The 57,240-nt window shown below is 71.7% G+C and carries 51 protein-coding genes (1 of these 51 only partly in view); 22 read left to right on the forward strand and 29 right to left on the reverse strand.

What is annotated here, in order from left to right:
- On the forward strand, positions 1–2,342 hold a 2,342-nt coding region (locus IQ210_RS12395), incomplete at its 5' end, for a glycosyl hydrolase family 95 catalytic domain-containing protein (protein WP_194078993.1).
- Positions 2,339–3,529, forward strand: coding sequence for an SGNH/GDSL hydrolase family protein (locus IQ210_RS12400; RefSeq protein ID WP_407699695.1), 1,191 nt, complete (start codon positions 2,339–2,341; stop codon positions 3,527–3,529). The genes IQ210_RS12395 and IQ210_RS12400, both read left to right, overlap by 4 nt.
- Before the next feature lie 7 nt (positions 3,530–3,536).
- On the opposite strand, the gene IQ210_RS12405 is transcribed toward IQ210_RS12400, so the two are convergent.
- From IQ210_RS12405 to IQ210_RS12425, 5 genes are all read right to left on the reverse strand, one after another.
- Positions 3,537–6,467, reverse strand: a complete 2,931-nt coding sequence (locus IQ210_RS12405) for a helix-turn-helix transcriptional regulator (RefSeq protein ID WP_194078995.1) — start codon at positions 6,465–6,467, stop codon at positions 3,537–3,539.
- Between the two features lie 40 nt (positions 6,468–6,507).
- The gene (locus IQ210_RS12410; protein WP_194078996.1) at positions 6,508–6,861 is read right to left on the reverse strand and encodes a UBP-type zinc finger domain-containing protein; all 354 of its coding nucleotides are present in this window, start codon (positions 6,859–6,861) and stop codon (positions 6,508–6,510) included.
- Positions 6,858–8,315, reverse strand: a complete 1,458-nt coding sequence (locus IQ210_RS12415; protein WP_194078997.1) for an ATP-binding protein — start codon at positions 8,313–8,315, stop codon at positions 6,858–6,860. Before IQ210_RS12415 ends, IQ210_RS12410 begins: the two co-directional genes overlap by 4 nt.
- The gene (locus IQ210_RS12420) at positions 8,312–9,988 is read right to left on the reverse strand and encodes an FAD-dependent oxidoreductase (RefSeq protein ID WP_194078998.1); all 1,677 of its coding nucleotides are present in this window, start codon (positions 9,986–9,988) and stop codon (positions 8,312–8,314) included. Before IQ210_RS12420 ends, IQ210_RS12415 begins: the two co-directional genes overlap by 4 nt.
- Positions 9,989–10,054: 66 nt before the next feature.
- Positions 10,055–10,414 (reverse strand): VOC family protein, encoded by a 360-nt coding sequence (locus IQ210_RS12425; protein WP_194078999.1) that lies wholly within the window; start codon positions 10,412–10,414, stop codon positions 10,055–10,057.
- Positions 10,415–10,477: 63 nt separating this feature from the next.
- Between IQ210_RS12425 and IQ210_RS12430 the strand changes: the two genes are divergently transcribed.
- Complete coding sequence (locus IQ210_RS12430; RefSeq protein WP_194079000.1) at positions 10,478–11,356, forward strand: universal stress protein; 879 nt, start codon at positions 10,478–10,480, stop codon at positions 11,354–11,356.
- A gap of 1 nt (position 11,357) precedes the next feature.
- On the opposite strand, the gene IQ210_RS12435 is transcribed toward IQ210_RS12430, so the two are convergent.
- The 3 genes from IQ210_RS12435 to IQ210_RS12445 form a co-directional block, all read right to left on the reverse strand.
- A complete protein-coding gene (locus IQ210_RS12435) occupies positions 11,358–12,599 on the reverse strand; it encodes a DUF4032 domain-containing protein (protein WP_194079001.1) in 1,242 nt (413 codons plus the stop codon).
- 40 nt (positions 12,600–12,639) lie between these two features.
- On the reverse strand, positions 12,640–13,386 hold the full coding sequence (locus tag IQ210_RS12440) for an MBL fold metallo-hydrolase (RefSeq protein WP_194079002.1): 747 nt from the start codon (positions 13,384–13,386) through the stop codon (positions 12,640–12,642).
- A gap of 161 nt (positions 13,387–13,547) precedes the next feature.
- The gene (locus IQ210_RS12445) at positions 13,548–14,177 is read right to left on the reverse strand and encodes an alpha-ketoglutarate-dependent dioxygenase AlkB (RefSeq protein ID WP_194079003.1); all 630 of its coding nucleotides are present in this window, start codon (positions 14,175–14,177) and stop codon (positions 13,548–13,550) included.
- 137 nt (positions 14,178–14,314) lie between these two features.
- Between IQ210_RS12445 and IQ210_RS12450 the strand changes: the two genes are divergently transcribed.
- Positions 14,315–14,938 (forward strand): TetR/AcrR family transcriptional regulator, encoded by a 624-nt coding sequence (locus IQ210_RS12450; RefSeq protein ID WP_194079004.1) that lies wholly within the window; start codon positions 14,315–14,317, stop codon positions 14,936–14,938.
- 16 nt (positions 14,939–14,954) lie between these two features.
- Positions 14,955–16,628 (forward strand): FAD-binding dehydrogenase, encoded by a 1,674-nt coding sequence (locus IQ210_RS12455; protein ID WP_194079005.1) that lies wholly within the window; start codon positions 14,955–14,957, stop codon positions 16,626–16,628.
- A gap of 11 nt (positions 16,629–16,639) precedes the next feature.
- Here the strand turns inward: IQ210_RS12455 and IQ210_RS12460 are convergent, their stop codons facing one another.
- Positions 16,640–16,987 (reverse strand): DUF488 domain-containing protein, encoded by a 348-nt coding sequence (locus IQ210_RS12460; protein ID WP_194079006.1) that lies wholly within the window; start codon positions 16,985–16,987, stop codon positions 16,640–16,642.
- A gap of 138 nt (positions 16,988–17,125) precedes the next feature.
- Here IQ210_RS12460 and IQ210_RS12465 point away from each other — a divergent pair, with 138 nt between their 5' ends.
- From IQ210_RS12465 to IQ210_RS12480, 4 genes are all read left to right on the forward strand, one after another.
- Complete coding sequence (locus IQ210_RS12465; RefSeq protein WP_194079007.1) at positions 17,126–18,511, forward strand: M1 family metallopeptidase; 1,386 nt, start codon at positions 17,126–17,128, stop codon at positions 18,509–18,511.
- A gap of 66 nt (positions 18,512–18,577) precedes the next feature.
- Entirely contained in the window at positions 18,578–19,309 is a 732-nt protein-coding gene (locus IQ210_RS12470) for a L,D-transpeptidase family protein (RefSeq protein WP_194079008.1), read from the forward strand.
- A 19-nt stretch (positions 19,310–19,328) separates the two neighbouring features.
- Positions 19,329–20,009 carry a response regulator transcription factor gene (locus IQ210_RS12475; RefSeq protein ID WP_194079009.1) on the forward strand — a complete coding sequence of 227 codons (681 nt, stop codon included), beginning with the start codon at positions 19,329–19,331 and terminating at the stop codon, positions 20,007–20,009.
- Positions 20,006–21,838 (forward strand): sensor histidine kinase, encoded by a 1,833-nt coding sequence (locus IQ210_RS12480; protein WP_194079010.1) that lies wholly within the window; start codon positions 20,006–20,008, stop codon positions 21,836–21,838. The genes IQ210_RS12475 and IQ210_RS12480 overlap by 4 nt, the downstream gene beginning before the upstream one ends.
- On the opposite strand, the gene IQ210_RS12485 is transcribed toward IQ210_RS12480, so the two are convergent.
- Positions 21,794–22,048 carry a WhiB family transcriptional regulator gene (locus tag IQ210_RS12485; RefSeq protein ID WP_109493739.1) on the reverse strand — a complete coding sequence of 85 codons (255 nt, stop codon included), beginning with the start codon at positions 22,046–22,048 and terminating at the stop codon, positions 21,794–21,796. The two genes, IQ210_RS12480 and IQ210_RS12485, sit on opposite strands and share 45 nt — an antisense overlap.
- 108 nt (positions 22,049–22,156) lie before the next feature.
- Positions 22,157–23,365, reverse strand: a complete 1,209-nt coding sequence (locus tag IQ210_RS12490) for a saccharopine dehydrogenase family protein (RefSeq protein ID WP_194079011.1) — start codon at positions 23,363–23,365, stop codon at positions 22,157–22,159.
- A 112-nt stretch (positions 23,366–23,477) separates the two neighbouring features.
- Between IQ210_RS12490 and IQ210_RS12495 the strand changes: the two genes are divergently transcribed.
- Positions 23,478–24,203, forward strand: coding sequence for a TetR/AcrR family transcriptional regulator (locus IQ210_RS12495; RefSeq protein ID WP_194079012.1), 726 nt, complete (start codon positions 23,478–23,480; stop codon positions 24,201–24,203).
- 17 nt (positions 24,204–24,220) lie between these two features.
- Here the strand turns inward: IQ210_RS12495 and IQ210_RS12500 are convergent, their stop codons facing one another.
- Complete coding sequence (locus IQ210_RS12500) at positions 24,221–25,117, reverse strand: LysR family transcriptional regulator ArgP (RefSeq protein ID WP_194079013.1); 897 nt, start codon at positions 25,115–25,117, stop codon at positions 24,221–24,223.
- A 69-nt stretch (positions 25,118–25,186) separates the two neighbouring features.
- Here IQ210_RS12500 and IQ210_RS12505 point away from each other — a divergent pair, with 69 nt between their 5' ends.
- Both IQ210_RS12505 and IQ210_RS12510 read left to right on the forward strand, forming a co-directional pair.
- The gene (locus tag IQ210_RS12505) at positions 25,187–25,804 is read left to right on the forward strand and encodes a LysE/ArgO family amino acid transporter (protein WP_194079014.1); all 618 of its coding nucleotides are present in this window, start codon (positions 25,187–25,189) and stop codon (positions 25,802–25,804) included.
- 112 nt (positions 25,805–25,916) lie between these two features.
- On the forward strand, positions 25,917–27,215 hold the full coding sequence (locus IQ210_RS12510) for an MFS transporter (RefSeq protein WP_194079015.1): 1,299 nt from the start codon (positions 25,917–25,919) through the stop codon (positions 27,213–27,215).
- Between the two features lie 15 nt (positions 27,216–27,230).
- On the opposite strand, the gene IQ210_RS12515 is transcribed toward IQ210_RS12510, so the two are convergent.
- The 3 genes from IQ210_RS12515 to IQ210_RS12525 all read right to left on the reverse strand — a co-directional run bounded on the left by IQ210_RS12515 (position 27,231) and on the right by IQ210_RS12525 (position 29,704).
- Positions 27,231–27,683 carry a cyclic nucleotide-binding domain-containing protein gene (locus IQ210_RS12515; protein WP_194079016.1) on the reverse strand — a complete coding sequence of 151 codons (453 nt, stop codon included), beginning with the start codon at positions 27,681–27,683 and terminating at the stop codon, positions 27,231–27,233.
- A gap of 275 nt (positions 27,684–27,958) precedes the next feature.
- Complete coding sequence (locus tag IQ210_RS12520; RefSeq protein ID WP_194079017.1) at positions 27,959–29,437, reverse strand: aminotransferase class I/II-fold pyridoxal phosphate-dependent enzyme; 1,479 nt, start codon at positions 29,435–29,437, stop codon at positions 27,959–27,961.
- A gap of 48 nt (positions 29,438–29,485) precedes the next feature.
- Entirely contained in the window at positions 29,486–29,704 is a 219-nt protein-coding gene (locus tag IQ210_RS12525; RefSeq protein WP_194079018.1) for a hypothetical protein, read from the reverse strand.
- A 228-nt stretch (positions 29,705–29,932) separates the two neighbouring features.
- On the opposite strand from IQ210_RS12525, the gene IQ210_RS12530 reads away from it, so the two are divergent.
- From IQ210_RS12530 to IQ210_RS12540, 3 genes are all read left to right on the forward strand, one after another.
- Positions 29,933–30,439, forward strand: a complete 507-nt coding sequence (locus tag IQ210_RS12530) for an ATP-binding protein (protein WP_194079019.1) — start codon at positions 29,933–29,935, stop codon at positions 30,437–30,439.
- Between the two features lie 186 nt (positions 30,440–30,625).
- Positions 30,626–31,459, forward strand: coding sequence for a SigB/SigF/SigG family RNA polymerase sigma factor (locus IQ210_RS12535; RefSeq protein ID WP_194079020.1), 834 nt, complete (start codon positions 30,626–30,628; stop codon positions 31,457–31,459).
- Positions 31,460–31,520: 61 nt separating this feature from the next.
- A complete protein-coding gene (locus IQ210_RS12540) occupies positions 31,521–32,360 on the forward strand; it encodes a DUF1206 domain-containing protein (protein WP_194079021.1) in 840 nt (279 codons plus the stop codon).
- Positions 32,361–32,690: 330 nt separating this feature from the next.
- Here the strand turns inward: IQ210_RS12540 and IQ210_RS12545 are convergent, their stop codons facing one another.
- The 10 genes from IQ210_RS12545 to IQ210_RS12590 form a co-directional block, all read right to left on the reverse strand.
- A complete protein-coding gene (locus tag IQ210_RS12545; RefSeq protein ID WP_194079022.1) occupies positions 32,691–34,901 on the reverse strand; it encodes an FUSC family protein in 2,211 nt (736 codons plus the stop codon).
- Between the two features lie 73 nt (positions 34,902–34,974).
- Positions 34,975–36,318, reverse strand: a complete 1,344-nt coding sequence (locus IQ210_RS12550; protein ID WP_194079529.1) for an NAD(P)/FAD-dependent oxidoreductase — start codon at positions 36,316–36,318, stop codon at positions 34,975–34,977.
- 222 nt (positions 36,319–36,540) lie between these two features.
- On the reverse strand, positions 36,541–36,945 hold the full coding sequence (locus IQ210_RS12555; RefSeq protein WP_194079023.1) for an ATP-binding protein: 405 nt from the start codon (positions 36,943–36,945) through the stop codon (positions 36,541–36,543).
- Positions 36,946–37,058: 113 nt separating this feature from the next.
- Positions 37,059–38,960: an AMP-dependent synthetase/ligase gene (locus IQ210_RS12560; protein WP_194079024.1), complete on the reverse strand. Its 1,902-nt coding sequence runs from the start codon at positions 38,958–38,960 to the stop codon at positions 37,059–37,061.
- 157 nt (positions 38,961–39,117) lie between these two features.
- A complete protein-coding gene (locus tag IQ210_RS12565) occupies positions 39,118–40,203 on the reverse strand; it encodes a glutamate--cysteine ligase 2 (protein WP_194079025.1) in 1,086 nt (361 codons plus the stop codon).
- Between the two features lie 64 nt (positions 40,204–40,267).
- Positions 40,268–42,469: a 1,4-alpha-glucan branching enzyme gene (gene glgB, locus IQ210_RS12570; protein ID WP_194079026.1), complete on the reverse strand. Its 2,202-nt coding sequence runs from the start codon at positions 42,467–42,469 to the stop codon at positions 40,268–40,270.
- Between the two features lie 4 nt (positions 42,470–42,473).
- On the reverse strand, positions 42,474–43,859 hold the full coding sequence (locus tag IQ210_RS12575) for a maltokinase N-terminal cap-like domain-containing protein (protein WP_194079027.1): 1,386 nt from the start codon (positions 43,857–43,859) through the stop codon (positions 42,474–42,476).
- A gap of 26 nt (positions 43,860–43,885) precedes the next feature.
- Positions 43,886–45,604 carry a maltose alpha-D-glucosyltransferase gene (treS, locus tag IQ210_RS12580; RefSeq protein WP_194079028.1) on the reverse strand — a complete coding sequence of 573 codons (1,719 nt, stop codon included), beginning with the start codon at positions 45,602–45,604 and terminating at the stop codon, positions 43,886–43,888.
- Entirely contained in the window at positions 45,601–47,580 is a 1,980-nt protein-coding gene (locus tag IQ210_RS12585; RefSeq protein WP_194079029.1) for an alpha-1,4-glucan--maltose-1-phosphate maltosyltransferase, read from the reverse strand. The genes treS and IQ210_RS12585 overlap by 4 nt, the downstream gene beginning before the upstream one ends.
- Positions 47,581–47,653: 73 nt before the next feature.
- A complete protein-coding gene (locus IQ210_RS12590) occupies positions 47,654–47,953 on the reverse strand; it encodes a DUF5133 domain-containing protein (RefSeq protein WP_194079030.1) in 300 nt (99 codons plus the stop codon).
- A gap of 248 nt (positions 47,954–48,201) precedes the next feature.
- On the opposite strand from IQ210_RS12590, the gene IQ210_RS12595 reads away from it, so the two are divergent.
- Both IQ210_RS12595 and glgX read left to right on the forward strand, forming a co-directional pair.
- Positions 48,202–48,687 (forward strand): pep a2, encoded by a 486-nt coding sequence (locus IQ210_RS12595; protein WP_194079031.1) that lies wholly within the window; start codon positions 48,202–48,204, stop codon positions 48,685–48,687.
- A complete protein-coding gene (glgX, locus tag IQ210_RS12600; RefSeq protein ID WP_194079032.1) occupies positions 48,684–50,837 on the forward strand; it encodes a glycogen debranching protein GlgX in 2,154 nt (717 codons plus the stop codon). Before IQ210_RS12595 ends, glgX begins: the two co-directional genes overlap by 4 nt.
- Here the strand turns inward: glgX and IQ210_RS12605 are convergent.
- Complete coding sequence (locus tag IQ210_RS12605) at positions 50,809–51,612, reverse strand: VOC family protein (protein WP_194079033.1); 804 nt, start codon at positions 51,610–51,612, stop codon at positions 50,809–50,811. The genes glgX and IQ210_RS12605 overlap by 29 nt on opposite strands.
- A 160-nt stretch (positions 51,613–51,772) precedes the next feature.
- Between IQ210_RS12605 and IQ210_RS12610 the strand changes: the two genes are divergently transcribed.
- Complete coding sequence (locus IQ210_RS12610) at positions 51,773–52,105, forward strand: ANTAR domain-containing protein (protein WP_194079034.1); 333 nt, start codon at positions 51,773–51,775, stop codon at positions 52,103–52,105.
- A gap of 4 nt (positions 52,106–52,109) precedes the next feature.
- Here the strand turns inward: IQ210_RS12610 and IQ210_RS12615 are convergent, their stop codons facing one another.
- On the reverse strand, positions 52,110–52,901 hold the full coding sequence (locus tag IQ210_RS12615; protein ID WP_194079035.1) for an RNA polymerase sigma factor SigF: 792 nt from the start codon (positions 52,899–52,901) through the stop codon (positions 52,110–52,112).
- A gap of 242 nt (positions 52,902–53,143) precedes the next feature.
- On the opposite strand from IQ210_RS12615, the gene IQ210_RS12620 reads away from it, so the two are divergent.
- From IQ210_RS12620 to IQ210_RS12635, 4 genes are all read left to right on the forward strand, one after another.
- The gene (locus IQ210_RS12620) at positions 53,144–53,599 is read left to right on the forward strand and encodes a MarR family winged helix-turn-helix transcriptional regulator (RefSeq protein WP_194079036.1); all 456 of its coding nucleotides are present in this window, start codon (positions 53,144–53,146) and stop codon (positions 53,597–53,599) included.
- Positions 53,596–54,417, forward strand: a complete 822-nt coding sequence (locus IQ210_RS12625) for an ABC transporter ATP-binding protein (protein WP_194079037.1) — start codon at positions 53,596–53,598, stop codon at positions 54,415–54,417. Before IQ210_RS12620 ends, IQ210_RS12625 begins: the two co-directional genes overlap by 4 nt.
- The gene (locus tag IQ210_RS12630) at positions 54,377–55,222 is read left to right on the forward strand and encodes an ABC transporter permease (RefSeq protein WP_194079038.1); all 846 of its coding nucleotides are present in this window, start codon (positions 54,377–54,379) and stop codon (positions 55,220–55,222) included. Before IQ210_RS12625 ends, IQ210_RS12630 begins: the two co-directional genes overlap by 41 nt.
- Before the next feature lie 191 nt (positions 55,223–55,413).
- The gene (locus IQ210_RS12635; protein ID WP_194079039.1) at positions 55,414–55,929 is read left to right on the forward strand and encodes a hypothetical protein; all 516 of its coding nucleotides are present in this window, start codon (positions 55,414–55,416) and stop codon (positions 55,927–55,929) included.
- 12 nt (positions 55,930–55,941) lie between these two features.
- Here the strand turns inward: IQ210_RS12635 and hemC are convergent, their stop codons facing one another.
- Together hemC and IQ210_RS12645 are read right to left on the reverse strand one after the other, a co-directional pair.
- Positions 55,942–56,877 (reverse strand): hydroxymethylbilane synthase, encoded by a 936-nt coding sequence (gene hemC, locus IQ210_RS12640; protein WP_132803954.1) that lies wholly within the window; start codon positions 56,875–56,877, stop codon positions 55,942–55,944.
- A 51-nt stretch (positions 56,878–56,928) separates the two neighbouring features.
- Positions 56,929–57,240: the final stretch of a questin oxidase family protein gene (locus IQ210_RS12645; protein ID WP_194079040.1), read on the reverse strand. Its footprint extends 696 nt past the window's final position; the window shows 312 of its 1,008 coding nt (coding positions 697–1,008); its start codon lies beyond the right edge, outside the window; the stop codon is at positions 56,929–56,931.

The following is a 57,240-nucleotide window of genomic DNA, read 5'->3' on the forward strand; positions in this document are numbered from 1 at the left end:
CCCCCGAACCGTCCAGACGCAACCTGCTGGCCCTCGCCGCGACGACCGGCGCCCTCGTCGGCCTGCCGACGTACACCGCCACGGCGGCCCCAGAGCGGCCCGACTCCCTTCCGTATGAGGGCAGTTCAGACACCACACTCTGGTGGCAGGCCCCCGCCGACGAGCACTCGATGATCGAACAGGGCCTGCCCGTCGGCAACGGCCGCCTCGGCGCCCTCGCGAGCAACGACCCCGGGCGGGAACTCCTCCTCGTCACCGACGCGACGATGTGGACCGGCGGCCTCAACGACACCCTCGACGCCGACGGCCAGTTCCCCTACGGGCGGGCGGACTTCGGCTCCTTCACGCTGCTCGCCCGGCTCACCGTGGACCTCCCCGACCACGACCTGTCCGCCGTCAACGGCTACCGCCGCACCCTCGACCTCGCCCGGGGCGTGGTCACCACGTCGTACGTCCGCTCCGGCGTCACCTACCGCCGGGAGATCTTCGCCAGCCACCCCGACGACGTCATCGTCCTGCACTTCACCCAGAGCGGCGGCGGCCGGTACACCGGCTCCGTGACCCTGGAGGGCACCCACGGGGAAGGGAAGACGGCCGTCTCCTTCGGGGCCGCCTTCCCCAACGGGCTCCGCTACGGCGCGGCGGTCAAGGCGTACGGCAGCGGCGGCCGGGTCGCCGTGAACGGCACCCGCATCGACTTCTCCGGCTGCCGCGACCTGACCGTGCTGGTCAGCGGCGGCACGAACTACGCGCCCGACGCGCATGCCGGCTACCGCGATCCCGCCCTCGACCCCGAGAAGCTGGCCCGTGCCAAGGTCCGCGACGCCGCCGCGCTCTCGGCCGGCGTCCTGCTGCGCACCCATGTCGCCGACCACCGCGCACTGTTCGGTCAACTCGATCTGTCCCTCGGCACGTCGACGGCCGAGCAGCGTTCGCTGGACACCTGGGAGCGGCTCAAGGCCCGCGCCCGCGACGGTGTCCCCGATCCCGAACTGGAGGCGCAGTACCTCCAGTTCGGCCGCTATCTGATGATCGCCGGGTCGCGGGACAGCCTGCCGCTCAACCTCCAGGGCCTGTGGCTGGACGGCAACGACCCGGACTGGATGGGCGACTACCACACCGACATCAACCTCCAGATGAACTACTGGATGGCCGACCGGGCAGGCCTCGCCCAGTCCTTCGACGCCCTCACCGACTACTGTCTCGCCCAGCTCCCGTCCTGGACCGACCTGACCCGCCGTCTCTTCAACGACCCGCGCAACCGCTACCGCAACTCCACCGGCAGGAACGCCGGATGGACCGTCGCCATCTCCACCAACCCCTACGGCGGGGGCGGCTGGTGGTGGCACCCGGCGGGCAACGCCTGGCTGTGCAGCTCCCTGTGGGAGCACTACGAGTTCACCGGCTCCCGCACCCATCTGGAGAAGATCTACCCCCTCCTGAAAGGCGCCTGCGAGTTCTGGGAGGCCCGGCTGCTCACCACCACCCTGCCGGGCACCACGCGGGAAGTGCTCATCGCCGACAGCGACTGGTCGCCCGAACACGGCCCGCTCGACGCCAAGGGCATCACCTACGCCCAAGAGCTCGTGTGGGCCCTCTTCGGCAACTACTGCGTCGCGGCCGCCGAGTTGAAGCGGGACAGCGGCTTCGCCGACACGGTCGCCGGGCTCCGCAAGCGGCTCTATCTGCCGCAGGTCAGTCCGAAGACGGGGTGGCTGGAGGAGTGGATGTCTCCGGACAACCTGGGGGAGACGACTCACCGCCACCTGTCCCCGCTCGTCGGCCTCTTCCCCGGCGACCGCATCCGTCCCGACTCCCCGTCGGACCTGGTGGCGGGCGCCACCGCCCTGCTCACCGCCCGCGGCATGGAGAGCTTCGGCTGGGCGAACGCCTGGCGCTCGCTGTGCTGGGCCCGCCTCAAGAACGCGGAGAACGCCTACCAGTTGGTGGTCAACAACCTCCGCCCGTCCAGCGACGGAAGCAACGGCACCGCGTTCAACCTCTTCGACATCTACGAGGTGGAGAAGGGCCGCGGCATCTTCCAGATCGACGCCAACTTCGGCACCCCCGCCGCGATGATCGAGATGCTGCTCTACTCCCGCCCCGGCCACATCGAACTCCTGCCGGCGCTTCCCGACGCCTGGGCCGCCTCCGGATCCGTCACCGGGGTGGGGGCGCGGGGCGGTTTCGTCGTCGATCTACGGTGGAGGGATGGCAAACCGATCGAGGCATGCATACACAGCGTCGGCGGCCGCACCACGACCGTGGAGTACGGGGGAACGAGCCGCACGGTGACGCTCCGACCGGGCGCCTCCGTCACATTGAAGGACTTCGCCCGGTGACCCGGCCGCGCCGCCTGCTGGCCGCCGCCCTGGCGGCCGTGGCCCTTCAGATCCCTCCGGCCTCGGCGGCGGAGAACCCGCCCGACGGCGTCGTCACCTGGGGCGCGAGCGCCGACCGCATGGGCGAGGCCGTCGCTGACCGCGGGTACCGCATGGTCGTGCACACCAGCGTTGCGGGGCGGGACCTGCGCATCCGGCTCTCCAACGCCTTCGGCGACCGGCCGGTGACCTTCGACAGCGTCTACGCCGGGCTGCGGAAGGAGGGCGCCGAGCTGGTCCGCGGCAGCAACCGGCGGCTCACCTTCGCCGGTGCGGACTCCGTCACCGTCCCGGCCGGCGCCACCGTCCACAGCGATCCACTACCGGGGAAGTTGCCCGCCGGGACGGACCTGGTGGTCAGCATTCACAGCCCGGACGCGGCAGGCCCGGTCACCGGCCACTGGATGGCCATGCAGACCTCCTACCTCACCGAGGGCGACCACACCGCCGAGGAGAGCGGCGACCGGTGGGGCGCGTCGATCGGCTCCTGGTTCTACCTCGACGCGGTCTCCGTGCGGGCGGCCCCCGGCATCGGTGCGGTCGTCGCGCTCGGGGACTCCATCACGGACGGCTGGCAGTCCACGACCGACCTGAACCGCCGCTGGCCCGACTACCTCGCCCGGCGCCTCCAGAAGGCGCCGAACACGGTCAAGGGCGTGGCCGACGAGGGCATCTCGGGGAACAGGGTGCTGACGGACGGCCCCGGGCAGAGCGCCCTGAACCGGCTGGACCGGGACGTGCTCTCCCTGCCGGGGGTGCGCACCGTCTTCCTCTTCGAGGGCGTCAACGACATCAAGTCCCACACCGGTGTCACCGCCCAGGACCTGATCGACGGATACCGGCAGATCGCCGACCGGGTGCACGCGGCCGGCAAGTGCCTCGTCGTCTCCACCGTCGGCCCCTTCAAGGGCTGGTCGGAATGGGACCCCGCCGCCGAGGCCGTACGGCAGGAGGTGAACCGGTTCATCAGGGTCAGCGGGGAGTTCGACGCCGTCACCGACTTCGACCGCGTCCTGCGCAGCCCCTACGACCACGAGCGGATGCTGCCCTTCTTCGACGGCGGCGACCACATCCACCCCAACGACAAGGGCATGCAGGCCACGGCGGACGCCGTCGACCTCGACAGCCTGGACTGCACCGGGAACTGACGAGCCGTCACTCCGGGGCGATGAGGCCTTCGCGGTAGGCGACGGCCACCGCCTCGGTACGGCTCGCGGCGCCCAGCTTGGCCAGGATGTTGGAGACATGGACGCTGGCCGTCTTGCCGCTGATGAACAGCTCCTCGCCGATCTGCCGGTTGCTGCGGCCGAGGGCGAGGAGCCGCAGCACGTCCTGCTCGCGGGCGGTGAGCGGCGAGGCGCTGTGCTCTGCGGGGGCGGTCGACAGCCTGCCCCGGCGGATCAGCGTGTCCGTCTGTTCCAGCAGGAGCGTCGCCCCCAGACGCAGGGCCGCCTCGCGCGCCGCACCGGCCTGAACGGCCGCCTCCTCGCGCCGGTCGGCCGCCAGCAGAGCCTCGGCGTACCGCAGTTGGCAGCGCGCGTGCTCATAGGTGTCGCCGAAGTCGAACGCGGCCACCGCCTTCTTCCAGGCCGCCACGTCCGGACCGGACACCGCCCGTGCCCACTCCGCCTCGGCGCGGGCCAGCCACGCCTGCCCTTCCGGGCCCTGCGGATTCCCGTCGTCGCCGCGCGCGGCCGTGTGCCGGGCCAGCTCCACCAGCTCGTCCGCCGGGGCCGCCCACCGTTTCGCACCGGCCTCGTCGCCGGTCAGCCGCAGCCCCGCGGTGGTGTCGGCGACCGCGGACAGGGCGAGGGCGGCCAGCCGGACGGCGACGTCGGGTCGGGCGCCCGCGTCGTCGGTGAGGGCCTTGACCGACGAGCGCACCTGCTCCACCGCGGCCTCGGCGTCCCCGCGCAGCGACGCCGCCTCGGTCAGCGCGATGGCCGCGACGAGGGTGGCCATCCAGTCGAAGGGGCCCCGGAGCAGGGCCCGGGCCCGGTCGACGGCCGTGAAGTCGCCGCGCGCGAGGGCGACATAGAGCGCGGGCCCGGCCGCGTACCCGTCGATCGCGGGCAGCATCCCGGCCCCGTTCGCCGCCCGCAACGCCTCGTCCCAGCGGCCCAGCGTGTAGAGCACCAGCAGCTGGAGATGGCGCATCGCCTGCGGATACAGCGAGGACAGCAGCCCGGCGCGGCGGGCCCGGTCGATGCCCTCGGACAGATAGGGGAGCGCCTCCTCGAGGTCCCCGGACTCGTAGCTGCCGATGGCGAGGTTGAACAGGGCGCGCAGCTCCACGGACGCGTTGCCCGATTCGTGCGCCAACTCCCGGGCCCGGCCGAGGCGTTCACGCCCCTCGGGGGTGCGCCGGCCGGCGCCCTCCAGGCCGGCGAGGGAGATGAGCAGGTCGGCCCGGGCGTCCGCGGCCCCCAGCTGCTCGGCGACCCGCAGGGCCTCGCGGGCGACCCGCAACGCGGTCTCGTTCTCCCCGACATGACGCGCCGCCATGACATGGGTGGCCGCCGCCCACACCCAGGTCCGTGACGGCGGCTCGGCCGGGATGAGAGCGAGCGCCTCACTGCTGTAGGCGAAGGCCGCGGTGAGGCTGTCGACGCTGATCAGGTTCCCGGCGAGGGTGTAGCGGACCCGGGCGGCCAGCTCCGAGTCGGCGTCCTGGTCGATGCCCGCGAGCGCGGCCCGGGTCAGGGAGACCGCGCGATGCGACTCGCCGGCGTGCGCGGCCGCGGCGGAGGCACGCAGGGTGAGCGTGACCCGGTCCTCGGAGGGACGGGCCGACGCCTCCACCGCCGACCACAGGTCGAGGGCCGTCTCCAGATGCCGTAGCTCCTCGGCGGGCGCCCCGACCCGCTGGGCGTGATCGGCCGCCTCCAGCGAGGCGGCCAGGGCCTCGGCGAGGTCATGGCTCTCGCGGTAGTGGTGGGCCCGCTCGGCCGCCGTCTCGGCGCGATGGCCGCGCCCGGTCAGCAGCCGGGCGAACGCGCCGTGCAGCCGGGCCCGTTCACCGGGCAGCAGATCGGCGTAGACGGCCTCCCGGGCGAGGGCGTGCCGGAAGGAGTACGTGTCCCCCTCGCCCGGCACGAGCAGTTGCCGCCCTATCGCCTCGCGCAGCGCCGACTCCAGCTCGTCCTCGGGCAGTCCGACGGCCTCGCTCAGCAGGTCGTGCTCGACCCGCCGCCCTGCGACGGCAGCCGTACGCAGCACGAGTTGGGCGGTGTCCGACAGCTGCTCGAAGCGGATCAGCAGGACGTCGGCCAGCCCGCTCGGCACCCCGCCCGCCTCGGTGTCGGTCGCCGCGACCAACTCCTCGGCGTAGAAGGCGTTGCCCTCGGCCCGCTCCACGATCCGCCGGACCGTGGCGTCCGGCAGCGGCCGGTCCCACAGTGCCTGCACGAGCTGCGCCACCTCGATGTCGGCCAGCGGCCGTAGCTCCAGCCGCTCCACGGCGGGCAGCCGCACCAGCTCGGCCAGCAACGGCCGCAGGGGGTGACGCCGGTGCAGGTCGTCGGCGCGGTACGACGCGAACACCGCCAGCCGGTGCGTGGGCGCCCCTCCGGCGGGGCGTTGCAGAATGCCCCGGCTGAGCAGGAACCGCAGCAGGTCCCGCGAGGACTGGTCGGCCCAGTGCAGGTCCTCCAGGACGAGCAACACGGGTGCCACGTCCGCGAGATCGGCCAGCAGCCCCGCGATCCCCTCGAAGAGGCGCAGCCGTCCGCCCATGTCCCGCACGTCGTCGGTGCCGCCGCCCAGCAGCCGGTCGACCACCGGATGCCCGGCGAGCACGCCCGCGAACCGCTCGTCGGCGGCCAGCACTCCGAGGATCTCGGTGAACGGCAGATAGGGCAGACCGACGTCCCCGAGATCCACACAGTGCCCGGTGAGCACGGTCATCCCGTCCCGGGCGGCACCTTGGGTGACCTCGTCCAGCAACCGGGTCTTGCCGACCCCGGCGTCCCCACCGATGAGAACACCGCGAGCGGCCCCGCCGCGGGCCCGCTCAAGGACCGCGGCGAGGCGGGCGAGTTCGTCGTCACGCCCGACGAGGGGAGAGGAGAAGGAGGTCAGAGGCACGAACACATCCTGTCACTGTGCCGGCCGTCTTGGGGCGCCCCTACGACCGCAAGATCCTCGCCCAGTCCGCCGGAACCCGTCCCGCCGGCCCCGGCGCGGGCTGGTCCGCGGGATGGCTGTCGGGCGGGGTCAGCGCAGGGCCGGACTCGAACATTTCCTTGGTGCGGAAGTTCCAGTACCACTCCTCGCCGGGCTCGTAGCTCTGCACCAACGGGTGCCCGGTCTCCTCGAAGTGGGCCGTCGCGTGCTTGGCGGGGGAGGAGTCGCAACACCCCACGTGCCCGCACTGGGCACAGCGCCGCAGATGGAACCACCACCCGCCCGCGGCGTCGCACTCCGCACAGCCGCTCCCGCTCGGCGGCACGCTGGGGTCCAGTCCCTGGATGTCGGTCACGCCAACTCCTCGATGGTGTCGTTCTCCTCGGCGGTGAGCGGCAGCAGCACCTGGAAGCGGGTGTCGCCCGGCTCCGACTCGACCTGCAACGTGCCGTGGTGCTTGTTCACGACGATCCGCCACGAGATGTCGAGGCCGAGCCCGGTGCCCTCGCCGACCGGCTTGGTGGTGAAGAACGGGTCGAAGATCCGGCCGCGGATCTCCTTCGGCACGCCGGGCCCGGTGTCACGGAACTCCACCAGCAGCCGCTCGTGGTCGAGAGCGGTCCGTACGGTCAACGTCCCTTCGCCGCCCGCGCCGTTGATCGCGGAGACCGCGTTGTCGATGAGGTTCGTCCACACCTGGTTGAGCTCCGCCGGGTAGGCGGGGATCTTCGGGAGCGTACGGTCGTAGTCCTTGACGACCTTGATCTGCTGTCCGATCTTGCCGGAGAGCATCAGCAGGGTGCTGTCGAGGAGTTCGTGGACGTCGGCGTTCTGGAAGGGCGCCCGGTCGAGCTGTGAGTACTGCTTGGCGGCGTCGACGAGATGCGAGATGCGGTTGGTGGAGTCGTTGATCTCGTCCATCAACAGCTCGGTCTCGACGGTGTAGTTGAGCCAGCCGATCGCGTTCGGCAGCAGCTCCTCGTCCACGGCCGCCGCGACCTGGTCCAGCCAGTCCACGTCGAGGCCGGCCTGCACGAAGGTGGGGGCGAGCCGCCAGCCGTTCTGGATGTCGTGGTCGTCCAGCCAGTCGGAGACCGCGTCCTCCCGGTCGGAGGCCTCCAGCGGGCTCAACGTCGGTGCCTTGGCGACGCGTTCGGCGGTGCGGTCCTGGATGTCGATGAGCTTGGCCATGACCTCGGGGGCGTAGTTCCCCTGGGCGATGATGGCGAGCTTGTGCCGCATCTTGCCGACCCGCTCGCGCAGGGTCGCCGTCGCGCGCACGGCCGCCGCGGCCGGGTTGTTGAGCTCGTGCGTGAGTCCGGCCGACAACGAGCCGAGGGCCAGCAGCCGTTCGCGCTGGCCGATGGCCCGCTGGGTGCTCTTCGAACCGAAGAACAGTCCCTCCAGCAGATGGACCGCCATCGGGAACCACTCCTGCATGAAGTCCGAGAACTTCTCGCCCGGCAGCACGAAGAACCGGGTGGGCTCGGTGACCCGCATGGAGTTGTTGTAGACCTGCGGCACCCGGTCGCCCAGATATGCCTGCATCGAGCCCGCGTAGACGCCGCGTTGGGAGGTGCGGGTGACCTCGACGTCGTCGCCGGCGACCCGCCGCGAGAGCACCACCGTGCCCTCGATCATGACGTAGAAGCAGGTGGCCGGCTCACCCTCGGCGTAGACCGGGCCAGGTTCGAACTTCTCCACCCGCCCCGCGCTGCACAACTGCCCCAACTGCTCGGGGGACAGCTTCTCGAACAGGAACAGCGACCCGATCTCCGCGGGGCTGCACGGCATCAACTGCCCGCTCATGACTGCTCCAGATACCGGTGAACGAGCATCACGGCCATGGCTCCCTCTCCGACGGCGGACGCGACCCGCTTGGCGGACTCCGCGCGCGCGTCGCCCGCCACGAACACCCCGGGGATGTTGGTCTCCAGGTGGTACGGCGGCCGGTCCAGCTCCCAGCCCGCGGGCGGCCGCCCGTCGGCGGTCAGGTCGGGCCCCGCCAGGATGAACCCGTGGTCGTCCCGCAGCACCGTGCCGTCCAACCAGTCGGTGAGCGGGGCCGCGCCGATGAACACGAACATCCACTGCGCGTCGACGAGTTCGGTCTGCCCGGTGTCGACGTCGCGCAGTGTGAGCTGCTCCAGGTGGTCGGAGCCGTGGGCGGCCTCGACGACCGTCCGCGCGCGCACCGAGATGTTGGGCGCCTCGTTGATCTGCTGGATCAGGTAGTGCGACATGGACGCGGCCAGGTCGGGGCCGCGCACCAGCAGCGTCACCGACTTGGCGCCCTTGGACAGGTACATCGCCGCCTGCCCCGCCGAGTTGGCGCCGCCGACGATGTAGATGTCCTGCCCCTGGCAGGAGGCCGCCTCGGTCAGCGCCGAGCCGTAGTACACCCCGCACCCGGTCAGATCGGTGCAGCCCGGCGCCTGAAGCTGCCGGTACGACACACCGGTCGCCAGGATCACGCTGTGCGCGGCGATCGCCGAGCCGTCGGAGAACCGTACGACCCTTGCGGCCCCGTTGATCTCCAGCGCCGTCACATCGCGTGCGGTGAGGATCTCGGCGCCGAACTTCGCGGCCTGCCGGCGGGCCCGGTCGGTGAGCTGGGCGCCGGAAACGCCGTCCGGGAAGCCGAGGTAGTTCTCGATCCGGGAGCTCTGCCCGGCCTGCCCGCCGGTCGCCGACCGCTCCACGAGCACGGTCCGCAGCCCTTCCGACGCTCCGTACACGGCCGAGCCGAGCCCGGCCGGACCGCCGCCGATGACGACCAGGTCGTAGAACTCGGCCGTGGGCGTGGTCGCCAGCCCCACCTGCGCGGCCAGCTCCGGCGCCTCGGGCGCGACCAGCGGTGTGCCGTCCGGCGTGATCACCAGCGGCAGTTGCTGCCCGTCCTGCCCGGCCGCCGCCAGCAGCCGCTGCCCCTCGGGCTCGTCGGCGGAGTACCAGCGGTACGGCACCTGGTTGCGGGCCAGGAACTCGCGGACGTCGGACGAGCGCGCCGACCAGCGGTGCCCGACCACCTTGGTGGCGGGCACGGGCCGGTAGTCACTGCACTTCCACGCCTCAAGCAGGTCGTCGAGAACCGGGTAGAGCTTCTCCTCCGGCGGGTCCCACGGCTTGAGTAGGTAGTGGTCGAGATCGACGACGTTGATCGCGTCGATCGCCGCGCTCGTGTCCGCGTACGCCGTCAGCAGCACCCGGCGCGCGCCCGGGTACACGTCGAGGGCCTGCTCCAGGAACTCGATGCCGTTCATCTGCGGCATCCGGTAGTCGGCGAGGATCACCGCGACCAGGTCACCGCGCAGCTTCAGCTCGCGCAGCGCCTCCAGCGCGGACTCGCCGGACTCGGCGCGCACGATGCGGTACGACTCGCCGTAGCGCCGCCGCAGGTCACGGGCGACGGCACGGGAGACTCCCGGGTCGTCGTCCACGGTCAGGATGACGGTCCGCGCTGCTTCGGCGGCCTGTGCCATGCGTCTCCCACCCCGGGTCGTCGGCTGTGGCTGTCGCCCATCGTATGTTCGAACGTCCTGCTTCGCTCAGGTATGCGGTGTCCCGCCGCTCAGCACACAGAACTCGTTGCCCTCGGGATCGAGGAGCGTCACCCACGAGAACCCGCCGTACACGGGATCGGCGTGCCGGGCGCCGAGGGCGAGGAGGCGGGCCACCTCGGCCGCCTGGTCGTCGGGGCGGAGGTCGAGATGGAGCCGGTTCTTGATCGTCTTGCCCTCGGGGACGGGGGAGAAGAGCAGCCCCGGCAGCCGGTCCTTCTCGGGGCGGATCTCGTACTCGTGCGGGTCGTCGTTGACGACGACCCAGCCCAGCGCCTCGGTCCACCAGCGGCCCAGGGCCACGGGATCGGCAGCGTCCACGTTGACTTGTTCCCACACCAGGCTCATGGCGGCAGCGTAGTGAAGACTGGGGGAAGGTGCCTGATCATTCACGCCGAGGGAGACAGCCGTATGACGCGCCCGATCACCGTGGGTTTCGACGGGACCGAGGAGAGCCTCGCCGCACTGGACTGGGCGGCGCGGGAGGCGGTCCGCCGGGGGCTGGAGCTGCGGGTGGTGCAGGCCTGGCGGTTCCAGGCGGACGTGGCGCTCGACGTGCTGTCCGACCCGGAGACGCAGGCCGGCTGGGTGCGTGACGCGGTGGCCGAGGCCGCCGAGGCGGTCGCCGTGCGCCACCACGGGCTCGTCGTGACCACCGACGTCCTGGAGGGTGGCACCGTCGAGGCACTGGTGGAGGCCGCGGCGGGCGCGGAGCTGCTGGTGCTGGGCTCGCGCGGGCACGGGCCGGTCGTCGGGTTCCTGCTCGGCTCGGTCGGCCAGCAGGTGATCGCGGAGGCGGTACGGCCCGTCGTGCTGGTCCGTGCCGGGGACGAGCCGACCGCCGAGGCCGCCGGCCGGGAGATCGTCGTCGGCCAGCAGGGCGAGGACCCCGAGGACAGCGCCGCCGCCCTCGGGTTCGCCTTCGAGACGGCCGCCGCGCGCGGGGCGACGGTACGGGCCGTACGGGCCTGGACGCTGCCCCCGGTGTTCGCCTACAGCCCGGGCTCGCTCAAGCTCCTCGACGAGACGGGCGGTCTGGAGCCGCGCGAGAAGCAGGCGCTTCAGACGGCCCTGGAACCCTGGCGGGAGCGCTTCCCGGACGTCCCCGTCGTCGAGCACATCGAGATGGGCAGCGCCGGCCAGGTGCTGCTGTCGGTGGCGGCGCGGGCCCAGTTGATGGTCGTCGGCCGCCGGGCCCGTCGTACCGCCGTAGGAGCTCGCATCGGATCGGTCGCGCACGGCGTCCTGCACCACGCGGGCTGCCCGGTGGCCGTGGTCCCGCCCGCCTGAGTCACTCGGGGACGGGCTCGGTCGGCAGGAGGGTCTCGCGGGCCTTGGGGAGGATGTTCTCGATGTAGTCCGCGACCACGGTGTCCAGACCGATGTCGTGCTGCGCCCGCTCCGACAGGTACCAACGGTGTTCCAGCAGCTCGTGGTAGATCTCGGCCGGGTCCATCGAACCGCGCAGCTCCAGCGGCACGGCGCGCACGGTCGGACGGAACACGTCCCGCACCCAGCGGTGCGCGAGGACCTCGGGGCGGGCGCCGAGCGGGTCGCCCGGGGCGTAGTCGTCCTGGGTGGCCATCCAGCTCTCCAGGTCGTTCAGCAGCCGCCGGGCCTGGTTCTCCTCGGTGTCCAGGCCCGTCAGCCGCAGCAACTGGCGCTGGTGGTGGCCGGCGTCGACGACCTTGGGCACGAAGGTGACCGTGTCGCCGTTGTTCGCGTGCTCGATCTGCATCTCGGCCACGTCGAAACCGAGGTCGTTGAGGCGGCGGATACGGCGCTCGATGTAGTGGTACTTGCCCGCCGGGTACACCGAGGTACGGGTCAGCTCCTCCCACAGGCTGCGGTAGCGGTCGCAGATCTCCATGCCGAACTCGATCGCGTCGACGGAGGGGTGCAGCGCCCCGGACGCCTCCAGGTCGAGGAGCTCGCCGCTGATGTTCACGCGGGCCAGGTCGAGGTCGTACTCGCGCTGGCCGTTGCTGAGTTGGGGGTGCAGTTCGCCGGTCTCGGCGTCGACGAGATAGGCGGCGTAGGCGCCCGCGTCCCGGCGGAAGAGGGTGTTGGAGAGGGAGCAGTCGCCCCAGGCGAACCCGGCCAGATGGAGTCGTACGAGGAGGACGGCCAGGGCGTCCATGAGGCGGTGCATGGTCGCGGGCCGCATCGTCGTCTCGAACATCGACCGGTACGGCATCGAGCCGCCGAGATGCCGGGTGACCAGGACGGACTCCAGCGGGTTGCCGTCGGTGTCGGTGCGGCCCGTGACCACGGCGAGCGGGTCCACCGACGGGATGGCGAGCCGGTCGAGGTCGCGGAGCATGTCGTACTCGTTGAGGGCGGGCCGCTCGGCGAGTTCCTTGACGGCGATGACCTCGTCGCCGGCGCGGGCGTAGCGCACCACGTGCCGGGATATGCCGCGCGGGAGCGGGACGAGGACCTCTTCCGGCCACTCCTCCAGGGGCACGTCCCACGGCAGCTCCAGCAGGAGCGCGGGGTGCTCCGGGTTCGTCGCGCTGATCTGCAGTGCCATCGGCCGTTCGTCCTCGTCTCGCGGTGATCGTCACCTCACCTTAGAGGGCGCGGTCCTTGGCCTGAAGTGCCGCTTCACGGAGTGGACCGCGGTGCGCCGGACCGTGCCCCGGCAGCATGAGTTCGCCGTCCAGCTCGGCGAGGACGTCCAGCGAGGCCACGGCACGGGCGCGCTCGTGGTGGAACATGTCCGGCAGCAGCTGCGGGCCCGCGATCCGCGAGGTGGGGTGGCCACTCACCAGGGCGTCCCCGGAGATCAGCACCCCGGCCTCCGGGAGGTGGAAGGCGACGTGGCCGTCGGTGTGGCCCGGCGTGTGCACCGGGACCGGGCGGCCGGGCACGTCCAGCGGACCGGGCTTGGGGAACGCCTCCGGCGCGGTCACCGGGACGTGCGCCTTGCCGCCGGAGCGGATCGCGTGCAGCGCCCACGGCACGACACCCGGCCGCCAGCCGTTCCGCACGACGTCCCCGACGGTGACCTGGTGCAGGAACTCCCGCCGGGCGTGCGGCACTTCGGCCTCGTGCAGCAGGACCGGCGTGCCGTAGGTGGCGCGCAGATGCTCGGCGGACCCGAGGTGGTCGTTGTGGGCGTGCGTGATCAGCACCGCCGTGACGGCTTCCGGTGAACCGGCCACCTGGGTGAGGGAGTCGAGGACCAGCTCTCGGTCCCCCGGATAGCCGGTGTCGACGAGGGTGACCGCGTCGCCCTCCGTCAGGATCACCCAGTTGGTGTTGGAGCCGTGCACCAGGTAGGTGCCGTCGGCGACTTGCTGCACTTCAGCCCGCATGATCGTCCCGCTCGATGAGGAGGTTCCCTGCCCGACGGGGGCATCACATCAGATGCGTCGGCTGAGGGCCGCGCCGGGGTGCTGGGCGGGGAAGGGCCGCCTCCGGCACCGTCCGCCGGAGGCAGCCCCCTGCGTGCGCCCGAAGCGGCCGCCTCTCCGCCTCAGTGCACGCCGTGCGGGCGGAACTGGACGCTGATGCGCGGTCCCGCGGCTCGCGTGGTCTTCGGTACGCAGTGCTCCCACGTTCGTTGGCAGGTGCCGCCCATCACGATCAGGTCGCCGTGGCCCAGCGGGCGCCGGACCGTGCCCGCGCCGCCGCGCATCGGGCGCAGCAGCAGGTCGCGGGGTGCGCCGACGGACAGGATGGCGACCATCGTGTTCTCGCGGGCGCCCCGGCCGATCCGGTCGCCGTGCCAGGCGACGCTGTCCCGGCCGTCGCGGTAGTAGCAGAGCCCGGCCGTGGTGAACGGCTCGCCCAACTCGTCGGCGTAGTGCGCGCTGAGCGACTCGCGCGCCTCGGTCAGCACCGGGTGGGGGAGGACGTCGTCGCGCCCGTAGTACGCGAGCAGTCGGGGGACGTCCACGACGTTGTCGTACATCTTCCGGCGCTCGGCGCGCCACGGGACCTCGGCGGCGAGCTGTTCGAACAGGGTGTCGGAGCCCGCCAGCCAACTGGGCAGCACGTCGATCCAGGCGCCGGAACCGAGCTCGGTGCGGGTGACTCCGTCGAGGGGGCCGAGGCTCAGGCGGTCGGTCTGGTCGAAGAGGGAGGCCTGGAGGTGCGTGGACATGGAACCAGCGTACGCCTGATTCGAAAATCTGTTCCCATAGGGGTGCGCTGGATTCCCGGCGGAGATGTGCTGGCTTCCCGGCCCTTTCGATACACCGGTGTATCCGATACATTCGCGTATCGAACAGGAGGGCGACCATGGAGACAGCGCGGCGCGTGACGAAGCGGCGGGTGCGCACCCGCGCCAATCTGCTCGACGCCGCCTTCGCGGTCTTCGCGGCCAAAGGCTTCGGGCGCGTCTCCATCGAGGAGGTCTGCGAGGCCGCCGGATACAGCCGGGGCGCCTTCTACTCCAACTTCGACAGCCTCGACGAGCTGTTCTTCGCGCTCTACCAGCAGCGTGCCGACCTGATCGCCGACCAGGTGTCCGGGGCGCTCGCCCTGGACGGTCCCGACCTCGACGTGCCCGCCGCCGTGGACCGCGTCACCGAGGTGCTGCTCCTCGACCGGGACTGGCTGCTGGTGAAGACGGACTTCCTGGTGCACGCCGCCCGGGCGCCCGCCGTCGCCGAGACCCTCCTCGACCACCGGGCGCGGCTGCGCGAGGCGATCCGGGAACGGCTCGCCCGCGCGCGGGGCCACACCGAACTGCCCGCCGTGCTCGCCGACCTCGACGGCGCCGCCCACGCCGTCGTCGCCGCGTACGACGGCGTCACCACCCAACTGCTGCTCGACCGGGACGTCGTACACGCCCGCGTCTGGCTCAAGCAACTGCTCACCGCGCTGCTGACCGACGGCAGTACCACTGACACCACCGCATGAGGAAGGGACGGTCGCCATGGATGCCGACGTCATCGTCGTCGGAGCCGGTCTCGCCGGTCTGGTCGCCGCGCACGAACTGACCAGCCGGGGCCGCCGGGTCGCCCTGGTCGACCAGGAGAACGCCGCCAACCTCGGCGGGCAGGCCTTCTGGTCCTTCGGCGGGCTCTTCATCGTCGACTCCCCGGAGCAGCGGCGGCTCGGCATCAAGGACTCCTTCGACCTGGCCTGGAGCGACTGGCAGGGCAGCGCCGGCTTCGACCGCGTCGACGACGAGGACTCCTGGGCGGTGCGCTGGGCGCGCGCCTACGTCGAGTTCGCGGCCGGCGAGAAGCGATCCTGGCTGGAGGGGCACGGCATCAAGTTCCTGCCCACGGTCGGCTGGGCCGAGCGCGGTGACCTGCGCGCCCACGGACACGGCAACTCCGTGCCCCGCTTCCACATCGCCTGGGGCACCGGCACCGGCGTCGTCGAACCCTTCGTGAACCATGCCAAGCAGGCCGCCCGAGACGGACTCCTGACCTTCTACCACCGCCACCAGGTCGACGCGCTCGTCATCGAGGACGGCCAGGCCCGCGGCGTACGCGGCACCGTCCTCGCCGAGGACAACTCCGCCCGCGGCGTGAAGTCCAACCGCGACCGCGTCGGCGACTTCGAACTCACCGCCCAGGCCGTCGTCGTCACCACCGGCGGCATCGGCGCCAACCACGACATCGTGCGCCGCTACTGGCCCGAACGCCTCGGCACCCCGCCCACCGAGATGGTCACCGGCGTCCCCGCCTACGTCGACGGCCGCATGCTCGACATCAGCGCCGAGGCGGGCGTACGCCTGGTCAACCGCGACCGCATGTGGCACTACACCGAGGGCCTGCAGAACTGGGACCCGATCTGGCCCGGCCACGGCATCCGCATCCTGCCCGGCCCGTCCTCCCTCTGGTTCGACGCCCTCGGCCGCCGCCTGCCCGACCCTTGCCTGCCCGGCTACGACACCCTCGGCACCCTCAAGCACCTGCGCACCACCGAGGACATCGCCGGGTACGACCACTCCTGGTTCATCCTCACCCAGAAGATCATCGAGAAGGAGTTCGCGCTGTCGGGCTCCGAGCAGAACCCCGACATCACCGCCAAGGACCGCGTCGGCTTCCTCAAGACGCGGGTGCTGGGCAAGGGGGCGCCCGGTCCGGTCGACGCGTTCCTGCGCAAGGGCGCCGACTTCGTGACCGCGCCGGGTCTGGAGGAACTGGTCGAGAAGATGAACGCGCTGACCGACAAGCCCCTCCTGGACGCGAGCGAGATCCGCCGCCAGATCGAGGCCCGCGACCTCCAGATCGCCAACCCGTACAGCAAGGACGCCCAGATCCAGGGCATCCGCAACGCCCGCCGCTACATCGGCGACAAGCTCGGCCGCGTCGCCACCCCGCACCGCATCCTCGACCCCGAGGCCGGCCCGCTCATCGGCGTCAAGCTGCACGTCCTGACCCGCAAGACCCTCGGCGGCATCCAGACCGACCTGGACTCACGGGCGTTGGGCGCCGACGGCAACCCGATCGAGGGCCTGTACGCGGCCGGCGAGGTGGCCGGCTTCGGCGGCGGCGGCGTCCACGGCTACAACGCGCTGGAGGGCACGTTCCTCGGCGGCTGCCTGTTCTCGGGCCGGGCGGCGGGCCGGGCGGCGGCGAAGCAGACGGGCTGACCCGCGAGGGCTCACCCCAACAGCTGTACCAGTACGGCCGCGTGGCTCTCCTCGGGAGACTTCGCGGCCGTCAACAGCGTCACCGTCCCCTTGCTCGCCAACTCCCGGACGTGGTCCAGCAGTTCGGCGGCCTCGGGCGCGTCGAGCTCCGCCTCGTAGCGGCGGGCGAACTCCTCGTACGAGCCCTCGCCCGCGTGGTACCAGCGGCGCAGCTCCGTCGACGGGGTCATGGCCTTGGGCCACTCGTCCACCTTGGCCGCGTCCTTCGACAGGCCGCGCGGCCACAGCCGGTCGACCAGGACACGGACGCCGTCCTCGGGTTCGGGCGATTCATAGACGCGGCGGACGCGAACGCTCACGGCGGGGCCTTTCTCCGGGTTCGGTGGTGCCCGGAGAGTAACTCCGGCCGGGTGACGACTTGACCTGATGCAGGGCGAGTTCCCCGGAGATCACCTTTAGTGTGAAGCCGTCTCCGCCCCTCGACCGTAGGAGCGCATGTGCCCAGAGCCGTCAGACGTACCTTCGTGCTCGGAACCGTCCCTGTCGCCCTCGCCGCACTGCTCGGCGCCGCGGCACCCCCGTCGGCGGGCACGGCCGGGGTCGGCGACCCGTACTTCCCGCTGGCCGGCAACGGCGGATACCACGTCCACCACTACGACCTGACCCTCCGTTACGACCCGTCGAGCGGCCGGCTCGCCGGCAAGGCCGTCCTCACCGCCCGCGCCACCCAGAGCCTGAGCCGCTTCAACCTCGACCTGAACGGCCTGAAGATCACCGGCCTCACGGTCGGCCGCGACAAGGCGGACTTCAGCCGCGACGGACAGGAACTCACCGTCACCCCGCGCAGGGCCCTGCACCGCGGCCAGTGGTTCCGCGTCACCGTCAGCTACCAGGGCACCCCGGCCCCCGTCACCGACCCGGACGGCTCCCTCGACGGCTGGATCCCCACCGACGACGGCGCCTTCGTCGCGGGCGAGCCGCAGGGCGCGATGACCTGGTTCCCGGCGAACAACCACCCCAAGGACAAGGCGTCGTACGACTTCACGATCACCGTCCCCGACGGCCGCACCGCCGTCGCCAACGGCGTGCTGCTCGGCAAGCGGAGCGAGCACGGGCACACCACGTTCCGCTGGCGCCAGAGCGAGCCCATGGCCGCCTATCTGGTCACGGCGACGATCGGGAAGTTCAAGGTCACGCAGTCCACCACCCGCGACGGCATCCGGATCTACAACGCCGTCGACCCGCGCGAGGCGGCCGCGGCGGACCCCGTCCTCAAGAAGCTGCCGTCCGTCCTCGCATGGGAGAGCAAGCTCTTCGGGCCGTACCCCTTCAAGGCGGCCGGCTCGATCGTCGACCGGGCCCCGAACGTCGGCTACGCGCTGGAGACGCAGACCCGGCCCGTGTACGACCAGGCGCCCGACCTGAGCACCCTCGTCCACGAGAGCGCCCACCAGTGGTTCGGTGACTCCGTCACCCTCACCTCCTGGAAGGACATCTGGCTCAACGAGGGCTTCGCGACCTACGCCGAGTGGCTCTACGACGAACAGCACGGCGGCGACAGCGCGCAGAAGACGTTCGACGCGCTGTACGCACGTCCCGCGAGCGACGGCCTGTGGGAGTTCCCGCCGGGTGACCCGGGCAGCGGCGCGAACATCTTCGGCACACCCGTGTACGCGCGCGGCGCCATGGCCCTGCACAAGCTCCGCACGGCCGTCGGGGACCGTACGTTCTTCCGGATTCTGCGGGCCTGGGCCGCCGAGCACCGGGACGGGCACGGGACGACCGCGCAGTTCGTGGCGCTCTCGGAGCGCGAGTCGGGCAAGGACCTGGACGGTCTGTTCCGGACCTGGGTGTACGGACAGGGCAAACCGAGCGCACCCTAGAGAGGGGGAGCCGACCCGGACCCCCGACCTGACGAGTTCCAAACAAGTGTCGGCGAAGGTCGACCCATGATCACTCGCAGACCCCACGTCGTCCTGCTGACCGCCTCCCTCGTGCTCACGGGGTGCGGGGGAGGGGCCGCGGCGACCCCCGAGCGGCCGCCGGTCACCACGACGGTCCGGCCCGCGCCGCCGATCTCCCTGGACGTGGCCCCGCAGCAACTGCCCGGCCTGGGGCCGAAGACGTGGGCGAAGGTGCCGGACGACGCCCGGCAGGCCGTCGTCGTCACCGGACGCGGCAAGAGCTCCCCGCGGTCCACCGTCGTCCTGTACGAGCGCACCGACGCGGGCTGGGAGGCGGGGGAGTCCTGGCCCGCGCACAACGCGCTGCGCGGCTGGAGCGACGACCACCGCGCAGGTGACCTGCGCTCGCCCATCGGCGTCTTCGGCCTCACCGACGCCGGCGGACTGCTCCGCGACCCCGGCACCCGGCTGCCGTACGACCAGGGCGGCGGCTTCACCGCGACCGGCACCGGTTTCGAAGGCGAATCCCTGGCGGGCTCCTTCGACTACGTCGTCGCGATCAACTACAACCGGAAGCCCGGCACCTCGCCGCTCGACTGGACCCGCCCGCTCGGCGCGGGTCGCGGCGGCGGCATATGGCTGCACGTCGACCACGGCGGCCCCACCCACGGCTGCGTCAGCATCACCGAGAAGCACATGAAGCAGCTCCTCCGGGCCCTGGACCCGGCCCGGCACCCGGTCGTCGTCATGGGCGACGCCGACTCGCTGGCCCGCTGAGCGGCTTAGGCTTCGCCGAATGTGCGCACATGTGCTGGTCGCCGAGGACGACGAGATGCAGGCCGAACTCATACGCCGCTCCCTGCTGGCCGAGGGCCACACCGCCACCGTCGTCCACGACGGCGGGGCCGCCCTCGACGCGGTGCGGCGGCTGCGGCCCGACCTGGTCGTGCTCGATCTGATGCTGCCGGTGTTCGACGGGCTCGGCGTGTGCCGTGCGCTGCGGCGGGAGGGCGATGTCCCGGTGCTGATGCTCACCGCCCGGGCCGGCGAGGACGACGTGCTGCTGGGCCTGGACGTCGGCGCCGACGACTACATGACCAAGCCCTACAGCCCGCGCGAGCTGATGGCACGCATCCGGACGGTGCTGCGGCGCAGCGGACGCGGCGCGGGGCCCGTACGGGCCGCCGGGGTGGAGGTCGACCCCGTACGGCACGAAGTGCGGTGCGACGGTGAGCCGGTGGAGTGCACACCCGCCGAGTTCGCCATCCTGCTCGCCATGACCGCCGAACCCGAACGGGTCTTCTCCCGGCGGCAGTTGCTGGAGTGCACCCGCGGCATCGACCGGGCGTCCACCGAGCGGGCCGTCGACGTCCACATCATGAACCTGCGCCGGAAGATCGAGGCCGATCCCCGCAGGCCGGTGCGGCTGCTGACCGTGTTCGGCGTCGGCTACAAGCTCAGCGGCGGCCGTGCATGAGCCGCCGCATCCCCCTGCGCAAACGCCTCTCGGTCCGGCTGCTCGTCGCCTCGGTGCTGATCGCCGTGTGCTCGGTCGCGGCGACCGCATGGCTGGCGGTGGAGACGACGACCCGCGCGCTGCGGGAGGAGCAGGGGCAGGTGCTCGCCGAGGACATGGACGTCCTCGCCCGGTTGAGCGGGTACGCGGCAACCCACCCGACGTGGAAGGGAGTCGACGTCGTCGTCCGGTCCCTGTCCGAGCGGACCGGCCGCCGGATCGCCCTGACCACCACCGACCGCACCCCCATCGCCGACTCCGCGCCGGCCGGCACCTCCCTGCCGCCCCGTGCCGCCGCCACCGTCGACCCCCTGCGCACCGACACCTACACCGAGCGCGGCGCGCAGCGCAGCGGCGTCGATCCCCGGGTCGTGGGGCCGTACCGGCTGACGGCCCAGGAGCGCGCCAAGCTGGAGAAACTGGCGCTGGTGCGGCAGAAGTGCTTCGCCCGGTTCGGCATCGAGACCAGCATCACCGGGACACCCAGCGGACGTCCGGTCCTCAGCAACGACGACGACGTGCCCGACGACTGCGCCGACGGACTCCTCAACACCCCGACCCCCACCGAGGAGAAGGCCCTCGCGGACCTGACGCGACGAGCCCGCGGCTGCCTGGGCCGACAGGACGTGAAGCTGGCCGACGCGCTGTTCGTCGGCTTCGATTTCACCGACCGGACCCTGGGCGGGCGTTACCAGCTGGGCAAGATCGACGTACCGCCCGGCTCGGCGACCGGCCGCACGCTCCAGGGCTGCGTCGACAGCGCGCGCCGCGCCCAGCTCGACCCCTACGTCGCCCCGACCGCCGAGCTGTTTCTGGGCGGCGGCGACCGCACCGCCGTGCGGTTCGACATGTCACCGGCCAACAAGGCCAAGGTCGTCGGCGCCGCCGGGCTGGTGCTCGCCGTCACCGTCGCCGTGACCGCCGTCGTCGCCACGCGGCTCGTCCGGCCGCTCCGCGCACTGACCGCCGCCGCCCAGCAACCGCCCGAACTGCATGTGCGGGTGCCCGTGACCACGCGGGACGAGACCGGCATCCTCGCCGCGGCCTTCAACGACCTCACCGAACGCCGGGAACGCCTCGAGGCCCAACGCAAGGCGATGGTCAGCGACATCGCCCACGAACTGCGCAGCCCCCTCACCAACATCCGCGGCTGGCTGGAGGTGACCAGGGACGGCGTCGTCGCCCCCGCCCCCGAACTGCTGGCCTCCCTGCACGAGGAGGCGCTCGTCCTCCAGCGGGTCATCGACGACCTCCAGGACCTCGCCGCCGCCGACGCCGGCACGCTGCGGCTGCACCGCGAGCCCGTCGCCGCCGGTGAGCTGCTCGGTCAGGTCGCCGCCGCCCACCGCGTCGCGGCCGACACCGCGGGCGTCACCCTGCGCACCGCGACGGACGGCGAGCCGTGGCTGGACGCCGACCCGGTGCGGATGCGGCAGGCGCTCGGCAACCTCGTCTCCAACGCGCTGCGCCACACGCCTGCCGACGGCACGGTCACGCTGTCCGCGCGCGCCGACGGAGACGACGTGGTCCTCGAAGTCACCGACACCGGCAGCGGCATCGCGCCCGAGGACCTGCCGCACGTCTTCGACCGCTTCTGGCGCGCCGAGAAGTCCCGCAGCCGCCGCACCGGAGGCAGCGGCCTGGGCCTGCCGATCGTCCGCCACCTGATGGCCGCGCACGGCGGCACGGCGGAGGCGACGAGCGAGCCCGGCACCGGAAGCGTCTTCACCCTGCGCGTCCCACGGCTAGCCGGAGGAGCGTCCGGCCCTGGCCCGGCGGCGTTGCAGTGACCGTCGTTCGGCCTCGCTCGTACCGCCCCAGACGCCGATGGCCTGCCCGGTCTCCATGGCCCATTCCAGGCACCGCTCGCGCACCGGGCAACGGCGGCAGACCGCCTTCGCCTGTTCCGTCTGCACCAGTGCCGGGCCGGTGTTGCCGATCGGGAAGAAGAGGTCGGGGTCCTCGTGGCGGCACGCGGCATGGTCTCGCCAGTCGTCCATCGATGTCACCTGCGCTCGAAGTCGTCCGTGCCCTCGCGGATGGCTTACTCGCTTTCGGGTCACCTGTCGATGCGTATGTGAAACAACGGACTTCCGGTGGACCCGGCTTCACTGTTCGCGCAGACCCCACGGCGAGCCGTACGCGGTGAGCAGGTCCAGGAAGGGGCCGGCGGGGAAGGCCTCCGGGCCGAGGACGCCCGCGCCCTTCCAGGCGCCGCCGGCGAGGAGTTCGAGGGCGACGACCGGGTTGACCGCCGTCTGCCACACCACCGCCTGGCTGCCGTACTCCGCCATGGACCACTGGTTGTCGACCACGTGGTACAGGTACACCTCGCGCGGCGCCCCGTCCTTGACGCCCTTCACCCAGGTGCCCGCGCAGGTCTTGCCGTGCATCCGCTCGCCCAGCGTCGCCGGGTCGGGCAGACAGGCGGCCACGACGTCCCGGGGCGAGACCCGCGCGTCGCGGACGGCAACCGGTTCGGTGCGGTCCAGGCCCAGCTTGTGCAGGGTCTTGAGGACCTCGATGAACTCGTCGCCCAGGCCGTACTTGAAGGTGACCCGCCGCGCGCCGACCCACCGCGGGATCAGCAGCACCTCCTCGTGCTCGACGTTCACGCACTCCACCGGGCCGATGCCCTCGGGGAAGTCGAACACCTCCGGCTCGCTGAACGGCGCGGTGGTGAACCAGCCGCGGTCGGCCTCGTAGACGACCGGCGGGTTGAGGCACTCCTCGATCGTCGTCCAGATGCTGAAGGACGGGGCGAAGTCGTAGCCGTCGACGGTGAGGTTCGCGCCGTCGCGGACGCCGATCTCCTCGATCTCGTCGAAGAGTTCGTCCGCCGCGTACCGCGCGAAGACATCCGACAGACCCGGCTCGACCCCCATGCCGACGAGGGCCAGCAGCCCCGCCTTCTCCCACTCCACGGCGTCCTCGAACTGCGCGTCGCCCAGCTTGACCCCGCACTCCTCGTAGGGACGCTCGGGGTGCGGACGCGACAGGGACATCGCCATGTCGACATACGTGGCGGATGCGGTACGGGCCGCGCGGAACAGCGGCATCACGAAGCGGGGGTCGGTGGCGTTGAGGAGGACGTCGCAGGAGTGCCGCTCCAGCAGCGCCGCCACGGCCGTCTCGTCACTCGCGTCGACGCGCTCGGCCCGGAAGCGGCCCCCGTCCGCACCGAGCGCCGCCACGGCCGCCTCGGCCCGCGCCAGGTCGTAGTCGGCCACGACCATCGCCTCGAAGAACGACCTGCGGGCGGCGATCCGGGTGACGGCGGTGCCCACCCCTCCGGCACCCACGAGCAGTACACGCATGACAACACTCCTCCGGCTGAAGGTCTACGACGTGAGGGGCCCCGCCGTCGATACAACGCCGCCGCTTCCCTTAAGGTCAATGGCGTTGGCATAAGCGAGGGAGGTCGTGATCGTGCCGAAGCCCGTGGTGCCCGAGGAGAAGCGGCGCCGGCGCCGCCCCACCAAGAGCGGAACCGTCCTGACGGAGGAGCTGATCGTCGAGACCGCGCTGCGCATGCTGCGCGAACACGGCAGCACGGGCCTGACCGCCCGCCGCCTCGGCCTCGCCCTGGACGCCGACCCGAGCACCCTGTACCGCTACTTCCGCGGCATGGACGACCTGACCCTCGCCATCGGCGACGCGCTCATCGGACAGGCCCTGCGCGGCTGGGAGCCCACGGGGGAGTGGCGGGCCGACCTGCGAGCCGTCGGCCTGCGCCTGCACGCCGCGTACCTCGCCCATCCGCAGGCCGCCCTGCTGACCACGAACCGGGTCACCGGCCGCCCCCATGAACTGGCGGCCGACGAGGCGGTCCTCGACGTGCTGCGCAAGGCCGGGTTCCCGCTGCCCGACACCGTGCGCATCTACCACGCCTTCATCGACCAGACCCTCGCCTTCGCCGCCCTCGACGCCGCCTCCCTCGCCCTGCCGAGCGCCGCCCTCCACGCCGACGAGGACATGTGGAGCTCGACGTACGCCCACCTGCCCCGCACCACCCACCCGCGCATCGCCGAGGCCGCGCCCCTGCTGGCCGAACGCATGGTCGAAAGCGCCTATCCGACCGCGCTGGAGATGCTGCTGGACAGCGCGGAGGCCCAGCTGACGGCGCTGGCCGGCGGCCCTGACTCAGCTGGGTAGCGCCGCTCGGGCACCACTCAGCTCCGCAGCGCCTCCGCCCCCGCGGCCGTCACCGCCTCGGCGACCGCGGCCAGCGCCGGGGAGTCCAGCTTCCACTGCTGCCAGTACAGGGGGATGTCGACCGGTCGCTCCGGCGCGAGCTGAACCAGGCGCCCGGCGCGCAGGAGGGCGCCCGCCTGCACCTCCGGGACCATGCCCCAGCCGAGGCCCAGCGTCACCGCCTCCACGAACCCCTCTGAGGTGGGGATCGCGTGCCGGGCCGGGCTCGCTCCGCCGCCGCCGTGCCGCAACTCCCGTACGAAACGGTCCTGATAGGTGTCCCGCCGGTCGAAGGTCACCACGGGCGCCTTCGCCAGCGCGTCGCCCAGGGGCCCGTCGAGATGCCGGTCCACGAAGTCGGGGCTCGCCGCGGCGACGTACCGCATCCGGCCCAGCGAGCGCACCGAGCAGCCCGCCACGGCGTCGGGCGACGACGTCACCGCCGCCATCACCAGGCCCTCCCGCAGCAGGGTCGCCGTGTGCTCCTCGTCCTCGCGGTGCAGCTCGAAGCGGAGCGGCGGCTCGTCCGGCACCCGGGTCAGCGCGGGCAGGAACCACGTCGCCAGCGAGTCGGCGTTGACCGCGATCGACACCCGCGTCGGCTCGCCGTCAGCACGCGCGCCGAGCTCGGACCACGCGTCCCGCTCGATCCGCGCCAGCTGCCGCGCGAACCGCACGATCACCTCGCCCGACTCGGTGGGCCGCACCGGCTTGGACCGCACCAGCAGCACTCGGCCCGTGCGCTGCTCCAGCGCCTTGACCCGCTGACTGACCGCCGACGGCGTCAGATGCAGCACCGCGGCGGCCGCGTCGAAGGTGCCCTCGTCGACCACCGCGAGCAGGGTCCGCACCTGGTCGAGAGGAAACTCTGGCATCACAATTGCTAATGATACGTAAGAATCTTTAGCTGTACTCCATTCGCGCTCCTGACTAGCGTCGATGCCGTGACCGCCTCCCTCTCCGCCGCAGCCGCCGGCTTTGGCACCGGACTCTCGCTCATCGTCGCCATCGGCGCCCAGAACGCCTTCGTCCTGCGCCAGGGCATCCGCCGTGACGCGGTCCTCGCCGTCGTCGGCATCTGCGCCCTGTCCGACGCGGCCCTGATCGCCCTCGGCGTCGGCGGGGTCGGCGCGGTGGTGGTGGCGTGGCCCGGCGTCCTGACTGCGGTCGGCTGGATCGGCGGCGCGTTCCTGCTCGGCTACGGCGCCCTCGCCGCCCGGCGCGTGGTCCGTCCCGCCGGGGGCGCGCTGCGCACGGAGGGCGACGCGGCCGGCTCCCGCAGGCGGGCGGTGCTCACCTGTCTCGCGCTGACCTGGCTCAACCCGCACGTCTACCTCGACACCGTGTTCCTGCTGGGCTCAGTCGCCGCCGACCGGGGCGACCTGCGCTGGACCTTCGGACTCGGGGCGGCGCTGGCGAGCCTGGTCTGGTTCGCGGCGCTCGGCTTCGGCGGACGCCTGCTCGGCCGTTTCCTGGCCCGCCCGTCCGCCTGGCGTGTCCTGGACGGCCTGGTCGCCACGACGATGATCGCCCTCGGCGTCATGCTGATCACCGGGGCCTAGCGGCCCGGCCAACGGCCGTTCCACAAGCTGAGATTGCGCGTCCCGCATGCTCGGACGGAAGTGCCATAGTGAACCCTGGTTCCGAAAGATGTAACGAGCAACCAGGAAGTCCGTGGACACGAGCGAGAGCAGCACCGAACCGCAGACACAGGCGCCGGCCGAGGACCCGCCGGCCCGGCGCGGCTGGCGCCGGTGGGCGATGGACACCCGTCCGCTGCGTCGCCCGGCCTACCGCCGGCTGTGGAGCTCGACCGTCGTCACGGCCGTGGGCAGCCAGCTCACCGCGGTCGCCGTGCCCAAGCAGGTCTACGACATCACCGGCTCCTCGGCCTGGGTCGGCTACGCGAGCCTCGCCGGACTGCTGCCGCTGATGGTGTTCGCGCTGTGGGGCGGCGCCGTGGCCGACAGCGTGGACCGCCGCAAGCTGCTCCTGGTCACCAACAGCGGCATCGCACTCACCTCGCTGCTGTTCTGGGTCCAGGCCGCCGCCGGACTGGAGTCCGTGGCCGCGCTGATGGTGCTGCTCGCCCTGCAACAGGCGTTCTGGGGCCTGAACGCGCCCGCCCGCAACGCCTCCATCGCCCGCCTGGTCCCCGCCGAGGAGCTGACCGCGGCCAACGCCCTCGGCTCGACCGTCGCCCAGACCGGCCAGGTCGTCGGCCCGCTGCTGGCGGGCGCCCTGATCCCGGTGATCGGGCTGCCCGAGCTGTATCTGATCGACGCCCTGGCGCTGTGCGTGACGGTGTGGGCGGTCTACAAGCTGCCCTCCCTGCCACCCCTCGCCGGGCAGGCCAAGCGCCGGGCGGGCCTGCGCGAGATCGCGGAGGGGTTCCGCTACATCGCGCTGCACAAGGTGCTGCTGCTGTCGTTCCTCGCCGACTTCGTCGCCATGGTCCTCGGCATGCCCCGTGCCCTGTTCCCGCAACTCGCCGCCGAGACCTACGCGCCGTACGGCGAAGGGCTGGCCCTCGGCCTGCTGTTCGCGGCGATCCCCATCGGGGCGGTGCTCGGCGGCCTGTTCTCCGGCACCTTCTCGCGGGCCCGCCGGCACGGCTGGATGGTCATCGGCGCGGTCGTGGCCTGGGGTGTGGCGATCACCGGGTTCGGACTGTGCGGCAGCCTGTGGCTCGCGGTCGCCTTCCTCGCCCTGGCCGGCGTCGCGGACATGGTCTCCATGGTGTTCCGCGGCGCGATCCTGCTGTCCGCGGCGACCGACGAGATGCGCGGCCGGATGCAGGGTGTCTTCACGGTCGTCGTCGCGGGCGGTCCGCGCCTCGCCGACGTCCTGCACGGCACCGCGGGCTCGGCCTTCGGCCCGCGCGCGGCCGTGGCGGGCGGCGGGCTGCTCGTCGTCGCCGTGATGCTGGGGCTGGCCGCCACGGTCCCGGCGCTGCGCCGCTACCGCGTCTGACCCGCCGCCCGGCCCCTACAGGGCCCGGCGCCGCATCGAGTACTGCTCCATGAGCTTGCCCCGGGTCATCTCCAGCCGGTACGCGAGGATCTCGGCGACGCTGCGCACCAGGACCATCCCGAGCGCCGGGTCCTCCTCGCACAGACCGAGCACGGCCGCCGCGTCGAACTCGTAGGCCCGCACGGGACTGAACGCCACCGCGCCGAAGTCCCACTGGTGCGGCGGGAACAGCCACGACCAGCCGAGCAGATCCCCCGAACCGAGACTCGCCACGGTCACCCGCTGCAAGGACGTCACCTGCTGGTCCAGGGAGACCGCGCCCGAGCGGATGACCCAGAACCGGTCGGCCGTGCCGCCCGCCTCGAAGATACGGGCGTCCTCCGGGAAGGAGACCTCCCGGGCGAGGGTCATCAGACGCTGCCGTTGCGGCGGGGGCAGGGCGGTCAGCAGTTTCGTCGCTTTGGTCATGACGCGGGGCTCCTCGCCGGCGAATCGGTTCCGGGGCTTTCCCTACGCCCATTTCAGCCGCTGCCGCCGTCTCGGGCACCTCGGCGGACGGCACTACTTCCCGCGCCGGAGCGATCTGGGCAAAGAAAAGCCCTGGCTGGACGGGGGAGGCCAGCCAGGGCAGTTCGGAGGTGGTGAGCGGAGGACCTTCGGGTCAACTCCACGACCACGTATGGATGAACCGTAAACCATCCTGGGGGCTGGTGCGAAACCAAAAGCCGGGCACGTGACCCGTTTCACTCCTCCTCGGTCTCCAGCACCCTGATCGTCTCCAGTTCCGGGTCGCTCGGGTCGGGCAGGTTCATCCCCGCCGCCTTGCCCGTCCGCAGATAGCGCAGCACCGGCTCGGTCAGCCGCTCGCCCGGCAGGACGGCCGGAATCCCGGGCGGATACGGCGTGATCATCTCGGCGGCGATCCGGCCGGCCGCCTTCTTGACCGGCACGTTCTCGGCAGGGCCGAAGAACGCGTCGCGGGGCGACCTGGCCTGCGCCAGCCGCAGTTCGGACGGCGCCGGCACCTCCACCCGCGGGGCCGGACGCAGCTCCGGCGCGGCGCGCGTGAGATCCCGCAGCGCGGACAGCAGCTCGCCGGTGGTCTCCTGGTCGTCGCCATGGGTGACCTGCGCGCCGAGCCGGCGGTGGTCGGCCAGATGCGCCTCGATGTTCCGCTCGGCCCGCAGCCAGTCGGCGGCCTGGAACCCGGTGATGCCGAGCCCGCCCAGATCCATGATCACCTGCAACGGATCGAAGTCGTCGGCCAGTCCGGGACCGCAGAAGTCGTCCCGGCCCTCCACGTGCAGCCCGTCGATCTGCCCGATGGCCGACCGGAGTTCGGCCACCAGCTCCAGCGCCGCGCCCATGAGCTCCTTGCCGTGCAGGGCCATCTGCCGCCGCCAGCCGTCGAGCCCGGCGTACAGCAGCACCGACGGACTGGTGGTGCCCAGCAGGTCCGCGCGCAGCTTCAGCACCTCGGGCGGCACGAGATCGCCCTGGAGATGGAAGACCGACCCCTGCTCCAGGCCGCTGCCCATCTTGTGGATGCTCGTCACACAGATGTCGGCGCCCGCGTCCATCGCCCAGGACGGCAGATCCGGATGGAACGGCAGATGCGCGCCCCAGGCCTCGTCCACGATCAGCGGCCGCCCGCGCCGGTGACACACCTCGGCGACGGCCCGCAGATCCGCGCTCGTCCCGTACGGCGTCGGACTGGTGACCAGCGCGCCCTTGGCGTCGGGATGGTTGGCGTACGCCTTCTCGAAGGCCTCCGCGGACGGCGGGTGCGCCAGATGCCGCTCGGGGTCCCAGCGCGGCTCGATCCAGACGGGTTCGATGCCCGAGAGGATGAGCCCCGACACGACCGACTTGTGGGCGTCCCGCCCGATCAGCAGCTGCTCGTGCGGGCCCGCCACGGACAGCATCGCCGCCTTCACCGACAACGAACTGCCGCACGTGGTGAAGAACGTGTGCTCGGCGTGCACGGCGTCCGCCATCAGCTCCTCGGCACGCTCCAGCACCCGGCCCCGGGTGAGCCGGTCGTCGAGCCCGCCCGACGCCAGGACGTCGCCGAGGAACACCGCGTCGCCCAGCACCTCCCGCACCGCCGGGTCGGCGCCCCGCGCCTGTTTGTGCCCCGGCGGCGTGAAGGCCAGCAGGCCCTCCCGCCGATAGGTCTCGAGCGCTTCCAGTACCGGTGCCCGGGTGTGATCGACTGCCATGCGGTCCCGGGTTCCCGTGAGCCCGACGGCCAATCGCGACCGTCCGTCTCAGGCCCCGGCCCGCTTGCCCGGCGTCAGGATCTCGTCCAGCACCCTGACGACGGCCTCGAACGCCAGTGTCCGCACACCGGCGTCCCGCGCGCCGTCCGGATCGGTCGGCCGCAGATCCTCGCCCCGGGTCCGCCAGGCCCGCTGCTCCTGCAAGGCGCAGGCCCGGGCCCGCTGGATACGCCGCAACAGCTCGTCTGAGTCCACGACATCCGTCATGCGCCCCGGGTACCCCGCCTCGGCTCCCGGATGACCCCCGCGATCGAGGTTTGAGGGGGCCCACAGGGGTCAGCCGAAGAGAAGAGACCTGCGGTGCTCACGCAGCGTGAGACAGCTCCGCTGCGACCCGCCGGCCGTGTGCCCGGCCGGTGAGAGTCCGTCCGATCGCGGTGGCCCGGACCACGCAAGGGTCCGGCTCGTGCCGAAACCGTTCAGGGAGCCCACACCATGTGTAGGGAGCACAGGACCGAAACCGCCCCCGAATCGTCGGCATCCGGCACCGGACGGGTGACCTCGGGCAGCCCGCCGTCGGCGGCCCCGCGCGACCCGTCCACGACCGGCCGCTGTCGGCTGCACTGCCCGTGCAAGCCCGCCGAGGCCCGCCGGGCCGTGGAGTGGGCCGTCGCCGACCGCTGCCGGGCCACCGGCACCTCCTGCGACCGGGAGTCCGTGGCCGACGCGCTGCTCGTCGCCTCCGAACTCACCACCAACGCCATCCTGCACGGCGGCGGGATCACCGACTTCCGCGTCGACGTCGAGGAGCCCGGCGTACGGGTCTCCGTCAGCGACCGCAGCGACGCGCTCCCGGTGACCGAGGAACCCGTCGACCCGCACGGCCGATGGCGGGTGGGCGGCCACGGCTGGCCGATCGTCTGCCGGCTGGCACGCGACGTCCGGGTCACCGGCCTCGCCTCCGGAGGCAAGTGCATCACCGCGGTCGTGCCCCTGTCCTGACACGACGTCTGTCTTCCGTCGCGAAGCGGAGTTTGCTCCCCCGGCGGCAGGGCAGACGCACAGTCGTGCTTCGGACCGGAGGCGCGCCGATGGGAGCGACAGTGCTGCTCCCGGGCCCTCCGGGTGTCCGGGCAGCGCTCCTCCCGCGGCCAAGTCCCTGAAACCATCCGTCAGGAGCGATACCGCATGCTTATCGATAAATCGACAAGCCGTCCCGGCCTGCCCGATACCTCGGCTGCGGCACCCCGGCGGCGGCACGACGACGCCCCCGACACCGCGACGCTCTTCGCCCGCCTGGCCGCCCTGGAGGACGGCCCCGAGCGGGACGCCGTCCGCGACGAACTCGTCACCGCCTGGCTCCCCATGGCCCACCGCATCGCCGGCCGGTTCCGCGAACGCGGCGAGTCCCTCGAGGACCTGCGGCAGGTCGCCGCCCTCGGACTCGTCAAGGCCGTCGACCGCTTCGACCCCGAACGCGGCGCCTTCGAGAGCTACGCCGTCCCCACCATCACCGGCGAGGTCAAACGGCACTTCCGGGACCGGATGTGGGCGCTGCGGGTGCCCCGCCGGGTGCAGGAACTGCGCAACAAGGTGCGGGTGGCCCGCCGCGAGCTCACCCAGACCCCGGGCAGCCCCGAACCCACCCCGGCCGACCTCGCCGCCCACACCGGCCTGACCGAGGACGAGGTCACCGCGGGGCTGGAGGCGCTGGAGAGCTACAGCGCGCTGTCCCTGGACGCCGAACTCTCCACCGGCGACGACGGATACAGCCTCGCCGACACCCTGGGCGGCTCCGACTCCTCCTACGACGTCGTGGTCGACCGCGAGTCCGTCAAGGCGGGCCTGAGCAGGCTGCCCGAGCGAGAACGCGCCATCCTCTACATGCGGTTCTTCGAGGACATGACGCAGAGCCGCATCGCCGACCAGCTCGGCATCTCGCAGATGCACGTCTCCCGGCTGATCAGCCGCAGCTGTGCCCGGGTCCGGGCCGAGGCGCTGGGCGAGCGGGTCTCGGTGTGAACCCGGGTCCGCCGGGGTGTGCCGGGCCGCGACCTGGGCATTCGGAGGGCGGGAGGCCGAGATGAATACGACTGCCATCGCCCGCGACGGTCGCATGGACGCCGAACGCGCGGCCCGCGGCTCCGTGACGGAAGGCGCGGCCCGCGCGGGGCTCGTCGCCCGCGGTGTGATCTACCTGCTCGTCGGTGCGCTGGCGCTCCAGATCGCCTTCGGCGACGGAGAACGCCAGGCGGACCGCGGCGGCGCCCTCGCCGAGCTGTCCGACAAGCCCTTCGGCGCCGTCCTGCTGTGGGCGCTGGGCGCCGGACTCGTCGGCATGGCCCTGTGGCGGCTGTCCGAGGCGGTGTTCGGCTCGGTGGGCCCGGAGGGCCGTACGGTGAAGAAACGGCTGCTGGCGCTGACCCGGTTCGTCTTCTACGGCTTCGTCGCCTACTCCGTGCTGTCGTTCGCGGCCGGCTCGGGCGGGGGCGGCAAGCGGTCGAGCGACAAGCAGTCCAAGGACGTCACCGCGAAGGCCCTGGAGCTGCCTGCCGGCCAGTGGATCGTGGCGCTGGCCGGGGCCGGGGTCGCCGTGGCGGGGGTGTGGATCGGGGCCCGGGCGGTCATGCGGGCGTACCAGGACGAGTTCAAACGCGGCGAGATGTCCCCACGGACGCGGCGGCTGGTGGACGTGACGGGCGTCGGCGGAGGCGCGGCACGCGGCCTGGTCTTCGCGACGGCCGGAGCCTTCGCCGTAAGCGCCGCGGTCGACTACGACCCCGACAAGGCCAAGGGCCTCGACGACACCCTCCGCACCTTCGCCGACACCCCACTGGGCCCGTGGCTGCTGGCATGCGTGGCGGCCGGGCTGGTGCTGTTCGGCCTGTTCTCGTTCGCGATGGCGAGGTGGCGCAGGGTGTGAGACCGACCGGATTGAGGGGGACGGGCGGGTACTGGCATCTGCGGCTAGGTGTGAGGCGCACGGGACTCGGGTTTGTGGCCGGGGGAGAGGGCGTCCGCGGCAGGTGTGGGGCCTCCGGTCTCAGGCTCGCGGCCGGGCCGTCCTGGCATCTGTGGCGGGTGTGAGGTCCGCCGGATTGGAGCTTGCGGCCGGGCGACTCCGGCCTCTGCGGGAGGCGTGGGGCCCCACCGGATTCGGGCTTGTGGCCGGGCCGTCCCGGCATCCGCAGCAGGTGTGGGTCCCGCCGGATTCAGGTTCGTGGCCCGCCCGCAGGTGTGAGGTTCACCGGCCTCACGCCTGCGGGCGGGCCACCGGTACCCGTAGTGGGCGTGCCAGGCCCACCACCCCCTCGTCCAGGCGGCCCAGATGCCGCAGTACCCGGTCCGTGACCCGGCCGAAGCGGGGTGTGCCGGGGCCGCCGGTCTCCAGCAGGGCGGCGATGCTCGGGCCGGTGCTGACCTCGTTGGTGGAGTGCTCGTCGGCGACGTGGGCGGCGATGGCGCGGATGTTGCGCAGGATGCGCTGTCCGGCGCCGCGCAGGCGTGGGTCCGCCGCGATCGAGGGATGCGTCGGCAGGAGTTCCGCGGTCGCGGCCAGGGCCCGCGCCTGGTAGGCGCAGGTCTCCAGCAGGGCCACGACGTACCGCGCCGTGTCCCGCCGGGCCCGCAGCGGGGTGACGGGATGCGTGAGCGGCTGGGTGGCGGCGCGCAGGTCGGCCAGCGCCTGGTCCAGGTCGCGCGCCTGGTCCAGCAGATCGGCCGGCGGGCCGCCGCTGAGCTGGTCCACGGCCGTCTCGGTGACGTCCGCGAGCCGGTCCAGCACGGCGACCAGTAGATCGTTGGTACGGCGGTCCGTCCGTACGGGCAGCACCAACGCCGCGGCCAGTACTCCGCACGCCGCCCCGAGCGCCGTCTCCTCGATCCGCAGCACGAGCACCGAGAAGCTGTAGGTGTGCAGCAGCGTGTAGAGCAGCCCCAGCGCGGCGGTCACGAAGAACGACATCAGCGTGTACGACAACGGGGCTGTGTAGAACATCAAAAACACGCACACCAGCACCAGCGCGAATGCCGTCCAGGTGTGGTGCCCGACCAGCGCCGCCAGCCCGATGCCCGCCACCACCCCGAGGACCGTGCCGACCAGCCGCCGGTAGCCCTTGACCAGGATCTCGCCCGTGGAGGCGGTGTTGATGAACACGATCCAGCAGGTCAGCACCGCCCAGTACCAGCGCTGACTGGACAGCAGCTCCCCGCCCACGATGGCCAGCGACGACCCCACCGCCACCTGCACGGCCGCCCGGGTCGTCGGCCGCCGCAACCCCGTGAGCTCCTCCTCCGCCCCTTCCTCGCCCGCGTCGATGGCCGCGTCCTCGGCGTCCAGCTCCTCCCGCGAGCGGGCCGTGGCGGGGCTGTCGTCCGACTCGTCCTGCGGCCCGTCGAGGGCGACCCGCAGCCCCAGCACCGCGCGGGCGGTCTCGCCGATGCCCCGGAAGACGTCCTGGACGGCGGGCGGGGCGACCGGCAGGTTCTCCTCGTCCCGGTAGCCGAGCAGCCGGTTGCGGACGTGCGACAGCGCGGTGCCGTGCCCCGCGGACACCGGCCGCAGGACGAGCAGCCGCAGCGCCTCCAGATCCCGGCGCAGCAGGTCGGTCGCCTTGTCCCGCACCGGCAGCAGCCCACCCGCGGGCACGGCCGCGCCCGGCAGATGCAGGGCCAGCGTGTCAGCCCGCTCGGCGCTGCGCGCAGTCAGCAGCAACAGGCCCAGCCGCTCGGCGGCCACCTCGGCGTCCGCCACCCGCCGCTGCACGAGCCGGGCCACGCTCTCGTCGGCGGTCCCGGCCTCCAGCCGGCCCTGGATCATCAGCGCGGTGTCGTGCAGCCGGGCGGTGCCCTCCCGTACGTGCTCCAGGGCCTTGTCGACGTCCTCCGGGCCCGCGTCGAGCAGTTCGAGCTGCGCGGTCACCAGCTGGGCCAACCGGGCGCGGAAGGCGGACCGCAGCCGCTCCAGCGTCCCCGCGGGCGTCTCCGGCACGAGGGCGAAACGCACCAGGGCGCTGCTCGCGAAGGCGACGCCGATCGCCCCGTACAGCGAAGGAAGTCCGGACACCGTCGCGCCGACGAACAGGGACAGGAAGTACACCTGGAACCCGATCAGCCCGAGCGCGGTGCCCCGGTCGCCGAACCGCCGCCCGTAGACCGCGCAGAAGATGAGCGCGACGAAGAACAGGTCACCGGCGACGACCCGGGAGCTGAGCAGCGCCGCCAGCGTGACGGCGGCCAGCGCGACCGGCAGCCCCAGCGCGAGGGTGCCGGCCTGCGCGGCACGCTCCTTGTCCCGGACGGCGAAGGTGGCGACCATCGCCGCGATCGCCCCCGCCACCAGATGCCGCACATCGGTGCCCGACGGGGCGAGCACGGCGAGCGTCAGCGCGATGGCCCCCACGGTCCGCAGCCCGGCGGTCAGCCGCAGCAGCCCAGGATCGGACGCCACGACAATGTCCCGCACGCGCACCCGCCGGACCCCGCTCACGCTCACCCGCGCCCTGCCCGTTGCCCGAGACCTCCTCCGCCGGGTGGGCCTAGTCCTGCCGCTCCGTTCCGTCCACGTGGGCGCGTACCTGTTCCGGTGTCAGGTACGCGTTCGTGTACTCGAAGTCCTTGAGCTTGGCCGCCCTGCGGGCCTGGAAGCCCGTGCGGACGAAATCGTCACCGGCGATCGCGTTCAGCGTCCAGTTGGTGGCGACGCGGACCTTGGCCACGTTGGTGCGCAGCGCCGCCCAGTGGTAGCCGCGGGCCGCGAACTGGGCGGGCAGGCCCCGCAGTTCGATGCCCAGCGGCTTGGACACGGCGTCCCTGCCACCGAGGTCGACGACGAGACCGAGGTCCTTGTGGGTATACGGCGTCGTCGCCCCGCCCCGCAGCGTGGCGATGACGTTGTCCGCGACGTGCTTGCCCTGCCGCATCGCGTGCTGCGCGGTCGGCGGGCAGATCGCGCCCTCCTCGCCCTTGGCCTCGTCCGGGACCGCGGCGGAGTCGCCGAGCGCGAACACCCCGTCCTGGCCCGGCATCTTCATGTCCGCGCCGACCACGAGCCGCCCGCGGAGCGTCTCGGCCCCCAGCGTCGAGATGAGCGGGCTCGCCACGACACCCGCCGTCCAGATCAGGGTGCGCGTCGGCACCACCCGGCCGTCGGTGAAGGTGACCTCCTCCGGGCCCGCCTTGGCGATGGACGTGCCGAGGGAGATCTCGATGCCGCGCTTGGTGAGGATGTTCTGCGCGGTGCTGCCCAGCTTGTCACCCAGCTCGGGCATCAGCTTCGGGGCGATGTCGATCAGATGCCACTTGATGAGGGCCGGGTCGATGCGCGGGTAGCGCTTGACGGCGGCGTGGGTGAGCTTCTGCAGACAGGCCGCGGTCTCGGTGCCCGCGTATCCGCCGCCGACGACCACGAACTGCAGCCGCGCGGCGCGCTCCGCCTCGTCGTGGCTGGCGTCGGCGAGGTCGAGCTGCGAGATGACGTGGTCGCGGATGTAGGCGGCCTCGGCCAGGGTCTTCATGCCGAACGCGTTGTCCGTGAGCCCGGGGATGTCGAACGTGCGGGTCACACTGCCCGGCGCCAGCACGATGTAGTCGTACGGCTCGTCGACGATCTCGTCGGTGATGGTGCGGATCACGCACACCTTCGCCTTGAGGTCCACGCCGATCGCGCCGCCCGGGATGATCCGGGTGCGGTACTTCTTGCTCCGCCGCAGCGACACGGCGATCGACTGGGGTGTCAGCACCCCGGAGGCCACCTGGGGGAGCAGCGGAAGGTAGAGCTGATAGGCGAACGGCGTCACCAGCGTGACGTCGGCCTCGTCGGCACCGAGTTTGCGTTCCAGCCGGCGTACACACTCCACGCCGGCGAAGCCTGCGCCAACCACCAGAATCCTGGGTCGTGTCACGGTCTTTCTTCCCTTCTGCGGCTCCGGCGGTCCGAGTCGAACGACGTTCGTCTGCCCTGGATCGCTGCTGCCCATCCCACCGATCCCACCGTGCCCGAAGCCGTTCCGCCAGCCGGGTGCGGCAGGCAGACGAACGCGTTGTGCACCACCATGCCCGCACTGGTGCGCGAGTGCACCGGATGCGAGTGAAAGTCATGTGAGTCACCAGGGCAGGAACACATGCACGTCCTTGCCGTCCTCTTCCGGAACGACGCTCACCTGCTCGCACAGGGCATGGATCAGATGCCAGCCGACGCCGCCACCGCCGGTGCGCGGGTGGAAGGGCCGCGGGGCCGGCGGAGTGGGGTTGGAGTCGTGCAGCGTCACGTGCACACCGTCGAAGGTCCGCCGCATGGTCAGGGAGAACTCCCCGGGCGCGTACTGCACCGCGTTGGCCGCCAGCTCGGTGACGACCAGCAGGATGTCGTGCCAGTACTCGGGCGCGCCCGGCGGGCAGACATCGGCGAGGACATACAGGAAGTCCTCCGCGGCGAGCCGGGCACCTGTCACACTCTGCGGCTCTCCCGGGAAGCTCGTGGTGCGGCTCGGGATCTCCACGGAGGCCACTAGGTCGTCCCTACGAGTTCATCGGCCATGTCCTTCTTCCAGCGTCCTTCGACGTCGGCGCTTGTGCGAGTTCCCGGGGACGCCGAGGTCAATCGGACCCACGGGACCCACTGTCACCGGAAGACGTTGTCCGAGTCCTCCCAGCCGGCCGGCTCCTCGGGCAGCCGCTGCCGGGTGCCGTGCGAGCGGGCCTGGTACATCGCGTCGATCTCGAAAGCGTAGTGCTCGACGATCGCGTCCCGGCGCAGTTTCATCGACGGCGTGAGCAGCGCGCTGGTGCGGTCGAAGGGCTCCGGCAGCACCCGGAAGACGCGGATGGACTCCGAACGGGACACGGAGCTGTTCGCCGCGGCGACCGCCCGCCCGATCTCCTCCCGCAGCGCGTTCTCCTCACGCGCCTCCCGGCTCGGCGCGTCCCCCGGCAGCGCGAGCGCGCCGCGCCAGTGGGTCAGGAAGTCCGGGTCCAGGGTGATCAGGGCCCCGATGCAGGGCCGGTTGTCGCCGACCAGGACCGCCTGGTGGATGAGCGGGTGCATCCGCAGCCGCTGCTCCAGGAAGGCCGGGGCCACGCTCTTGCCGCCGCTGGTGATGACGACGTCCTTCTTGCGGCCGGTGATCGTCAGATAGCCCTCGGGGTCGAGGTAGCCCAGGTCTCCGGTGGCCAGCCAGCCGCTGCCCAGCGCCGCCCGGGTGGCGGCCTCGTCGTTGATGTACCCCTGGAACACCGAGGGGCCGCGCACCAGGATCTCCCCGTCGTCGGCCACCCGGATGTCGGTGCCCGGCAGGGCCTGGCCGACGGTGCCGGACTTCTCCCGGCCCACCGGCTGGGCCGTGATGCCGCCGCTGGTCTCGGTCAGCCCGTAGGCGTCGTTCACGTAGAGGCCGATGCCTTCGTAGAACAGACAGAGTTCACGGCCCAGCGGCGACCCGCCCGAGGCGGCGCGCAGTACCCGGCCGCCCAGTGCGGCCCGCAGCCTGCGGTACACCGTCCGCTCGTACAGCGCGTGCTGGAGCCGCAGGTCCAGGCCGGGGCCCGGTCCCAGGCCCAGCCGATGGCGTTCGACGGCCGCCGCGAAGTCCCGGGCCGTCTCCGCGGCCCGCTCGAACAGGGCGCCGCGGCCCGCCTGCTGGGCCATCCGCAGGAAGTTCTTGTAGATCTTCTCGAAGAGCGACGGCACACCGCAGAAGTACGTGGGCCGGAACGACAGCAGGGACGCCGACAGCGTCTCGGGGCTCAGATCCGGCTCGTGGCCCATCAGCATGCCGCCGCGGATGCACAGGCTCTGCACCAGCAGGCCGTACACATGGGAGAAGGGCAGGAAGGCGAGGACGCTGCCCTGGCCGCCGGGCGGCACCACCGTGTGCCCCCAGCCCTCCAGCAGGACGTCGCAGGCGCTCGCCAGGCCCCGGTGGCTCACCGCGCAGCCCTGCGGCCGGCCGGAGGTGCCGGACGTGTAGACGACCGCCGCGGTGGAGTCCGGCAGCACGATGCGGCGCAGCGACTCCACCGTCGTGAACGGAATGAACTCACCCCGTTCCACGAGCTGTTCCAGCGCTCCCGTGTCCAACTGCCAGACGTGCCGAAGCCGGGGCAGCGAGGCGCACACCGACCCGACCGTCATCACGCTCTGTTCGTCCTCGACGACCACGCCGACGCAGCCCGCGTCCCGGAGGATCCACTCCACCTGGTCGCGCGACGACGTGGGATAGATCGGCACGACCTCGGCGCCCACCGCCCACAGGGCATGGCTGAGCACCGTCCACTCGTACCGGGTGCGCGCCATGATCGCCACGCGGTTCCCCGGCGCGATCCCGGAGGCCACCAGCCCCTTGGCCAGGTCCACCACCTCGTCCCGCACCTCCACGGCGGTCACTTCCTCCCACGGGGCGGAGGGACCGGAGCGGCGCGCGAGCATCGGCAGGGTGGGGTTGCGGTCCGCCGACTCGAAGACGCTGTCGGCGAGCCCGCCGGTCAGCGGGGAGACGGACGGGGGAGCGAGGGCGACGTCGCGCATGCGCTGCTCCTGATGTGTACGGGGTGTGACTCCACCGATGAGAACCGTTATCGGCGGTGCCTGAATCTAGCCCAGGCGGGAGCGGTCGGTGTCCGGATTCGACAAGGAGCGCCGGTTTGTTGATCTCGGCGTTATCGAGGGACGCGCCGCCGGGTTCCTACGTCTGGGTGCGGCGCGCGCACTCCCTGACGACCTCGCGCAGACTCCCGGTCCGCTCCATCAGCTCCCGCTGGACCCGCGCCCCGTTGCCTGTCCGCAGCAGCTCCGCACAGGCCTCCCGCGCACAGTCGAGGTCACCGGTCTCGGCCAGCGCCTCGCCGACGTGGTCCAGCAGCGCCCGTACGACCGCCTCCGCCGGCAGCCGGCGCATGGTCGCCGGATGCAGCAGCTCCTCCGTCAGCCCTGACCGGGCGGCCCGCCACGCGGCCAGCCGCAGCAGGCTCACACTGTGCGGCAGCGGCTCCCGCCCCGCCCGCCACTCGCGGGCCGCGGTCTCCACCAGGGCGCGGGCGAGGGTCGCGACCAGGACGGCGGACGACGCGTGCAGACAGACGTCGGCGACCCGGATCTCCACCGTCGGATAGCGCCGGGACAGCCGGGCGTCGAAGTAGACCATCGCCTCGTCGAGGAGCACCCCCGTGGCGACCATGTCCGCGACCCGCCGGTGATAGCACTCCGCCGAGCCGAACACCTCGGTCGGCCCGGCCGACGGCCAGCGCTGCCACACCCGGCTGCGATAGCTGCTGTACCGGGTGTCCCCGCCCTGCCAGAACGGCGAGTTGGCGCTGATCGCGGACAGCACCGACAGCCACGGCCGGATCCGGTCGATCACCGCGACGCCCTCGGCATCGGACTCCACGGACACATGGACGTGACAGCCGAGGACCAGGTCCCGGCTGGTGATCCCGTAGTGCTCCGCCATCCACTGGTAGCGGCGGCCCACCCCGATGGAGGGCCTGACCGGCAGCGGCGAGGTCGCGAGGGCGGCCACCGTGCAGCCGATCCCCTCGGCGAGCCGCGCCGCCTCCTTGCGGCAGCGGACGATCTCCGCACCGAGGTCCGCCATCCCCGACTGCGGGTGCGTGGCGAACTCCAGCATCTCGGTGTGCAGTTCCTTCTCGAAGACGTCCCCGTCCACCTCGTCCAGGGCGGCGCGCGCGAGCACGGCCGCGGACAGAGCCCGTGGCTCGCCGGTCTCCGGGTCGACAAGGAGGAGCTCCTCCTCCACTCCGACGGTGCGCACGTGGGGCCGCCCTTCTGCCATTACGACGGGGTCCGTACGCCCCGACTGCCCACGCGGCGGCCAATCACACGGGCGTCAGCCACACCGTGGCGAGCGGCGGCAGCGTGAGCGCGACGACACCGTCCTCCGGCTTGACCGGATCGGACGTGCCGACCCCGCTCCCGCCGTAGCGCCCGGCGTCCGTGTTGAGGACCTCCCGCCAGGCGGGGACGTCGCCGGGGACGCCGAGCCGGTAGTCGTGCCGGACGACGGGGGAGAAGTTGGACACGGCGAGGAGCGGGTTGCCGTGGGCGTCGTAGCGCAGGAACGCGAAGACGTTGTCGTCCGCCGCGTCACCGGCGACCCACTGGAAGCCGCCCGGGGTGGTGTCGCGCTGCCAGAGGGCCGGGGTGTGACGGTAGAGGCCGTTGAGGTCACGGACCAGGTCCCGGACGCCCCGGTGATCGGCTTCGGCACCGTAGTCGGGATCGAGCAGCCACCAGTCGGGGCCGTCGGGCTCGGACCACTCCGCGCCCTGGGCGAACTCCTGCCCCATGAAGAGCAGTTGCTTGCCGGGATGGGCCCACATGAAACCGAGGTAGGCGCGGTGGTTGGCGCGCTGCTGCCACCAGTCGCCGGGCATCTTCGACACCAGGGACTGCTTGCCGTGCACCACCTCGTCGTGGGAGATCGGCAGCACGTAGTTCTCGCTGTACGCGTACACCATCGAGAACGTCATCTCGTGGTGGTGGTACTTGCGGTGCACCGGCTCGTGCTGGATGTAGCCGAGCGAGTCGTGCATCCAGCCCATGTTCCACTTCAGCCTGAAGCCCAGCCCGCCGCTCTCGGTCGGCCGGGTCACCCCGTCCCAGGCGGTGGACTCCTCGGCGATGGTCATGACCCCCGGCACCCGCCGGTACACGGTCGCGTTCATCTCCTGAAGGAACGCCATCGCGTCCAGGTCCTCCCGGCCGCCGAACACATTGGGCGCCCACTGTCCGGAGTCCCGGGAGTAGTCGAGGTAGAGCATCGAGGCGACCGCGTCCACGCGCAGCCCGTCGATGTGGAACTCCTCGCACCAGTACACGGCGTTGGCGACGAGGAAGTTGCGCACCTCGACGCGCCCGTAGTCGAACTCGTACGTCCCCCAGTCCGGATGCTCGGCCCGCCGCCAGTCCCCGGGCTCGTACAGCGGCTCCCCGTCGAAACGGCCCAACGCCCAGTCGTCCTTGGGGAAATGAGCGGGCACCCAGTCCATGATCACGCCGATGCCCGTCCGGTGCAGGGCGTCGACCAGGTACTTGAAGTCGTCCGGCGAGCCGAGCCGGGCCGTCGGGGCGTAGAAGCCGGTGACCTGGTAGCCCCAGGAACCGCTGAAGGGGTGATGGGCGACGGGCATCAACTCGACGTGCGTGAACCCGAGATCCTTGACGTACGCCGGGAGCTCATCGGCGAGCTGACGGTACGTCAACCCGGGCCGCCAGGACGGCAGATGGACCTCGTACACGGAGAACGGCGCCTCGTGCACCGGAACATCGCCCCGGTGGGCCATCCACTCGGCGTCGTCCCACTCGTAGTGCGACACCGTGACGATCGACGCGGTGTCCGGCGGGACCTCGGCGCGCCGGGCCATCGGGTCCGCCTTCAGGAAGCGATGGCCCGACCGGGAGGTGATCTCGAACTTGTACCGCGTGCCCTCCCCGATCCCCGGCAGGAACAGCTCCCACACGCCCGCCGCACCGAGCGACCGCATCGGGAACGCCGTCCCGTCCCAGCACGTGAAGTCCCCGGCGACCCGCACACCCTGCGCGTTCGGCGCCCACACCGTGAACCGGGTGCCGGTCACGCCCTGGTGGGTCATCGGCTCCGCGCCGAGAGCCTTCCACAGCTCCTCGTGGCGGCCCTCACGGATGAGGTGCAGATCGGTGTCGCCGAGGGCGGGCAGGAAGCGGTACGGGTCGTGGACCTCGTGCTCGTCCTCCTCGTACGCCACCAGCAGGGTGTACGAGGGGATGGCCGCCAGCGGGAGGACGCCGGTGAAGAGGCCGTCGCCCTCGGAGACGAGCCGGCTGCGCTTCCCGTCGACGACCACGCTCACCGCGCGCGCGAAGGGACGCAGGGCACGGAAGACGATCCCGCCGGGCACCGGATGGGCGCCCAGCAGGGCGTGCGGGTCGTGGTGGGCGCCCGCCAGCAGCCGGGCGCGGTCGCCGGGGTCCAGGGCGGGTGCGGCACGGCAGGGGACCGGGCCGCCCGCCTCGGGGGGTGAGGTGTCACGCAGGGCCATGGCTTCAGCCTCCCCTTACGGCGAGTCGCTCGATCGCCGCCATCGGTACCGGGAGCCAGTCCGGACGGTGTCTGGCCTCGTACAGGACTTCGTACACGGCTCGGTCCGTCTCGTAGGCGCGGAGCAGACCGTGTTTCTTGCGGGGGTCCCAGCCGGCCCGGGCGGCGTAGCCGGCGCAGAAGGCCTCCCGGCAGCGGCGCGCCCACTCCGGGCGCCAGGGGCGGCGCTGCCGGGCGGCGTAGTCGAAGGAGCGCAGCATGCCGGCGATGTCCCGGACCGGGGAGTGCGGACTGCGGCGCTCGGTGAGCGGTCGGGACGGCTCGCCCTCGAAGTCGATGACGAACCACTCGCGCCCCGCCCGCAGCACCTGACCCAGATGCAGATCGCCGTGGATGCGCTGCGCGGGCGGCCCGGCGTCGCAGGCCTCCAGGGCGGCGAACGCCGTCCGCAGTCGCGGCACGAAGGGCTGGAGCGCGGGGACGCAGTGCGCGGCGGACGTCAGCCGCTCGGTCATCGCGGCCGCCGTGCGGCTGTTCTGGTCGCAGGCGGGCCCGTCGGCCGCGACGGCCTCGACGGGAAACGCCGCGGCGAGGGCGAGATGGACGTCCGCCATGGCCTGGCCCAGCTCGCGGGCCTGCGCCGTGAAGTCGTCGCCGCGCGCCAGCGCCTCCAGCGCCAGGGTCCAGCCGTCGGAGGCGTCGGGCAGGAACGGCTGGAGCACCCCGAGCGTGGCCTCGTACGGATGCGTCGTCCGGAACCAGGCCACGGGCGCGGGCACCCGACGGCAGCCCTGCCCGGCCAGCGCGCCCGGTACCTCCAGATCGGGGTTGATGCCGGGCTGGACGCGCCGGAAGAGCTTCAGGATGAACGCGTCGCCGTACACCAGCGAGGAGTTCGACTGCTCGGCGTCCAGCACCCGCGGCACCAGCCCGGTCGGCACGGACACCGCCGGGTCGGCCTCGAAGCGCAGCGGGCCCGCCGTGCCCGGATGCCGCAGCCGTTCCAGGAGCAGCTGCGCCGAACGCGGGTCCTGCAACGCGTCGAACACCGTCAGCCCGGCCAGCGGCCCGGACTCCGCCCGCCCGATCAGCGCCCGGCCGAGCCGCGGCGACAGATGCTTCCGGACGCCGAGCAGCAGCTGGTAGCAGTCCCCGGACACCGCCGTGGTGCCGCCGGGGGCGGGGACGGGCGTGTGCCCGGTGCGGACCAGCAGATGCAGACAGCCCGGGAACAGCTCCGTCAGGGACAGCAGTGCCAGGTCCGTGACAGGCCGGTCCTTGCCCGCGAACCAGCGCTGCCGGGGCAGCCACTCGCGCAGCAGCCCGGCCAGCGAGGCCATGGGCCCCACGACGGTCGTGTCGCTCGGGCTCGGGAATGCGGTCTTCGGCATGGTGACGCGTCCTTTCGTCGGCACGCTCAAGAGCGTCGGCCGATGCGGGATGCGACTCGGGAGAGCCGGAACCAGTAGAAGCCGTGCCCGCCGAGGGTCAGCAGATACGGCAGTTCACCGATGGCCGGGAACCGCACCCCGCCGAACAGCTCGACCGGGTGCCGGCCGTCGAACTCACGGAGGTCCAGCTCGGTGGGCTGGGCGAACCGCGAGAAGTTGTTCACGCACAGGACCAGGTCGTCCTCGTACTCCCGGAGGAAGGCCAGCACGGCGGGGTTGGAGGACTGGAGCTCGGTGAAGGTGCCGAGGCCGAACGCCGGGTTCTGTTTGCGGATCTCGATCATCCTGCGGGTCCAGTGCAGCAGGGAGGACGGCGAGGCCATCGACGCCTCGACGTTGGTGACCTGGTGCCCGTAGACCGGGTCCATGATGATCGGCAGGTTGAGCCGGCCCGGATCAGCGGTGGAGAAGCCGGCGTTGCGGTCGGGCGTCCACTGCATGGGGGTGCGGACGGCGTCGCGGTCGCCGAGCCAGATGTTGTCGCCCATGCCGATCTCGTCGCCGTAGTAGAGGATCGGCGAACCGGGCAAGGCCAGCAGCAGGGCGGTGAACAGCTCGATGGTGTCCCGGTCGTTGTCCAGCAGCGGTGCCAGGCGCCGCCGGATGCCGATGTTGGCGCGCATCCGCGGGTCTTTCGCGTACTCCGCCCACATGTAGTCGCGTTCCTCGTCGGTGACCATTTCGAGGGTGAGCTCGTCGTGGTTGCGGAGGAAGATGCCCCACTGGCAGCTCGACGGGATCGCGGGGGTCTTGGCGAGGATTTCCGAGACGGGGTAGCGGGACTCGCGTCGCACTGCCATGAAGATGCGGGGCATGACCGGGAAGTGGAAGGCCATGTGGCATTCGTCGCCGCCGGCCTGGTAGTCGCCGAAGTAGTCGACGACGTCCTCGGGCCACTGGTTCGCCTCCGCCAGCAGCACCGTGTCCGGGTACATGAGGTCGATCTCGCGGCGCACGCGCTTGAGGAACTCGTGCGTGGCGGGCAGGTTCTCGCAGTTGGTGCCCTCCTGCTGGTACAGGTACGGCACCGCGTCCAGTCGGAAGCCGTCGATGCCGAGGTCCAGCCAGAAGCGCAGGGCCGCCAGGATCTCCTCCTGGACCGCCGGGTTCTCGTAGTTGAGGTCGGGCTGGTGGGAGAAGAAGCGGTGGAAGAAGTACTGCTGGCGGACCGGGTCGTACGTCCAGTTGGAGGCCTCGGTGTCGACGAAGATGATGCGGGCGTCGCCGTACTGCTTGTCGTCGTCCGCCCACATGTAGTAGTCGCCGTACGGGCCGTCGGGGTTGTTGCGGGACTCCTGGAACCACGGGTGCTGGTCGCTGGTGTGGTTCATGACGAAGTCGATGATGACGCGCATGCCGCGCTGGTGGGCGGCGTCGACGAACTCGACGAAGTCGGCGAGGTCGCCGAACTCCGGGAGGACGGCGGTGTAGTCGGAGACGTCGTATCCACCGTCGCGCAGCGGGGACTTGAAGAAGGGCGGCAGCCAGAGGCAGTCGACGCCGAGCCATTGCAGGTAGTCGAGTTTGGCGGTGAGGCCCTTGAGGTCGCCGACACCGTCGCCGTTGCTGTCCTGGAAGGAGCGGACGAGCACCTCGTAGAAGACGGCGCGCTTGAACCAGTCGGGGTCCCGGTCCTTGGCCGGGGTGTCCTCGAAGGTGTCGTGGACGGGCTCGTTGACAGTCATGACGCGCTGGACCCTCCGCTCTGCGGTGCCGACGGCTGGACATGGAGCACGTGCGCGGGTGCCCGGCCGGGGTCCAGGCGCACATAGTTGCTCCTGCCCCACTGGTAGGTCTCACCCGTCAGTTCGTCGTGCACCGACATGGATGCGTTCCCGTCCAGGCCGAGTTGCCGCATGTCCAACGAGACCGTGGCCTCCTGGGTGTGGTGAGGGTCGAGGTTGGCGACCACCAGCACCGTGTCCGAGCCGGTGCGCTTGCTGTACGCGATGACGGCGTCGTTGTCGGTGGTGTGGAAGCGGATGTTCCTGAGGCGGTGGAGCGCCGGGTGGTGGCGCCTGACCTCGTTCAGCTGGGTGATGAGGGGGGCGATGGTGTCGGCTGTCCCCCAGTCGCGGGGGCGGAGTTGGTATTTCTCCGAGTTCAGGTATTCCTCGCTGCCCTCGCGCAGGGGGGTGTTCTCGCAGAGTTCGTAGCCGCTGTAGATGCCCCAGGTGGGGGAGAGGGTGGCGGCCAGGACGGCGCGGACCTCGAAGGCGGGCCGGCCGCCGTGCTGGAGGTAGGCGTGCAGGATGTCGGGGGTGTTGGCGAAGAAGTTGGGCCGCATGTAGGCGGCCGCCTCCCCCGACAGCTCGGTCAGGTACTCGGTGAGCTCCTGCTTGGTGTTGCGCCAGGTGAAGTACGTGTAGGACTGCTGGAAGCCGATCTGGCCGAGGGTGTGCATCATCGCCGGGCGGGTGAAGGCTTCGGCCAGGAAGATCACGTCGGGGTCGGTGGCGTTGATGTCCGCGATCACCCGCTGCCAGAAGACGACCGGTTTGGTGTGCGGGTTGTCGACGCGGAAGATCCGCACTCCGTGGTCCATCCAGTGCCGCAGCACCCGTAGCGTTTCGGCGATCAGGCCGTCGAGGTCGGCGTCGAAGGCGATGGGGTAGATGTCCTGGTACTTCTTCGGCGGATTCTCCGCATAGGCGATGGTGCCGTCCGGGCGGTGGTGGAACCACTCGGGATGCTTCTGCACCCAGGGATGGTCCGGGGAGCACTGCAACGCGAAGTCGAGCGCGACCTCCAGACCGTGCTTCTCCGCTTCCTGGATGAAGTAGTCGAAGTCCTCGATCGTGCCCAGGTCCGGGTGGATGGCGTCGTGGCCGCCCTCGGGGGAGCCGATCGCCCACGGCACCCCGACATCGTCCGGGCCGGCCGACAGCGTGTTGTTCGGCCCCTTGCGGAACGTCGTCCCGATCGGGTGGATCGGCGGCAGGTAGACGACGTCGAAGCCCATCGCGGCGATCGCCGGCAGCCGGCGCGCTGCCGTGCGGAAGGTGCCGTGCGGCCGCTCCGGGGTGCCCTCGGAGCGGGGGAAGAACTCGTACCAGGACCCGTACAGCGCCCGCTCCCGCTCCACCAGCAGCGGCAGCGGTTCGGAGGCGGTGACGAACTCCCGCAGCGGGTGCGCGGCCAGCACCGCGTCCACCTCCGGCGTCAACGCCGCCCCCAACCGGGCCGAGACGCTCAGCGAGTCGTCGCGCAGGGCGTCCGCCGCGGCCAGCACCAGCGCCTGCCCGGCGGCCTCGGGCACCCCGGCGGCCGCCCTCTCGTAGAGGTCGCCACCCTCCTCCAGTACGAGGCCGACGTCGAGACCGGCGGGGATCTTGATGCCGGCGTGACGGCGCCAGGTGGCGATCGGGTCGCCCCAGGCCTCGACGTGGAAGGTCCAGCGACCCACCGAGCCGGGAGTGACGTCGGCGCCCCAGCGGTCGGTGCCGGGGGCGAGTTCACGCATCGGCGTCCACGGGCCCGGACGGCCCTCGGGGTCGGTGAGGACGACGCTCGCGGCGACCGCGTCATGGCCCTCGCGGAACACCGTGGCAGTCACCTGGAAGGTCTCTCCCTCGACCGCCTTGGCCGGGCTGCGGCCGCCGTCGACGGCAGGCCGGACGTCCCGTACCGGGATACGGCCGATGGTCTCGCTCGCACTCATGGGTCTCGCCTCCGCCGTGCCGAGGGCCGGGCCATGTGGCCCGGCCGGGGTTCCAAGCTGCGCCGGAAGGGATCTACCTCCCCGCGGGAGAACGGGTGAGCTCCACCGGCGGCCCCCGGTGCACCGGGGCGGTGGCACAGAGCTGCGCCTCCTGCTCCTGGAGGTAGGTCACGACGCCCATCCGCAGATAGCGTTCGGCGGCGTCGGCGGCCTCCCGGGCGCAGCGCTTCCCCATGAGCACGCAGAGGGTGTAGCCCGAGTCCTCGAAGGTGGCCCGGACCGTGCGGTCGGCGGGGGAGGCGAGCATCACGCGCTCCCAGGCCCGGTACCGCCGCAGTTGCCGGGCGACTTCGGCCTTGGCCGGTAGCAGCATGGCGCGGTTCACCTTCCGTGGGGAGTTTCACTCATGGTGCACGTGTGACGACGCAGCGTCTTGTTGGATCTTCAACCATCGCTCAGTGAGCGGCGATCGGGCGGTTGATCTGCTCGTGTTGCACGAATGGCGTAGCGCCCGCACGCTTGAGGTCACTCAGGAGCGATCACTGCTCACGCTGCGCGTTCGGGGCTCGTCCCGCAGGGGCGAGGTGAAGGCGGAGCTTCGCCGGTGAGGAGCGAAAGAAGATGAAGACCGCAGTGCCCTGCTACTACCACCTCGACGTGGAAGTCACCCCGGAACGGGTCGGCCAGGTCAAGCGCATTCTGGCCGCTCATCTCCGGTACTGGGATCTCGACACCCTCGTCGAGCCCGTCTGTCGCGGTGCCGGATTGCTGCTGAAGGCCATCGACGAGCACGCGACCGACAAGGAGACGTCGATCGAGATGTGGTGGAACGGCCAGCACCTGATCACCGCGATCGGTGACAACGACCGCGATCTGCGCCCCGACCAGGACCTCCGCGGCTGCCTGGCACACATCGCCGCGATGAGCGACGGATGGGGCTGCTGCGCCACCGAGACCGGCAGCAAGGTCATCTGGTTCTCGCAGCGCGCCCGCGCCGGCGAGCGTGTCCCGCTGGTGCCGACGGCCCCCGCGCCGAGCCTGCGCGAGGTGCTCCAGGTGCCCCGCGAGGAACCGGTCGTGGGCGGCGTCCTGGAGGACGCCCGGTGACCGCGAAGCGCCGACGCACGGCTGGGGTGCCCGTCTGGAACGGGCACCCCTACCCGTTGGGGGCGTCGTTCGACGGCAAGGGCACCAACTTCGCGCTGTTCAGCGAGGTCGCCGAGTGCGTGGAGCTGGTCCTCGTCGACGACGACGGCAGCCACCACAGCGTCCCGCTCGCCGAGGTCGACGGCTTCGTGTGGCACTGCTACCTGCCCGGGATCGGTCCGGGGCAGCGCTACGGCTACCGGGTGCACGGACCCTGGCATCCGGAACTCGGCCACCGCTGTGACCCGGCGAAGCTGCTCCTGGACCCGTACGCCAGGGCGGTCGACGGCAGCATGGACAACGACCCCTCGCTCTACGCCCCCGACGCCGACAGCGCCGGGCACACCCTGCTCGGCGTGGTCACGGACCCCGCCTTCGACTGGGGCGCGGACCAGCCGCCCCGGCGGCCGTACGCCGACACGGTCATCTACGAGACCCATGTCCGCGGCCTGACCCGCACCCACCCCGACGTCCCCGCCGAACTCCGCGGCAGCTACGCCGGGTTGGCCCACCCCGCGGTCGTCGACCATCTGACGTCCCTCGGGGTGACCGCGGTCGAGCTGATGCCGGTGCACCAGTTCGTGCACGACGGCGTCCTCCAGGACCGCGGCCTGTCCAACTACTGGGGCTACAACACCATTGGTTTCTTCGCCCCGCACAACGCCTACGCCGCCCACGGCAGCCGCGGCGGCCAGGTCGCCGAGTTCAAGTCGATGGTGAAGGCGCTGCACGCGGCCGGCCTCGAAGTGATCCTGGACGTCGTCTACAACCACACCGCCGAGGGCAACGAGAAGGGCCCCACGCTCTCCTTCCGCGGCATCGACAACGCCTCCTACTACCGTCTGGTGGACGGCGACTGGAGCCACTACTACGACACCACCGGCACCGGCAACAGCCTGCTGATGCGGCACCCGTACGTCCTGCAGCTCATCATGGACTCGCTGCGCTACTGGGTGACCGAGATGCATGTCGACGGCTTCCGCTTCGACCTCGCGGCCACGCTGGCCCGGCAGTTCCACGAGGTGGACCGGCTGTCGGCGTTCTTCGACCTGATCCAGCAGGACCCGGTGATCAGCCGCGTCAAGCTGATCGCCGAGCCGTGGGACGTCGGCGAGGGCGGCTACCAGGTGGGCAACTTCCCGCCGCTGTGGTCGGAGTGGAACGGCAAGTACCGCGACACCGTACGGGACTTCTGGCGCGGCCAGCCCGGCTCGCTCGGCGAGTTCGCGTCCCGGCTGACCGGCTCCTCCGACCTGTACCAGCGCAGCCGGCGCCGCCCGCGCGCCAGCGTCAACTTCGTCACCGCGCACGACGGTTTCACGCTGCGCGACCTCGTCTCGTACAACGACAAGCACAACGAGGCCAACGGCGAGGGCAATCGCGACGGCGAGAGCACCAACCGCTCCTGGAACTGCGGCGCCGAGGGGGAGACCCGCGATCCGAAGATCCTGGAGCTGCGGGCCCGCCAGCAGCGCAACCTCATCGCCACGCTGCTGTTGTCCCAGGGCATCCCGATGCTCTGCCACGGCGACGAACTAGGCCGCACCCAGCGCGGCAACAACAACGCCTACTGCCAGGACAACGAAGTCTCCTGGATCGACTGGCGGTTGACCGGGGAGCAGCGCGACCTCGCCGACTTCACCCGGTACGTCGTCGCCCTGCGTGCCGCTCATCCCGTCCTGCGCCGCCGCCGCTTCTTCCGCGGCGAGACCGTGACGTACGCGGGCCAGCCGCTGCCCGACCTCGTCTGGTTCGCGCCGGACGCGCGCGAGATGACCGACGGCGACTGGCAGCGCCCCGACGCGCACTCCGTCGGCGCCTTCCTCAACGGTGACGCCATCGCCGAACCCGACTCGTGCGGCCGCCCCGTGGTCGACGACTCCTTCCTGCTGCTGCTGAACAGCTACTGGGAGCCGGTGGACTTCCGGCTGCCGGAACCGGCGTACGGCGAACGCTGGACGACGCTGATCGACACTGCGGAGCCCCAGGGGGCGGACGAGGTGGAGCACAAGGCGGAATCCGTGGTGACGGTCGGGGCGCGCAGCCTGGTACTGCTGTCGCGGCCCTCGGCGAGCGCTCCGGTCAGCGGGCGGGGCGCGACGTCACGGTGAACTGGGCGCCGTCGGGGTCGCGCAGCACCGCCTCGTCGCCGCTCTTGGACAGCACGCTGCCGCCGTGGATCTCCGCGGCGCGGGTGCAGGCGGAGACGTCCGACACGGCGAAGTGCACCTGCCAGTGCGGGCGGATGGTGGGGTCGGGTGCCGCGCCCAGCGCACCCGACTCGATCCGCGCCACGATCTCGCCCTGGCTGCGCAGCACGACCTCGCCTCCCTCGTAGTTGACCTCGCAGCACCCCGGGCGGTCCGAGGCCCAGTCGAGGATCTCGCCGTAGAAGATCGCGGCGTCGAAGGCGTCGCGGGTGTGCAGTCTGATGAAGGCGGGAGCCGCGCGGCGCCAGCTCTCCCAGTCGGAGAAGAGCTCGCCCTCCCAGATCCCGAAGGTCGCCCCGTCCCGGTCGGCCAGCAGCGCCGCCCGGCCCGGCGGGAAGGACAGCGGTCCGACCGCGGCCGTGCCGCCCCGCTCCTGGGCCCGGGCCACGGCCTCGTCAGCGCTGGCCACCGCGAAGTACGGCGTCCAGGCGACGGCCATCTGCCACATCGCGGCGACCGCGGCGATCCCCGCCACCGGTGTGTCGTCCACCACCGCCATCCGGAACCGGTCGCCGAGCCTGGCCGGCCGCCACTCCCAGCCCAGCACGGCGGTGTAGAAGCCCTCGGTGGTCTCCAGGTCGCGGCTGGTCAGGCTCACCCAGCAGGGTGCGCCGAACACGGAGTGCGTGGAGACGACATTCGTCGTGCCGTGGGGGAGTTTCATGTCGTGATTCATGGCAGTCGCGTCCTGGTCTCGCCGGCCGGGCAGCCACCGGTCTGTCTTCCAGTGTCCAACCGGAACTGTGCCGGGCGCCTGTCGAGTACCCCCGCGGCGCGCCCGAAACGACATCGCGGGCCCAGTGGCATTGCGCCGGTCGAGTGAGCAGGATGGAGGCGTGACCCCCGCATCGAGCGACCCTTCCGACGAGGCCGGCCGCATCTTCGAGCTGCAGGAGGAGGTCGAGCAGCTGAAGGAGGCCGTCGCCTCGCACGCCGTCGTGGACCAGGCGATCGGGATGATGGTGGCGCTCGGCCGGGTCACGCCGGACGAGGGCTGGGAGGTCCTGAAGGAAGTGTCCCAGCGGACGAACATCAAGCTCCGCAATGTCGCCGACTTCATCCTGATCTGGGGCCGGGACGGGCGGATGCCCCCGGAGATCCGCGTCGAGCTGGAGGCCGCTCTCGACCGGCACGGCCCGACACAGATCCCCGAGGCCCCCTCGGAGTGACCGCTCAGCGCGCCTCCGCCTCCAGTTCCGTGCGCAGTCTGGCGAAGCAGGCGCTGAGCAGCCGGGAGACGTGCATCTGCGAGATGCCGAGCTGCTGCGCGATGCTGCTCTGGGTCATCCCCTGGAAGAAGCGCAGGTAGAGGATGGTCTGCTCGCGCTCCGGCAGGGCCAGGAGGCAGGGCGCGACGGACACCCGGTCGACGACCACGTCGTAGCCGGGGTCGGGGCCGCCGATGGCGTCGCCCAGGGCGTAGCCGTCGGTGCCGGGCATCTCCGCCTCCAGTGACAGCGCGGAGTAGCACTCCAGCGCCTCCATCCCGGTGCGCACCTCGTCCTCGGTCAGCTGGGCGTGCTCGGCGATCTCGGGGACGGTCGGGACGCGTCCCGGGATCGTCTGCGCCAGCTCCTTCGCGGAGCGGCGGACACGGTTGCGCAGGTCCTGGACCCGACGCGGCACGTGCAGCGTCCACATGTGGTCGCGGAAGTGCCGTTTGATCTCGCCGGTGACGGTCGGGACGGCGTACGCCTCGAAGGCGTGGCCGCGCTCGGGGTCGTAGTGGTCGACGGCCTTGACCAGTCCGAGGGCGGCGACCTGGTACAGGTCCTCCAGGGATTCACCGCGCCCCTTGAAGCGGACGGCGATGCGCTCGGCCATGGGCAGCCAGAGCCGGATCAGCTCGTCGCGCAGGGCTTGGCGCTCGGGGCCGTCGGGCAGTTCGTGCAGGCGGACGAAATCGTCGGTGGTGTCGGGGGCGTCGTCATGCGGGTGCGGCTTCGTCCTGCTCGTGACAGGCATCGTGCGCACCTCCTCAGCGGGTGCCGGCTGGGACAGAACCCATGGGAGGAAGGCTGTACGGACGACAGGCGGAGGACGCCGGGGCCGAAGAGCGGCTCCCATGGACGTGCCTCCTGTCCGAAGCACATAAATGCGAATTCCCGCTACAAACCGATCCAAACAATTTTGCGAGCGCCTATATCGCCTCTGCCTTGACCGTCTCTTGGGTTCATTACCTCTGCTACAGAGCTAATCTCGGCGGTGTGGAGCACGAGACGTTTCCGGAGGAGCTGGCCGACGCGCTCGTCGGGGTCCAGCGGCTGATCCGGCGCCGGCTGCGCCGGGAGATGCCCGCGCCGCAACTGCGGGGCGCCGAGGTGGAGTTGCTGCGGCTCGTCGTGGCCCGGCCCGGCATCCGCATCTCGGACGCCGCCAAGGATCTGTACCTGGCGGGCAATTCCGTGTCGACACTCGTCAACCAGCTGGCCCGGCAGGGCTATCTGGTCCGCGAGACCGACCCCGCCGACCGGCGGGCGGCCCGGCTGCTGCCGACCCCGGCCGCCGAGGCGCGGCTCGGTGAATGGCGCAGGCGCCGCGCCGACCTCGTACGCCAACAGGTCGCCAAGCTCGACGAGGCGGACCGGGAGGCGCTGGTCGCGGCTGTCCCGGCCCTGCGGCTGCTGGCCGAGAACCTGCGTGAGGAAGGGGAGGAGCCATGACCCAGGACGCCGTCGCGTGCACCGGGCTCGCGTACGCCTTCGGCGGCACCCGCGCCGTGGACGGACTCGACCTGACCGTGGCCGAGGGCGAGGTCTTCGGACTGCTCGGCCCGAACGGTGCCGGGAAGACCACCGCCATCCGCTGCATCACCACCCTGCTGCCGGTACCGGCGGGCATGGTCCGGGTCTTCGGGCACGACACCGCCGAGGACCGGATGGCCGTACGACGGCTGCTCGGTTACGTCCCGCAGCAGCTGTCCGCCGACCAGAGCCTCACCGGCCGTGAGAACGTCGCCCTGTTCGCCCGTGTCTTCGACGTGCCCCGCCGCGAGCGCGCCGCGCGCGTCGGACAGGCCCTCGCCGCCGTCGACCTCACCGACGCCGCCGACCGGCTCGCCAAGACCTACTCCGGCGGCATGGTCCGCCGCCTCGAACTCGCCCAGGCCCTGGTCAGCGCGCCCCGGCTGCTGATCCTCGACGAGCCGACCATCGGCCTCGACCCGATCGCCCGCACCGGCGTGTGGGAACACATCAACGCCGTCCGCGCGGCCACCGGCATGACCGTCCTCGTCACCACCCACTACATGGACGAGGCCGACCAGTACTGCGACCGCGTCGGCCTCATGCACCACGGCCGCGTCCGCGCGCTCGGCACCCCCGCCGAACTGCGCCAGGGCCTCGCCGCGCGCCGCGGCACGACCACCCTGCCCACCCTCGAGGACGTCTTCCGCGAGGTCGCGGGCAGCGGTCTCGACGACGAGTCAGGAGACTTCCGCGATGTCCGAAGCACCCGCCGTACCGCAGGCCGCGTCGGCTGACGGCATCGGCCTGCTGCTCCAGGCGCCCCGGCCCCGCGCGGGCTGGCGGCTGCTGCCCGCCCGGGTCGGCGCGATGTGCGCCGTGGAACTGCAGAAACTGCGCCACGACCGCACCGAGCTCTACACCCGCGCGGTCCAGCCGGCCCTCTGGCTGCTGATCTTCGGCCAGACCTTCACCCGCATCAAGGCGATCCCCACCGACGGCATCCCCTACATCGACTACCTCGCGCCCGGGATCATCGCCCAGTCCGCGATGTTCATCGCCATCTTCTACGGCATCCAGATCATCTGGGAGCGCGACGCCGGCATCCTCAACAAGCTCCTCGTCACCCCCACCCCGCGCTCGGCGCTGATCACCGGCAAGGCCTTCGCGGCCGGCGTGAAGTCGCTCGTGCAGGCCGTGGTCGTCGTCCTCATCGCCGCCGTCCTCGGCGTCGCCCTGACCTGGAACCCGCTGAAGCTGCTCGGCGTCGCCGCGGTCGTCGTCCTCGGCTCGGTCTTCTTCTCCTGTCTGTCGATGACCATCGCCGGCATCGTCCTCAGCCGTGACCGGCTGATGGGTTTCGGACAGGCCATCACCATGCCGCTGTTCTTCGGCTCCAACGCCCTCTACCCGCTCTCCGTGATGCCGGGCTGGCTCCAGGCGGTGAGCAAGGGCAACCCGCTCAGCTATCAAGTGGACGCCCTGCGCGGCCTCCTCCTCGGCACGCCCGCGCATCTCGCGCTCGACTTCGCGGTGCTCCTCGTCGCCGCCGCGCTCGGCATCGCCGCGGCCTCCTCGCTGCTCGGCCGGCTCGCTCGCTGATCATGCGCGCGGACGTGATGTGCGGCACGCCCGAGCGCGGCCCGAGGAGCGCTCCGGGCGGATTCTTCCTGCGCACGGCGTGATCGCTGATCAAAGGGGGTGAATGGGCTGGCCACAGCGCATTCTGCTCATTTGACAGTGCACTGAGCACACAGATAGGAAGCAGCTCTCTGAGGGTGGAGAGGTGGATTGTGTACGAGCCGAACGTGGTCGGGGACTGGCAGGAGTACGACGAGCATGCCGGCCTGCGTGTCCGCGTCCACCGTCTGGAGGCCGCGGAGCCACCACGCGGACGGGACGACGCCGCCGAGGGGCTCACGTACTTCTGTGTCCGGGTGACCGTCGAGAACCGCGGTGCCCGGCACGCCACGATCCATCTCGAGGACGGCCAGATCGACGTCCGGGTCGGCCCCGACGGCGAGAGCGCCTTCATCGACTGGCGCAACTCGCAGTTCATCGAGGGCTTCGACGTCTACCCCCTGCGCCGGGCCACCGCCGTGCTCTACGCGGCCGGTCCGGAGGCCGCCCTGAGCCAGGTCGACGTGCAGATCCAGCTGCGCGTCGACGACGACTGGGCCGACCGGCGGCTGTGGGCGGGCGGCATCGGCCTGCTCGAAGGGGCCGTGCAGCCGGGGGCCGCCCGCGAGGGCCTGGCCTGCCAGGTGAGCAACTTCCTGCGGGACCAGGCCGAAGAGGGCACCGCCTGACCGTCGCCTCGGTCAGTGCGGGATGCCGTCGATGATCTCGCGGGCGCCCTGACGCAGCAGCGCCACCGCGACCGACGTGCCGAGCGTGGCCGGGTCGAGGCGGCCCGCCCATTCGTGGGCGTTCAGCCGGGTCTTGCCGTCGGGAGTGAACACACAGGCCCGCAACGACAGTTCACCACCGTGGTCCACGCGCGCGTACCCGGCGATCGGGCTGTTGCAGTGGCCCTGGAGGACGTGCAGGAACATCCGCTCCGCGGTGGCCTCCCGGTGCGTGTCCGGGTCGCCGAGGCCGCTGACCGCGTCGATCAGCTCGGTGTCGCCCTCCCGGCACTGCAGGGCGAGGATGCCCGCGCCGATCGGCGGCATCATCGTCTCGGGGGAGAGGATCTCGCTGATCACGTCCTCGCGGCCGATGCGCTCCAGGCCGGACACCGCGAGCAGCAGCGCGTCCGCGTCCCCGGCCGCCAGCTTGGCCAGCCGCCGGTTGGCGTTGCCGCGGAACGGCACGCACTCCAGATGCGGGTGCGTGGCGGCCAGTTGGGCGACCCGGCGCACCGAGGACGTGCCGATCCGGGTGCCCTCTGGCAACTCGTCCAGGGTGAGCCCGCCGGGGTGGATCAGCGCGTCCCGGATGTCGTCGCGCTTGAGGAACGCGGCGAACGTCGTGCCGGCCGGGAGCGGCCGGTCGGCGGGCACGTCCTTCACACAGTGCACGGCGAGATCGGCCTCGCCCGCCAGCAGCGCGGCGTCGACCTCCTTGGTGAACGCGCCCTTGCCCTCCACCTTGGACAGGTCGCCCAGCCACTTGTCACCGGTCGTCTTCACCGGCACGACCTCGGTGCGCACACCTGGATGAAGAACGCCCAACTCGGCGCGGACACGCTCCACTTGGGCCAGCGCCATGGGCGAGTCGCGGGAGACGATACGGATCAGCTCGGGCACGGACATGCGGGACACGATAGACCCTCCCGGCGGACGGTCCGTGCCGTACCGGTGGGATCAGACCAGAGGATCGCTCATCTCCACCGCGCGCAGCGCCGCCGCCAGTGCCTGCTCGTCGCCGACGTCCAGGGCCGTGTCGGCGAGTTTGATGACGTGTTCGTCGCCGTGGGCGAGGGCGCGTTCCACCACTTCCTCGGCGGTGAGGCGGGCCGGCGGCGTGTAGGCGACCGGTTCGACCGGGCCGTACATCGCGGTCACCGCGGCGGACGCGGTCCATGCGGCGTGCAGGCTCGGTGCCCACAGGTCGCGGGGCAGTGAATCCAGGGTGCGCAGCACGGCGTTGGGGGCCGTGGCCGCGTGCACCAGCAT

The sequence above is a fragment of the Streptomyces justiciae genome (assembly GCF_015163075.1).
Classification (GTDB): domain Bacteria; phylum Actinomycetota; class Actinomycetes; order Streptomycetales; family Streptomycetaceae; genus Streptomyces; species Streptomyces justiciae.

Bases quoted from the DNA above. Each gene is read 5' to 3' on its own strand.
- treS (WP_194079028.1), bottom strand. From the start codon at position 45,604: ATGACTGTCAACGAGCCCGTCCACGACACCTTCGAGGACACCCCGGCC.
- IQ210_RS12525 (WP_194079018.1), bottom strand. From the start codon at position 29,704: ATGACGGATGTCGTGGACTCAGACGAGCTGTTGCGGCGTATCCAGCGG.
- IQ210_RS12535 (WP_194079020.1), top strand. From the start codon at position 30,626: ATGCTTATCGATAAATCGACAAGCCGTCCCGGCCTGCCCGATACCTCG.
- IQ210_RS12500 (WP_194079013.1), bottom strand. From the start codon at position 25,117: ATGCCAGAGTTTCCTCTCGACCAGGTGCGGACCCTGCTCGCGGTGGTC.
- IQ210_RS12470 (WP_194079008.1), top strand. From the start codon at position 18,578: ATGATCACTCGCAGACCCCACGTCGTCCTGCTGACCGCCTCCCTCGTG.
- IQ210_RS12480 (WP_194079010.1), top strand. From the start codon at position 20,006: ATGAGCCGCCGCATCCCCCTGCGCAAACGCCTCTCGGTCCGGCTGCTC.
- IQ210_RS12540 (WP_194079021.1), top strand. From the start codon at position 31,521: ATGAATACGACTGCCATCGCCCGCGACGGTCGCATGGACGCCGAACGC.
- hemC (WP_132803954.1), bottom strand. From the start codon at position 56,877: ATGTCCGTGCCCGAGCTGATCCGTATCGTCTCCCGCGACTCGCCCATG.
- IQ210_RS12605 (WP_194079033.1), bottom strand. From the start codon at position 51,612: ATGAATCACGACATGAAACTCCCCCACGGCACGACGAATGTCGTCTCC.
- IQ210_RS12590 (WP_194079030.1), bottom strand. From the start codon at position 47,953: ATGCTGCTACCGGCCAAGGCCGAAGTCGCCCGGCAACTGCGGCGGTAC.
- IQ210_RS12520 (WP_194079017.1), bottom strand. From the start codon at position 29,437: ATGGCAGTCGATCACACCCGGGCACCGGTACTGGAAGCGCTCGAGACC.
- IQ210_RS12485 (WP_109493739.1), bottom strand. From the start codon at position 22,048: ATGGACGACTGGCGAGACCATGCCGCGTGCCGCCACGAGGACCCCGAC.
- glgB (WP_194079026.1), bottom strand. From the start codon at position 42,469: ATGGCCCTGCGTGACACCTCACCCCCCGAGGCGGGCGGCCCGGTCCCC.
- IQ210_RS12475 (WP_194079009.1), top strand. From the start codon at position 19,329: ATGTGCGCACATGTGCTGGTCGCCGAGGACGACGAGATGCAGGCCGAA.
- IQ210_RS12595 (WP_194079031.1), top strand. From the start codon at position 48,202: ATGAAGACCGCAGTGCCCTGCTACTACCACCTCGACGTGGAAGTCACC.
- IQ210_RS12455 (WP_194079005.1), top strand. From the start codon at position 14,955: ATGGATGCCGACGTCATCGTCGTCGGAGCCGGTCTCGCCGGTCTGGTC.
- IQ210_RS12530 (WP_194079019.1), top strand. From the start codon at position 29,933: ATGTGTAGGGAGCACAGGACCGAAACCGCCCCCGAATCGTCGGCATCC.
- IQ210_RS12420 (WP_194078998.1), bottom strand. From the start codon at position 9,988: ATGGCACAGGCCGCCGAAGCAGCGCGGACCGTCATCCTGACCGTGGAC.
- IQ210_RS12625 (WP_194079037.1), top strand. From the start codon at position 53,596: ATGACCCAGGACGCCGTCGCGTGCACCGGGCTCGCGTACGCCTTCGGC.
- IQ210_RS12435 (WP_194079001.1), bottom strand. From the start codon at position 12,599: ATGGCACTGCAGATCAGCGCGACGAACCCGGAGCACCCCGCGCTCCTG.
- IQ210_RS12630 (WP_194079038.1), top strand. From the start codon at position 54,377: ATGTCCGAAGCACCCGCCGTACCGCAGGCCGCGTCGGCTGACGGCATC.
- IQ210_RS12440 (WP_194079002.1), bottom strand. From the start codon at position 13,386: ATGCGGGCTGAAGTGCAGCAAGTCGCCGACGGCACCTACCTGGTGCAC.
- IQ210_RS12415 (WP_194078997.1), bottom strand. From the start codon at position 8,315: ATGAGCGGGCAGTTGATGCCGTGCAGCCCCGCGGAGATCGGGTCGCTG.
- IQ210_RS12490 (WP_194079011.1), bottom strand. From the start codon at position 23,365: ATGCGTGTACTGCTCGTGGGTGCCGGAGGGGTGGGCACCGCCGTCACC.
- IQ210_RS12575 (WP_194079027.1), bottom strand. From the start codon at position 43,859: ATGCCGAAGACCGCATTCCCGAGCCCGAGCGACACGACCGTCGTGGGG.
- IQ210_RS12585 (WP_194079029.1), bottom strand. From the start codon at position 47,580: ATGAGTGCGAGCGAGACCATCGGCCGTATCCCGGTACGGGACGTCCGG.
- IQ210_RS12425 (WP_194078999.1), bottom strand. From the start codon at position 10,414: ATGAGCCTGGTGTGGGAACAAGTCAACGTGGACGCTGCCGATCCCGTG.
- IQ210_RS12560 (WP_194079024.1), bottom strand. From the start codon at position 38,960: ATGCGCGACGTCGCCCTCGCTCCCCCGTCCGTCTCCCCGCTGACCGGC.
- IQ210_RS12615 (WP_194079035.1), bottom strand. From the start codon at position 52,901: ATGCCTGTCACGAGCAGGACGAAGCCGCACCCGCATGACGACGCCCCC.
- IQ210_RS12450 (WP_194079004.1), top strand. From the start codon at position 14,315: ATGGAGACAGCGCGGCGCGTGACGAAGCGGCGGGTGCGCACCCGCGCC.
- IQ210_RS12515 (WP_194079016.1), bottom strand. From the start codon at position 27,683: ATGACCAAAGCGACGAAACTGCTGACCGCCCTGCCCCCGCCGCAACGG.
- IQ210_RS12445 (WP_194079003.1), bottom strand. From the start codon at position 14,177: ATGTCCACGCACCTCCAGGCCTCCCTCTTCGACCAGACCGACCGCCTG.
- IQ210_RS12430 (WP_194079000.1), top strand. From the start codon at position 10,478: ATGACGCGCCCGATCACCGTGGGTTTCGACGGGACCGAGGAGAGCCTC.